Genomic DNA, 51,046 nt, shown 5'->3' with positions numbered 1-51,046 from the left:
TCCTTTCTGCCCCGCGTAGCGCCACTACGTCGGGGCTATTTTCTTTAGCGCATCAACGAAATCGCCAGCCACGCCCCCAGCGCCATCAGCGCCGATGCTCCGGTTGCCCCGATCAGCAAGCTCTGGAAGATCGCCAGCAGGTCAATGCGCTCTCTTGGCGCGCTCTTGACCGCCACATAGGACAGTCCCTCTTCTTTGTTCTCAACCTGCACGTTCTTCATCTGTGTTCTCATCTTGTTTTTCCTCCTTAATTCTTAATCCAAACGCTTCCGCCAACCGGCGGTGGATCTTGTCAGATGCTTCTCTCTGCTCCTCTGGAGACAATCTGTCCCAGAGATATTTTTTCATTTCTTCTTCATCGAGAAAGTTTATATTATCTTCTGCTTTACAGAGATAATTGACTATCTTCCACTCCATCTCACCGCCCCCTTCCGTAATTTATGCGGTCTTACCTGTCTGTGTTACCAGATTGCTTTTCGCCCTTCCTTGCCTTATACTGTACTCACAGGCTCCTGCCAGAGCCGAGTACAATAGAAAGGAGAACTTCATGGATAAACTTGGAAATAAACACTTAATCGAGATGGTAAAGGAAATCACTGTCGCAAAAATGTCCAATACCAACACATCCCCGTCAAAAGAAGGCGGAGAAAAAGTTGCTGAATTTATGCAAGTAATCTACGACAAACTTGTTGAGCTAAACAACAAGGAAGATTAACTTTTCCATAATTCAATCAACTCATGAGCCAGTGCCGGAAGTACCTCGATTTCCTTTTCGCACACTGGCTCTTTTACTGTCCTTTCGATAAAAGCCAACAACGCACTCTCTAAACGTTTCTTTTCTTCCACTTCCTCACCCCTTCCTACTCCTCCGAGAACAGGTAATCTATCGTGCAGTTCGGAAACGCACACTTTTTGATTGCATACATCTCGCTACACTTAAATTCTGTTACTCCACTCATCTTATTTTTCAGTGATTCGTATTTGATTCCTGATAATGATGCTAATGCTTTTATTGTCAATTTATTTCTTGCCATCTCTGCATTTAAGTTTGAAAACATCTTTGTCACCTCCTTTATTACCCTGTGTCGTAATTCCCCTATATATTATACCCTATATCGTAATTTGTCAACCCCGTGACGTAATTTTTTTATTTTGTAGGGTATATTTTAACTTTACAAAGTAAAAATATTAGTGTATATTCAATATAAGGAGGAATTGCATATGTCATTTACTGAAAAACTTGATGCATTAATGGCTGAACGCCATATAAATAAATCTACTTTATCAAAAGAAGCGGATATTCCCTACACTACTATTGATGGCTTTTACAAAAAAGGCAGTGATAATATTAAATTATCTACCCTTAGAAAATTGGCTACTTATTTCAACTGTACACTCGATTATTTGGTTGATAATGAAAACACTGGTTTATCCGCTTCAACCATCGCTGCTCATTTCGATGGCGATGAATTCACGGAAGAAGAGCTGGAGGACATTTTAGCATACGCCGAATTTGTAAAGAATCGGCGCAAATAGAGGGGTGATTCTATTGATCGCAACCGAAACACTGGAACAGGAAGCCTACGATCAACATATCTATATAGATTATGTCAGTTTTAAAAGTGAGCGAATTAAGGGATTATATGTGGATGGCTCTATCGCTATAAAAGAGGGCATGACTAATGCTGAGACAGCTGATACTCTCGCCGAAGAACTGGAACACCACTACACGACTGTCGGAAACATTCTGGATCAGCATGATACCAATTCTCGGAAGCAAGAGCGGATCGCTCGGCTTAGAGCCTACAATCGGCGCATCGGTCTCTCTGGAATCATCCAGGGATACCGCCGACATTGCCAGAATCGTCATGAGCTGGCGGAGTGCTTGGAAGTTTCCGAGGAATTTCTAAAGGAAGCGCTCGAATGCTACCGTGAAAAGTATGGATGTTCTGTTGAAGTGGATGGATACATAATTTTGTTTGAGCCGGTGCTGACTGTGATTAAGAAAATTTAAAGAGAATTTGTTATGGGATTGCGATTTAGAAAAAGTATAAAGCTTGCACCAGGAGTAAAATTAAATCTGGGCAAAAAAAGTGCTGGTATAAGCATTGGTGGAAAATATGGCGGTGTATCATTCAATTCAAGAACTGGATCACGCTCAAGGATATCTATTCCTGGAACCGGTATATCATACACTACCTCAGGACATAAAACGACCAAAAAGCGGGCTTATAAATCAAGTGCTTATTCAAAGCAAAAGGAAATTCAAGCCCAATTAAAACAAGCTGAAAAATTAGAGGAGCAAAAGAAAAATGCCCTTCTTGTTGAGGAATATGAAAATTATATTTATATGATTCAGCATGTTCATGTAGAATGTTCAGATCCTATAAATTGGTTTTCCGTTGCTTCTTCACCTGCCCCGTTTACAGCCGAAGAAAAAGGTCCGAAAGAAATTGCTGCTCAAAATAGTTTAGATAATTTCAAGCCTAATTTCATCGAAAAAATTTTTTCTGGCATGAGCGACAAACACAAATCAGAACCATCTAAAGCTGTTGATACGGCCAAACAAGAAGATTTAAAAAATTATGCCGAGTGGGAATCGAATGTAAAATTAGCAAATAATATCGTTTCTGGAGATATAGATGCATATTATGCAATTATAGAAGAAACTAATCCATTTGAAGATTTATTGGATTTTGGAAGCGGTTTTGAATTTGGGACTGATAATCCGAAGTATATGGAAATAGAATTTCAGGTAAAATCTGATTCTGTAGTTCCAGAAAAATCAAAATCACTAACAAAAACCGGAAAACTTTCCGAAAAATCCATGTCGAAAACTATGTATTATGATATAACGCAAGACTATGTATGTAGTTGTGCTATTCGATTGGCTAGAGAATTATTCTCTCTACTTCCTATAGATTTTGCCATTGTACATGCTACCGATACTATTCTGAATACGACTACCGGTAAAGAAGAAAATGATACCATATTATCCGTGAAGTTTCTACGTAATAAATTTTCTGGTATCAACTTTGACAGAATCGATGCTTCGGATTTTGTTGAAACATTTGAACATAATATGTGTTTCAAAAAAACATCCGGATTTAAAAAAAGTAGATAGAATTTACTAAGTCCCTGACGTTTTGTTGACGTCAACAAACCATCCTTCCCGCTCGGGAAAAATGGGCGAGAGCAATCTATCTCGTGAGTATCTCGTGATTTCGCAGGATATTTCACGAGATAACGCGTTGTGAAAGGATTTATTCATGAATTTTAAAGAAATAGAAAAGAAACAAAAACTTTTTTCTCAAGGCAAGCAAAATATTAACCATATTACTTTGGCTTCCTACGAAAAAGACTTTGAGCTGACCTTTACACACAACTCTACCGCTATCGAGGGAAATACTTTAACCTTAATGGAAACGAAAGTAGTTCTTGAGGACGGAATTTCTGTTGGTGGCAAACAACTCAGAGAAATCTACGAAGTCGTTAATCATAAAAAAGCATACCAATATGTGAAACGTTGCATTGCTGAGCGCAAACCACTTGATGAGTCCATTGTGAAGGATATTCACGCCATTCTTACGGAAAATATTATTATCGGTGGCATTTATCGAAATCAAGAGGTTCGCATCAGTGGAGCAGGGCATACTCCACCAGCGGGCAATGAAATGTACAATCAGATCAAAAACTTTTATGCCGATCTGGGATGGAAGAAAGAAACTCTGAATCCAATCGAGTACGCAGCGTGGACGCATGCCGAATTTGTTCGTATTCATCCGTTCATAGATGGCAATGGCAGGACTTCTCGTTTGATCATGAACTATCAGCTTATGTCAGCAGGCTATCTGCCTGTATCTATTGCCAAAGAAAATCGCCTCGATTATTACAACGCTTTGGAAGAATACGCTGTCAATAAAAACTTGAATCCATTCGCGGATTTAATTGCGGATTTAGAGGAAAAACAGCTAGATATGTACATTCAATTATTGCATTAACCATAATTAAATAATCAAAAAACTGCCCGGTACTACCAACACCGATCGCAAAGGTATTTCACGAAATAAACCGTATGGAATTCCAGACGTATTGAAACAATAACATTGAATTTTTAGAAAGGACGTGTTGATATGCCATTGTTAAAAGACCATTTCACATCTGAAGACTACTGGAACCTTCCGGAAGGCGAACGCGCTGAGCTGATTGATGGACGATTCTACAATATGGCACCGCCGAGCCGAATCCATCAGAAGATTTCTGGACAGATTTATAAGATTGTATCGAATTACATCGATGCGCATCACGGTTCCTGCGAAGTCTATGCCGCGCCATTTGCCGTAAATCTGGATGCTGATGATAAAAACTGGGTGGAACCGGACATTTCCGTGATCTGTGATCCAAACAAATTGACTGATCGAGGATGCACAGGTGCTCCGGATCTGATTTTTGAGATCGTATCACCTGCCAGCCGGAAAATGGATTACAGTTTAAAGAACACTATCTATTCAGAAGCTGGCGTCCGGGAATATTGGATTGTCGATCCAGCCAAGGAACGTGTGACGGTATATCATTACGAGGAGGACGTTGCGCCGGTCATCTATTCTTTCTCACAGGAAATTTCAGTCGGAATTTATCTGGGATTGACGATCAGGATTGATGATCTGATTGATTAGAGCAGAAAGGAGGATTCCCATGTCGCAATCTCTTGAAATCGGCGCCGCCTACATTCGCGTTTCCACCGATGATCAGACGGAACTTTCTCCTGATGCACAGCTCCGCACGATCATGGATGCTGCAAAACAGGATGGATTCATCATTCCGCAGGAATTCGTCTTCGAGGAAGAGCGCGGAATTTCTGGAAGGAAGGCAGAAAATCGACCGCAGTTCCAGCGGATGATTGCGACTGCAAAGTCCCAATCTCCTGCTCCTTTTTCTCGCCTGTATGTCTGGAAATTTTCCAGATTTGCGCGCAACCAAGAAGAGAGCACGTTCTACAAGGGAATCCTCCGAAAAAAATGTGGTGTAGAGGTTAAGAGTGTATCAGAGCCAATCGCGGAGGGTATGTTTGGGCGCCTGATCGAGACCATCATCGAATGGTTCGACGAATATTACTCTTACAACCTCTCCGGTGAAGTAATCCGCGGAATGACAGAAAAAGCACTGCGCCACGGCTACCAATCGGTTCCGCCAACCGGCTACAACGCTGTTGGTGGAGGAAAACCGTATGTGATCGATCCTGAGAGAATGCCGATGGTCGAATACATCTTCCGGTCCTACCACGATGGTCTGGATATGACCAAAATTGCCCGCAGCTGTAATGCGAACGGCTGGAAGACCCGGCGCGGCCGCCCATTTGAACGCCGAACGATTCTCCGTATTCTGCAAAACAAATTCTATATTGGCACCGTGGAATGGAATGGATACAGTTTTCAGGGTTCTCACGAAATCAGCCCGCTGATCCGTGAAGTATACGAAGATGTGCAAGCTCGGATGCAACGAGAATATAAACCTTTACGACGCAGAGAAGTATCTTCCTGCAAGCACTGGCTTTCCGGAACTCTCCGATGTGGCTACTGTGGTGCCAGCTTAGCCTATAATAAAAATAGTTCGCAGAAGGGTGGTAACTTTTTTAAATGTTGGAAGCAACTCAAAGGGTATCACTCTGAACCTTGCGGGATTTCGGAGCGTAAAATCGAAAGAGCCGTTCTGGAATCTATGGAAAATATTATTCGGACCGGACAGGTTGAATATGAATGTATCCCGAAGCATAGTGAAAAGGCTCCGGAAGAAAAAATTTTAAAAGATGCTCTTGCCCGTGTAGATGCCAAGGAACGGCGTATCAGGGAGGCATATGAGGCTGGTGCGGACACGCTTGAAGAATATAAGAATAATAAGGCACGCATTCAGAAAGAGCGTGAAGATCTCAGAGCCGAGCTAGATCGCCTGGCTGCAATTACTGCCCCTGAAAAACCATCGACAGAAGAAATGGTGGCGCGGATCAAACACGTCTATGAGCTTGTTTCTGATCCGGATGTCGAAAATGATGTGAAGGGTGTTGCAATCCGAAGCGTATTAAAAGAAGTGATCGTCGATAAAGCACACGGCGAATTGCGTTTCATATATTACGTTTGATTTAGGAAAATATTGTAGGTTTTTACAATCTGGTGGTCCAGACGGCGAAGCGGGAGCTGCGATGCGCTATTTGAGCCAGCGCTACGCGATGCCATACGAGAAAGGGAAGGCTGTACTCACAGATGTGGGAACAGAAGAACTCGGGCACTGGGAGATCATCGCTGCAATTATCCACCAGCTGACCAGAAATCTGACTCCGAAAGAGATAGAGGAATCAGGCTTTGGCCCTTACTATATCGATCACACAACAGGCATCTGGCCACAGTCCGCAGGTGGTGTCCCCTTCAATGCCTGTGAGTTCCAGTCAAAGGGTGACCCAATCACCGATCTGTGCGAGAACCTTTCCGCAGAACAGAAGGCGAGAAGCACCTACGACAACATTCTCCGTCTTGTCAAAGATCCAGAAGTCTGCGATCCGATCCGCTTCTTAAGAGAGCGCGAAATTGTCCACTTCCAAAGATTTGGGGAAGCGCTTCGCGACGTTCAGGATCACTTGAACTGCCGAAATTTCTATGCGTTCAATCCAGCATTTGATCAGAACCGCGAAAATTCCCTCGCAAAATAAAACACAGATAAGAAAAACGAACCCGTCCCCTCTTTTGAGGGGCGGATTCCTGCTTTTGTTTATTCAAGATATCCCATCGGATCAATGGCTTTTCCATCCTGAGTCAGTTCAAAGAACACATTGCTTCCCTCGATCGTATAGTATTTCGTCGGTTCTGCGACATATCCGAGAACCTGTCCCTGCTCAAGATACTCTCCCGGAACCGCGGACACCTCACTCAGCTGTCCACAAACTGCCTCGTATCCATTTCCAAAGTCCAGCGTCACATACGTTCCGATTTCTTCGTTTGTCCCTGTCTCGAGCACTCTCGCATTCGCCGGCGCATAGACGGGTTCCCCGATTGAGCCCTGAATCACAATTCCGGGACTGCATCGGTACTGTTCCAGCGTCGGAAAATAAATTGTCTGGTCCATACTGTAATCCAAGAGTACATTTCCGCGAACAGGCCAGGTGATCCGACTCGCATCATTGAAGTTGAGCATCAGAGACTGGGCTGCACTTCCCCCCGCCCCAACTTCTCTTGCAAGGCTTTCCTCTGAATTTTCCGCCTGTGCGATCTGACTGCCTTTTTCCGAATGTTCATCTTTAGCATTTCCATCTTTTTCACTTGTACCCTGATTCTGTCTGTCGTTCTCTTCCGTCATCTGTCCACTCTGTCTCTGAGCTTCTGCCACAACCGTATCTGGATTTTCGTGTTTTTCTTCTGTACCACTCTGATCTTTTGCATTGTCCTGACTATTCTCCTCCGTATCCTGAGTCAAAGAGTTGGCATTTGATCCCCCCGCAAGAAAATCTTCCTGCCCTTGCAAATCCACATATGGCTTCTGCTCGTCTCCTCTTCCTCTCTTTACGGTAGCCATGCCTGCCGCAGTTACCATCGTCAGCAGACCCATCACCAGCATCACCAGAAATACTTTATCCCGGAATGGCTGGTTTCCCTTTCCTTTCTCTTTCACCGTTTATCACCTCGATACTATTTTTACCAAAGGCAAAAAACTTATTCAGTGATTTTAAATTTTCATAATTAACCAGAAGGCTCCCTGATCAACTCGACTCCGGTATAGTAATAACTCAAGATTTCCTCGTATCCCCACCCCTCTTTTGCCATGTGTTCCGCTCCCGCCTGACTCAGTCCATATCCGTGCCCGCTCCCATTCACGATTGCCTGAACGAACGTGTTTCGCGCCCCTTCATTTTCAGTTTGTCCTTTCACCTTTCCAAATGAAAAACAGGCAGATGAGAGATTTAACACGGCGCGAACTGTCTCCCCCTCATACGTTCGATTTCCGATCTGAATCCACTCGACATACCCACTCTGATCCCGCTTTACAATTTGAATCTTTTCTATGAGTTCTTCGGGTGTCAAATCCCCCTCATCCCCGATCTGGCGGATCTTCCCGGCAAACTCCTCTTTGCTCCACCGATAGGTCGTCTGCCAGTTTTTCTCTTCCTTGTCCCATCTGCTTTCAACCGGACGCAAATACGGGTATTCCTCTCCCCCATCCCTCGTTCGCCCGGCACTTGAGGTATGAAACATCGGAAGAATATACTGGTTTTCACAGGTGAGTACGATCCCTTCGGTCTCCCTGACTGCCTGCTTGCATCGCTCCATGCCTTCTGCAATCTGCTCCCTCTGCGCCTGAGTCATCCTCTCGTATTCTAACCAGTTTTTCTGGTCTTTCTGATTTTTCTGATTTTTTTCACTATGCTTGCCAACCCGATATTCAAGTTTCCCCATCTGGCTCGTTCGGCTCTCCACATAATCGACATCTAACTGACTTTCCTCGATCTCCGTTCTCTCCCCCATCAACCGATACAGGTAAGTTCTCACAATCACTGCCTGACATTTAAGTGTCTCAAGTTCAACAAACGGATCAATCTCACAGAGGAGCACCCCCGGAAGATAAGCCTCAAGCGAGAGATACGTCCGAATCCCCTCGCGAATAAGAAGAATCCGGCGCGTGTGTTCTCCACCCACATTTCCTGCTCCACTCATATTCCCAGTACCGTTCCCATTTTCTGCTCCACTTAGATTTCCTGTCCCATCCACAATTCCGGTGTCGTCCACGTTTTCGGTCTGATCAGTCTGTTTTATCTGTTCCACTTCCTCTTCCTCTCCAGTCTGCCCTTCCGTTTCAGAAATCTCAGAGTTTTCAGCTCGTCCGCTCACCTGAACACAGATCAGGCTCATCCCCCACGGAAGAAGAAACAAGATTCCCGCGATTGCAAGCCGAACTCTCACGCGAAGCGACCGATCCCATGAACTCCAAAACTTTTTTCCAAACAAAAAAAGATCCCTCCACCTTCCAATCCTCTCGGATCAGTTTATGAAGGAATCTTCTTTTTATTCGCGATTCATCCCATCCTCAACGAAATGAGGTTCTCGCGCTCAAATTGTCTATAATCAGCTATAATCAGCTGTAATCAACTAGAATCAATAATTCTTATATTTTTAGACCTCTACCTTTACCTTCTCGAGATGCCAGATATCTCTTACATACTCCTCGATGGTACGGTCAGAGCTGAACTTTCCACTGCTTGCGGTGTTGAGCATAGCAGTTCTTGCCCACCACTGCTCATCCTTGTAAGCCTCGTTGATACGGCGCTGTGCATCTGCATACATCTTGAAGTCTTTCAGGATGAAGTAGGTATCTGCGCGATCACTGCTCTGCGTATTCAGCAGAGAGTTGTAAATGTCGCGGAACAGCTCCGGATCCTGCGGAGAATAGTAACCGTTGATCAACTGCATCAGCACGCGACGGATGTCCTGATCGTTGTTGAAGATTTCCATTGGATTGTAGCTACGGTCATGCTCCATGCGAATGATCTCATCGGAGGAAGTTCCGAAGATAAATGCATGATCTGCGCCTACTTCCTCAACGATCTCAACGTTTGCACCGTCCATCGTTCCGAGGGTCAGAGCACCGTTCAGCATAAACTTCATGTTACCGGTACCGGATGCCTCCTTGCTGGCGGTAGAAATCTGCTCGCTGACATCTGCCGCTGCGAAGATAATCTCTGCGTTGGATACGCGGTAATCCTCGATGAATACGACTTTGATCTTGCCGTTGATCGTCGGATCGTTGTTGATCACATCTGCTACGGAGTTGATCAGCTTGATTGTCAGTTTCGCACGCTTGTAGCCTGCTGCTGCCTTTGCACCGAAGATGAAAGTGCGCGGAACCATATCCATCTCCGGGTTATCCTTGAGCTGATTGTACAGATACATGACATGCAGGATGTTCATCAGCTGACGCTTGTACTCATGCAGACGCTTTACCTGTACATCAAAGATTGAGCGCGGATCTACATCGATACCGTTGTGCTCCTTGATGTATTTTGCCAGACGGATCTTATTCTGATACTTGATGTTCATGAACTCGTGCTGGCACTTCTCGTCATCCACATACAGCTTTAACTTACTGATTGCAGACAGGTCGGTGATCCACTCATCGCCGATCTTGGAGGTTACCCAGTCTGCTAACAGCGGGTTGCCGTGAAGCAGGAATCTTCTCTGGGTGATACCGTTCGTCTTGTTGTTGAACTTCTCCGGCATCATTTCATAGAAATCCTTCAGCTCCTGCTTCTTTAAGATCTCGGTGTGAAGCTGTGCTACACCGTTTACAGAGAAGCTACCCGCGATTGCCATATGAGCCATCTTAACCTGTCCGTCGTAGATGATTGCCATCTTTGCAATCTTCTGCTGGTCACCCGGATACTTCTGCTGAATCTGAATGATGAAACGGCGGTTGATCTCCTCAACGATCTGATAGATACGCGGAAGCAGACGGGAGAACAGCTCGATCGGCCATTTCTCAAGTGCCTCTGCCATGATCGTGTGGTTCGTGTAAGCACAGGTCTTTGTCGTAACCTCCCATGCCTCATCCCAGGTCAGACCGTAGTCATCCAGAAGGATTCTCATCAGCTCTGCAACCGCTACGGTCGGATGGGTATCGTTTAACTGGAATACATTCTTCTCATAGAACTTGCGAACATCGTCGTGCTTTTCCATGTACTTGAGGACAGCACGCTGTACGCTTGCAGAGATGAAGAAGTACTGCTGTCTCAGACGCAGTTCCTTACCTGCATAGTGGTTATCGTTCGGGTAAAGAACCTCACAGATATTCTTTGCCAAGTTCTCCTGCTCCACTGCTTTCTGGTAGTCTCCGCGATCGAATGCGTCAAGGCTGAAGGTGTTGATCGGCTGTGCATCCCAGATTCTCAAGGTGTTGACTACGTTGTTGCCATAGCCGACAACCGGAAGATCATACGGAACTGCCATAACAGACTGATAGCCTTCCTGAACGAACTTCTCACGGCCGTTCTCCCATACGGTGCGAACGTAACCGCCGAATTTTACCTCGGTCGCATACTCGGAACGACGAACCTCAAACGGGTTGCCGTTCTTGAGCCACTCATCCGGAACCTCTACCTGATAACCATCTACAATCTTCTGCTTGAACATGCCATACCGATAACGGATTCCACATCCATATGCCGGATAGCCCAGCGTAGCCAGGGAATCAAGGAAGCAGGCAGCAAGACGGCCCAGACCTCCGTTTCCAAGAGCCGCATCCGGCTCCTGATCCTCAATCAGGTTAAGATCAAATCCCATCTCGTCAAGAGCTTCTTTGATCTCATCTCTTGCCATGATATTGATGATGTTGTTGCCCAGAGCACGTCCCATCAGGAACTCCATGGACAGGTAATACAGAGTCTTGGAATCCTGCTTCTCATACTCCTTATGGGTTGCGATCCACTCGTCGATGATGACGTCCTTCACTGCGTAGCAGACTGCCTGATAAACCTGCTCAGGAGTTGCTTCCTCAAGAGTCTTACGGAACTGACTCTTCACGTTATAGATCACGCTTTTCTTGAACACTTCCTTGTCAAATCCAGTTTTCATGTTGGCTTTTCCTCCTCACCTGCTGTGCTCTCAGTCACAGGCAGTATTCGTTTTTTCCACTCCCAGATTTACGGTCTCTCCGTTGATGTTCCATTCCTTGGTGTAAGTTCCGCCAGTCTTGTCCGTCAGAACTTCGTCTGCGAACACATCATGGCAGATTGTGTCAGTATATTTATTTAAAAGTCCGGCGATCTTTTCATTGCCGTTCTCATAAATACGGATGTGGTCGGTTACCTCAAATCCGGCTTCCTTACGCATCGTCTGAATCTTGCTGACGATCTCGCGGACGAAACCTTCCTCAATCAGCTCAGGAGTCAGGTTCGTGTCAAGTGCGACGGTTACTCCGCCATCTGCCTCAGATACATAGCCCTCGGTCTGTGCCATATCAATCAGCAGATCTTCCTCTGCCAGAACGACCTGCTCTCCGTCAAAGTCGAACTTTAAGGAACCGTCTGCCTTCAGCTCATCCATTGCCTTGTTTCCATCTACCTCAGACAGAGCAGTACGGATCTTTCCGAGCAGTTTGCCGTACTTCGGTCCAACCGTCTTTAACTGCGGTTTGAAGCTGTAAGTTGTGAAGCTGCGGACATCATCCACGAACTCTGCGGACTTCACATTCAGCTCATCCTCAATGATCTCGACATAATACTCTGCAAGCACATGGTCTGCCTTGACATACATCTTGCCGATCGGCTGACGGTTCTTGATGTTTGCCGTATTTCTTGCAGCACGTCCGAGAACAACGATCTTCATAACCTCATCCATGTCTGCCTCAAGCTGTGCGTCGATCTGCTCTTCGTGTACAGCCGGGAAGTCACACAGATGAATGCTCTCCGGAGCGGTCTTGTCGACACTGCGAACAAGGTTCTGGTAAATATCCTCAGTCATGAACGGAATCATCGGAGCTGCTGCCTTAGAAACCGTCACAAGAGCGGTGTACAGAGTCATGTAAGCACTGATCTTGTCCTGCTCCATTCCCTTTGCCCAGAAACGCTCACGGCTACGACGAACGTACCAGTTACTCATATCATCGACAAACTCCTGAAGAGCTCTTGCGGCCTCCGGAATCCGGTAATTGCCAAGGTGATCATCGACTGCCTTCACCATCGAATTCATCTTGGAGAGGAGCCACTTATCCATAACCGGAAGTTTCTCGTAGTCCAGCTTGTAATCCATCGGGTTGAAGTTGTCAATGTTCGCATACAGAACGTAGAATGCGTAGGTATTCCACAGCGTTCCCATGAACTTACGCTGTCCCTCCTGTACTGCCTTTCCGTGAAAACGATTCGGAAGCCACGGTGCACTGTTGATGTAAAAATACCAGCGGATTGCGTCTGCGCCGTAAGTCTCCAGAGCGTCAAACGGATCAACCGCATTGCCCTTTGACTTACTCATCTTCTGTCCATTCTCATCCTGAACATGACCCAGAACGATAACGTTCTTGTACGGAGCCTTGTTGAAGATCAGAGTGGAGATTGCAAGCAGGGAGTAGAACCATCCACGGGTCTGATCCACTGCCTCGGAAATAAAGTCTGCCGGGAACTGCTTCTCGAACAGCTCTTTGTTCTCAAACGGATAGTGGTGCTGTGCAAACGGCATCGAACCGGAATCGAACCAGCAGTCGATTACCTCCGGAACACGGTGCATCTGCTTGCCACACTTCGGGCAGGTGATCGTCACATCGTCGATGAACGGGCGGTGAAGTTCAACTTCACCATTCTTCTCCTTATCCATCTCCTTCGCATACTTCTTCACAACGTCCGCGTAGTTCGGACTCATAGACTTTAACTCTTCCTGACTTCCGATCGAATGCTGGCATCCGCACTCACACTCCCAGATGTTCAGAGGAGTTCCCCAGTAACGGTTACGGCTTACGCCCCAGTCCTGAACGTTCTCCAGCCAGTCGCCAAAACGTCCCTTACCGATGCTCTCCGGAATCCAGTTGATCGTGTTGTTGTTGCGGATCAGATCATCCTTAACTGCGGTCATCTTGATAAACCAGGACTCACGCGCATAGTAGATCAGAGGAGTGTCACATCTCCAGCAGTGCGGGTAGCTGTGTTCGAATACCGGTGCCTCAAACAGCAGTCCTCTCTCGTTGAGGTCTTTGAGAACCATCGGATCTGCTTTCTTTACAAATACGCCCGGCCACAGGGTATTCTCGGTCATCTCACCCTTTGCATTTACAAGCTGTACAAACGGAAGCTCATACTTTCTGCCGACACGGGAGTCATCCTCACCGAATGCCGGAGCGATGTGTACCACGCCGGTACCATCTGTCAGAGTAACATAAGTATCGCAGACAACGTAATGTGCCTTCTTGTGCTGTTTCTCAGCCAGATCAGCTGCTGCCTGGTATAACGGCTCGTACTCCTTGCCCTCAAGATCGGTTCCCTTGTAGGTCTCAAGTACTTCATAAGCCGGCTTTCCTTCTTTCTCGTCACCGAGCTTTCCAAGAACGGTGTCAAGCAGAGCCTCTGCCATGTAGTAGGTATAGCCATCGCCAGCCTTTACCTTTACATAGTTTTCTTCCGGATTTACGCAGAGTGCAACGTTGGACGGAAGGGTCCACGGAGTTGTCGTCCATGCAAGAATGTAAGCATCCTCACCCTTTACCTTAAAGCGAACGATTGCGGAACGCTCCTTGACATCCTTATATCCCTGTGCAACCTCGTGGCTGGACAGCGGAGTTCCACAACGCGGGCAATACGGAACGATCTTGAATCCCTTGTAGAGGAGTCCCTTCTCCCAGATCTGCTTGAGTGCCCACCACTCAGACTCGATAAAGCTGTTGTCGTAGGTGACATACGGATGCTCCATATCAGCCCAGAAACCAACAGTGCCGGAGAAATTCTCCCACATGCCCTTGTATTTCCATACGCTCTCTTTGCAGTGCTCAATGAATGGCTCAAGACCATACTGCTCGATCTGCTCCTTGCCGTCAAGTCCAAGCATCTTCTCAACTTCCAGCTCTACCGGAAGTCCGTGGGTATCCCAACCTGCTTTTCTCGGAACCATGTAACCCTTCATCGTGCGGTAACGCGGAATCATATCCTTGATAACACGGGTCAGAACGTGACCAATATGCGGTTTTCCGTTTGCGGTAGGCGGTCCATCATAAAAGGTGTAGGACGGGCCTTCTTTTCTTGAATCCATGCTCTTCTGGAAGATCTTCTCATCATCCCAGAACTTCTCTACTTTCTTCTCACGATCCACAAAATTCATGTCTGTGGAAACTTTCTCGTAAATCACTTTTTGCCTCCTTCTGTTCGGATGGTTTCACAGATTTCGCTATCATCAAATACCTCGCCTTGCTGACGCCTTCCGGATATGTGATATGCATGATATGGCAATAAAAAACCCTCTTCCGCGAAAGGAAGAGGGTACAAATCACCTTCTGAAACCACCTGTCACTACATACAGTCATATGAGTTCCTGCTAACGGGGGGATACCGGCACAGCCTACTATCACTCTACTGTCGTCTGTTCAGCCTGCAACTCAGGAGTGATCTTCGGCATCTGTGGTACTGATCCCGGGCTTCCACCTCTCCCCGGTTCGCTGAAATGTTCCCGACAGTCCTACTGTCTCCGTCAAAGTCTTTCTCTATGCATCTCATTCTTTATTATATGGATTCGTGGAAAAAATGTCAAGGTCTGAGACCTTTTGTTTACGATTGTTATTTTTTTGTCATTTAGATTGTATTTTCCAGAAAACAATGATATACTAAAACCCAATGTTTTACAGAAATTTAACCAGAATTCCATTAATAATATCACAATACCAGACAAGGAGATTTCTTATGAGTGAACGCAACCTGACCCTGCTGACAGATCTTTATGAGCTGACAATGATGCAGGGCTATTTCAAAGAGAAAGATGCAAATGAGACTGTCATTTTCGATGCATTTTACCGCAACAACCCCGTAAACAGCGGTTATTCGATCTGTGCCGGACTTGAGCAGGTCATTGACTATGTAAAAAACCTTCATTTCGACGAGAGTGACATCGACTACCTGCGCTCTGTCGGACTGTTTGAGGAAGATTTTCTGGAGTACCTGCGCGGATTCCATTTTTCCGGCGATATTTACGCAATTCCGGAGGGCACCGTCATCTTCCCGCGTGAGCCTCTCGTCAAGGTCATTGCTCCGATCATGGAGGCCCAGCTTGTTGAGACCGCTCTCTTAAACATCATTAACCACCAGTCTCTGATTGCAACCAAGGCAGCCCGCGTTGTCTACGCTGCTCAGGGCGATGGCGTAATGGAGTTCGGTCTTCGCCGTGCTCAGGGACCGGATGCCGGTATCTACGGTGCCCGCGCTGCCATGATTGCAGGCTGTATCGGAACTTCCAATGTGCTCTGCGGAAAAATGTTCGATGTACCGGTAAAGGGCACGCACGCACACAGCTGGATTATGAGCTTCCCGGATGAGCTAACCGCATTCCGCACCTACGCAAAGCTCTACCCGGATGCCTGCATTTTGCTCGTCGATACTTACGACACGCTGAATTCCGGTATTCCGAATGCTATCAAGATATTTAAGGAGATGCGCGAGGCAGGAATTCCGCTGACATTCTATGGAATCCGCCTTGACAGTGGAGATCTCGCTTACCTCTCCAAGAAGGCAAAGAAGATGCTCGATGAGGCAGGCTTCCCGGATGCTGTGATCTCTGCTTCCAACGATCTTGATGAGACGCTGATCGCTTCCCTGAAAATGCAGGGCGCTGCGATCAACTCCTGGGGTGTCGGCACGAACCTGATCACATCCAAGGACTGCCCGTCCTTCGGCGGCGTCTATAAGCTGGCTGCTGTCCTCGACAAGAATTCCGGCGAGTTCATCCCGAAGATCAAGCTCTCCGAGAATGCTGAGAAGATCACGAACCCAGGTGACAAGACGATCCAGAGAATCTACGACAAGAAGAATGGAAAGATCATTGCAGATCTGATCTGCTTCGTGGATGAGACTTTTGATACGAATGAACCGCTTCTGCTCTTCGATCCGATCTCCACCTGGAAGAAGACCCTGCTCCAGCCTGGAACTTACACGATGCGCGAGCTGATGATTCCGGTATTCAAGGATGGCGTTTGCGTATACGATTCCCCGAAGGTAATGGACATCCAGAAGTACTGCAAGCAGGAGATGAATACGCTGTGGGAGGAGTCCCTGCGTCTCGAGTACCCGCACCGGGTTCATGTTGATCTCTCTGATAAGCTGTGGAAGGTGAAGAATGAACTGCTTGACAGCTATCATCACAATATGGATGGAAGCAAGCAGGAGTAGGTTTTTTAGGAATTAGAAATATAGAATGTTTCGGAAATAAATTTCAAAGATTTAAGATTAAATCACGAAATAATTATAGGATATAGGATAGGCTACGGCTCCGATGGCGAGTAAAGTCCTGCAAACTCGTTCGCACTCCGGGTTCGACGTAGTGGTGCATAAGGCTGTAAAATACACAGCCTAAGCACCAACGTCTCACACGGGTTTGCAGTGACTTTCTCGCCACGTCGCCGTTATATACAATCCCTATAAAAGCCTCAGAATATCGTGCCTGATCGCATATAAATCGAAAACTTCAAACGTTGTAATTCTATTAGATATAAACTCTAATCTAAAATCACTATATAATCTGCTTTTCCAAATCAAAAATAGGCATTATCAAAATCTGTTGTATGCTTAATCTCATACATTGATCTGACAATACCTATTATTTCTTCATTGTTCAATTTTCCCTTGTACCCAAATTTAATTTTCTGCTATTTTACATTCTATTCCAAGAGAATTTTTTCTTTCCTCACGAATCTGGCGCATATGCTCACGAGCTTTTTCGCGATTTCCATAAATATCTGCCTGACCGGAACACACATCCATATTATAGCGTCCTCTATGAACGATCTCTCTGTTCTCCATATTTTCTCCTTCTTAATTTTATTTAATTTTTGAGTTAATACATATGACTACACCGAATGTGAACTAATTAGCTAAGCATAAAAAACGGCTTTGCTTTTCGCGTTTAAATTATCATTTCTGAAAAACAACGATAAATACTTTATATCTATATCTTATCATTTTCTAAGAACAAATTCCCCATCTCTGCGATAAGGGCGACGGGGCGAAGAAGTATGTGCAAACCCGTGTGAAACGCCGGTGTTTAGGTCGCGTACTTTGCGACCTTATGCACCGCTGCGTTGAACCCGGAGCGAGAGCGCGTTTGCACAACTTACTTCGCCATCGGAGCCGTACTCACCGTACTCACCTCACCTTATCAATCATCTTTTTTTATTTTTGCTTCTTAGACCCCCGCGTAAAACAGTCCTTTACCTTTAGTTTAGATCAGTGCAATCGCCTCTCTCACATTGCTAACTCCATAAAGCGTAATCTCCGAATACTTTTTGAGCTTATCGAGATTAACCTTCGGCAGAATACAACTCTCAAATCCGAGCTTGATCGCTTCATTGACTCTCTGCTCCGCCATCGAGACCGCGCGCACTTCGCCGGAAAGTCCGACCTCCCCGAAGATAATCGTCTTTGGATTGACTGCCCGATCTTTCATGCTTGAGACGAGCGCGAGCACAATCGCAAGGTCCAGCGCCGGCTCATTCATCTTGACTCCGCCCGCAATGTTGATATATGCATCGTAGCGCGACATCTCATAACGACATCGTTTTTCAAGCACCGCCATCAGCAGATTGACGCGGTTGTAATCAGTTCCCGCTGCCGTCCGCCTCGGCATTCCAAAATTCGTCTGCGTCACAAGCGCCTGAACCTCAAGAAGAATCGGGCGTGTTCCCTCGATCGAGCATGCGACAACCGCTCCCGATGCCTCCTCCGGTCGCCCGCTGAGCAGATACTCCGACGGATTCAGCACTTCAGCAAGTCCATGTTCCGCCATCTCAAACACGCCGATCTCATTCGTGGAACCGAAACGGTTTTTGACTCCTCGCAGAATTCGATAGGATGCATTTCTCTCGCCCTCAAAGTAGAGCACCGTGTCCACCATATGCTCGAGCATGCGCGGTCCTGCAACCACGCCCTCTTTCGTCACATGACCCACGATGAAAATCGCGATTCCCATGCCCTTCGCAATCTGCATCAGCACATTTGTCGACTCTCGCACCTGACTCATGCTTCCCGGAGCAGAATTTCCACTCTCACAGAACATCGTCTGGATCGAGTCAATGATCACGATCTCCGGCTTATTCTCACGAATACACTCCCCGATCGTCTCGAGATTCGTCTCACACAGGAAATAAAGCTCTCCACTGATCTCCCCGATTCTCGATGCCCTCATCTTGATCTGCTTGAGCGACTCCTCTCCCGAGATATAGAGTACTCTATGCCCATCCCGTGCGAGATTTCGGCAGACCTGCAATAGCAGAGTCGACTTTCCGATTCCGGGATCACCGCCAACTAACACAAGCGAACCTGCAACAATTCCGCTTCCGAGCACACGGTCAAGCTCCTTATATCCCGTCGAAATCCGATCCTGATCGTTGAGCGAAACCTCCTCAAGTTTTACCGGGCGCGCCATTTTTAACGTCCCGGAAATTCCAGAAATACCGGAAAGAGCCGTCCGTCCGGACGACTCTTTCTTTGCAAGCGGTGCCTCAACCATCGTGTTCCATTCCTTACAGGCTGGACACTGACCGAGCCACTTGCTTGATTCATACCCGCACTCTTTGCAGAAGAATGCGGTACTTTTTGATTTTGCCATAGCTGGTTTTCTTTCCATGTCGCCCTGCAGACTCCTGGACTTTCGTCCGCAAAGGCTCATTCTCTTCCTTCTTTGCTAAGCTGAACGAAAACGGCTACACGATACACAAATAACGAAAGCCGATTTCAAACAAAACATTCCGTTAAGCCATTCCTGCATTACTGTCTTACAATCTTTACCTGGCTTACTGCACCGTCGTTGAGAGAAACGCTGAATGCCAGCTTTCCGCTCATATTTGTCTTGATGTGACCAATGGAAGAACCATCTACAAATACCTCATACTCGGTATCTGCCTCCATCTGAACGGTAATCTGAGAATCACGATATCCACCTACGGTAAATGCAACCTCATCACTGCCCTCTGCAAAGTGCTGAACAGCCGTTCCCGGAACAGACTCATAAACAAAAGAACCGTTGCGCTCTAACTTTGTAATCTCATAGAATGTCTTAATCTTATATAAATCTCCTGCATGCTCAAAATCCTGCAGTTTGGACTTTGTATTTAAGCTGTAATCTCCAAAGCTGATGGTTCCGTCTGCTTCAGAACGGATTAATGATTCAATTCCTGGCATCTGTTTGCCCTCCTGGTATTTTGTTGAATATCTTTTGCACGCAGAACCTAAAATGACTCTGCCTGTCCAAATAGCAGTCTCCTTTAGAAAGTTTTTTGAACATATCCTATCCTCTTTCTGTGAAAACCGCTACAAATATTATACACTACCCTCGTGAAATTGACCAGTATGTCTTTTCTTATTTTTTCCCTACAACGAACTTCTCGTTACCGTTCATGCATTGCACAAACGGTAACCGATTTTTTTAAGCATTTTTCATTTCAGGTAAAACAGTTCAAATGGTTTGCCTGGTAAAAATCACTTTTCCCTCACAGTTTCTGTCTCCGGCACTGCCGTCTCCACAGTACTCTCCTTTGCCATACAGAAACTCAATTTCTCGCCCTCGCGTCCGATCGTGACCTGATCTCCTGCTTTGACTTTTCCATCGAGAACTGCCTCCGCAAGTCCATCCTCAAGATAATTCTGGATTGCACGGCGCAGAGGACGGGCTCCATATTTCTCATCATAACCTTTTTCAACCAGGAAGGCCTTTGCCTCCTCGCTGACTTCCATCGTCAGATTCATCTGGCGTTTCGTGCGCTTTGCAATGCTTCCAAGCATAATCTCCACGATCTTTCCCATATCCTCGCGGGTCAGCGGATGAAAGACAAGAATCTCATCAATTCGGTTCAAGAACTCCGGCTTGAACAGGCGTTTTACCTCGTCCATCACGCGTCCCTTCATGAACTTGTACCGTTCAGACGCATCGTCATTTGCTGAGAATCCCAAATGCTTCGGGGAAATGATATTCTCCGCTCCGGCATTCGATGTCATAATCAGAATCGTGTTCTTAAAGTCAATCTTTCGTCCCTGTGCATCGGTGATGTGACCATCATCGAGCACCTGAAGCAAGATGTTAAAGACATCCGGATGTGCCTTCTCGATCTCATCAAACAGAATCACCGAATACGGATTCCGGCGGACTTTCTCGCTGAGCTGACCGCCCTCCTCATAACCGACATATCCTGGCGGGGAACCGATCATCTTGGAGACGCTGTGCTTCTCCATGTACTCCGACATATCAACACGGATCAGCGCATTCTCTGTGCCGAACATTGCCTCCGCGAGTGCCTTACAAAGCTCCGTCTTGCCGACACCGGTAGGACCAAGGAAGAGGAACGAACCGATCGGTCGCTTCGGATCTTTGAGTCCAACACGTCCACGGCGGATCGCGCGGGATACGGCACTGACTGCCTCCTCCTGACCGACTACACGTTCATGAAGGATGCCCTCGAGCTTTTTAAGACGCTCAGACTCTTCCTCCTCGAGCTTTCTGACCGGAATCTTCGTCCATCCGGAAACGACATCGGCAATCTCACCTTCAGAGACGACAAGTTTCCTTGATGCTTTCTCCTTCTGCCACTTTGCACGGATCTTTTCGATCTTCTCGCGTTTCTTCTCCTGACGCTTCTTGATGTCCCCTGCCTTCTCATAGGCTTCGGACTTGATCGCATTTTCCTTCTGCTGTTCGAGCGTCTCGATTTCTTTTTCGATCTCCTTGATCTCAGCCGGCTCTACATAGGTCGTCAGACGCACTTTCGAGGATGCCTCATCGATCAGATCAATTGCCTTGTCCGGAAGAAAACGGTCGTTGATGTAGCGCGCAGACAGGCGCACGGCTGACACAAGCGCCTCATCCGTGATCGTCACATGATGATGCTCCTCATACTTCGGGCGCAGTCCTTTGAGAATCTGGATCGACTGCTCCTCGCCCGGCTCTTCGACCATAACCGGCTGGAAACGGCGCTCAAGTGCTGCATCCTTCTCAATATACTTGCGGTACTCCTCGACAGTCGTCGCGCCGATCAGCTGGATCTCTCCGCGTGCAAGCGACGGTTTCAGGATATTGGACGCATCGATTGCGCCCTCAGCTCCACCAGCTCCGATGATCGTGTGAATCTCGTCGATGAAAAGCAGAACCTCTCCATCCTCGCGAACCTCGGAGATCACTTTCTTGATGCGCTCTTCAAACTCACCGCGATACTTTGAACCTGCAACCATTCCTGAAAGATCCAGTGTCATCACTCGCTTTCCGGCAATGACTTCCGGAACCTCACCTGAGGCGATCAGCTGTGCCAGACCCTCAACAACCGCGGTCTTGCCGACACCCGGTTCTCCGATCAGACACGGATTATTCTTTGTTCTACGGCTCAAGATCTGAATCACTCTCTGAATCTCATGCTCTCTTCCGATAACCGGATCGAGTCTTCCGTCCCTCGCAAGCTCCGTTAAGTCTCTGCTATAACTGTTGAGCGTTGGAGTGGAATCCTTGCTCTTTCCCGTCTTTGAAGAAAATTCTTCCTTGTCGGCAGGAGCGTCTGAGCCCATTGCGGCTCTGAGCTCCATGTAAAGTTTCTGGAGATTGACTCCCATCGTATTCAATAATTTTGATGCCACACAGTCGCCATCGCGGATCAACGCAATCAAAATATGCTCCGTTCCGATTAACGGTGCTTTGAAACGAACCGCCTCGCGGTAGCTGTTCTCAAGAACGCGGGATGCGCTCGGTGTGTAAGTACCTCTCTCGAGCATCCCGACATTCTGGTTCGGAGAAATCAGCTGGCTGACTAACTCCGTCACCTTGTCCGCCTGCACTCCATTTGCTTCGAGAACACGGGATGCCACACCTGTGCCCTCCTCAAGAAGACCGATCAGAAGGTGCTCGGTTCCCACATATTTGTGACCAAGCTCCTCTGCCGAGCCAATAGCGAGTCCAATCGCATTCCTCGCCTGTTCTGTCAGTTTATCTGTCATATAAAAAGTTTCCTCCTAAATTCATAGCCATTCATTTCAGTCGACGCTTGCGGAGACTTGAATTCAGAGGGGATGTTCCCCTCTGAGTTATACAAGCTCCGGCAGTTGGGATCGCAAATATGCAGCTCGCGCGACGTCGAGTTCCTCTTTTTCAAGCGGTTTTCTCACAAGTCCCTGAAGCGTTGCTGGCTGAATGCCAAGCATCAAACGGTAAACCGGACACGGCTCCTGCATGTTCAGGGTTCCGTCCCTCATTCCCGTCATCAGCTGGGACAAGAGTGTCATCGCATCCTTTGCCGAGAGACGTCTCGCATATTTGAGAACTCCGTAAGCGCGATAAGCCTCATCCTCCCACTCGAGTCTGTGCTTGTCAAGCGCCATATGGCGAACCTGAATCTCCTGACTCTCGAGCTGGAGTGCCACCCGACGCACCATATTTAAAATATCCTGCTCGGAAAGTCCGAGTGTCTTTTGATTGTAGACCTCGTAGAGTGCGCCATCATTCTCCTCGCCCTCACCGTAGACACCCTTAACTGCGACACCAAATCTTCCCATCTCCGCAACAAGCCCGTTAAACCGCTTTCCGCGGGAGAGCGTCGGAAGATGAAGGACAACCGACGCGCGCATTCCGGTTCCGACATTTGTCGGATATGCTGTCAGATACCCGTATTTTTCATCAAACGCATACTCAAACCGTTCGCTGATGTAATCGTCGATCTTGTCCGCATGTTTCCACAGCTCCTCGATGTGAAATCCCCCGGCAAGCACTTGCAGGCGAATATGATCCGTTCCGTTGAGCAGGATCCCCGTATCTTCCTCCTCCGAGAGAATGATTCCGGTCGGTGTTCTCTTTCCTGCAATCGCGGAATTGAAAAGTCTATGCTCCCGCATCGCCTTCCGGTCAATCTCGCTGATCTCCCCGAGATCCACATAGTGATAGATCTTTCCGTCCAGACTTCCAAGATCTCGAAGACCGCTCTCCAAGCGCCGGATCATCTCCGCGCCCTCCTTCGGAGAGAGTTTTGACGGAAATACATACTGATTCCAGTTGCGCGCCAAACGCACGCGACTGCTGACAATGCCCGGATGTGATCCGTCCATCTCCTCATACCATTTTAACATTTTCCGATTTCCTCTTTCAGTTTTCTGATCTGGTCACGGCACAGCACCGCACTCTCATAGTCCTCTTCCCTCAATGCCTCCTTAAGCCGACGCTCAAGCTGGCTGATCTTTGCCTGAAGTCTCACATTCTGCGCTTCCTGCATCATGCGAGTCTCTTCCTCAGCTCTGCGGACATCCTTCTGATTCTCTGCATCCGGAACCGTCCCCGGAGAAATCCCCTGCATCTGGTTTCCTGCATAGACATCTCGCTCGTCCTCATCCTCCCGAATCCGGCTTCCATCCGGCATCGGCAGACCATCGTCCTCATCCATCATCTCTGGATTTGGTCGATTTTTCCAATCGGATCTGGTCACATTCTTCGTCATACCCGGAATCTCCCCAAACGGGAAAGCTCCGTGCGCACTCGCCTGAATCTTCTTCGGGCGTTTGCCCTTGTGGGTGTCATTTCCCTGAAGCTGGCGAATCTTCTCTCCGATCAGCAGGTCAAATACGCCGTAACAGTCCGGACAGCCGAACTGACTGTTCTTTACAAACTCTCCATAACTCGTCTTGCAGGTCGGACAAACCACATGGGTCGCCATCTCCTCTTCCTGCGTCTGACCGACTCCCAAAAGTCCCGACAGCAACTTTCCAAGCGGAAACTCGCTGTCAAAAATTGCGGAATACGGACCAAAATCCAGTTCTTTCGCACACTGGGCGCAGAAATGATGTTCCGTCTTCACTCCGCCCACGATCTCTGTATACTGAATATTGGCTTCCCGCACTTTACAGCGTTCACACAACATAGATGATCCATCCTCCATATTTTCCGAAGCGTTTCAATAAATCTCCTAAAATCTACCTGATTCACTCCTGCCCATACACAGCAACTTAACCTGCTTGTAGCTTCCTTCTAACTACTTATAGTTCATTTTTCTTTGTACAGGAATCGTAAATCTCATCCACAAGCGCATGCACCTCATCCCGGCTCACATTTTTACAAATTCCGCGAGCCAAAATCAGAGAGAGTTCTCGTCTGAGATTCGTAACTGCCTCAATCTTATCCACGTCGAGAGAAATCACTGCCCCGCGCCGGCGATCGAGCTTGATAAACCCTTCCTGTTTCAACACGGTATACGCCTTATTTACTGTATGCATGTTGATTCCAATGTTGTCTGCCAGCTGGCGCACCGACGGAAGAGATTCCCCTTCCCGAATCGCATCCGTCGCAATCCCCATAATAATCTGATTTCTCAGCTGAATATAGATCGCTTCCTCGCTCTCAAAATCAATCTTCAGCATCATACCTCATTCACCGTCTTTCGTTTTTCTGATCATATAACCACCCATTTATTTCCATGTACGCTCACGCACATGGTATTCTCGTTTTTTGCTCCTGTTATATAATCTATGTAACAATCATATCTCATTTTCTCACACTTGTCAAGAAAGTGGATGTTTCCGAAGTTCCTACAAACCTCTCTATAAACCTATAAAAAAGAAAACGCCACCCGGAAAGCACTCTGCTTCTGCCGGATGGCATTTTCTTTTGTCTCAAAGGAATCTGAATCCCATTCGAGATATTTGTGCATCTTATTTGTTCAAGTCGACGCTCGCGGAGCGTATCACTCAGAAGGGGATTGTCTCCCCTCCTGAGAAGGTTTGTGATCCCCCACCTATAGAGGAGGGGCATCCACTTTGAATTATCTCTTTTATCTCTTATTGTCATCTTCGAGATCAAAGAGTTCAAAATCATCCTCGTCCTCGGTCTTAAGCGGAGCCTCAGTCGGAGCAGACTCTCTCAAAGCCTCTCTCGTCGCCTTCTCTGCCTCGCGTGCAAGCTGTGCCTTTAAGGAACGCTCTACATCCTCAACCGGCTCGCTCTTCACGCTTAAATCCTCCTCCGGAAGATAATCATTGTTGTCATCCGGGTCCTGATCATCCTGATCCATCGGCTCCGGAAGATCATCCTCGTAATCTCTGTCTCTGCGATCATCGATCACATAGTTGATCGTCTTGTTCTCTCTTCTCTCAGGTGCCTTCTCTGCGCGCTTTAGCGTCTGTCCGCTCTGACTGCGACCACTGTTCGCATTGCCTGAATTTGACTTCTTCTTTCCGTTTTTCTTGGAAGAACGGTATCTCGAAACCGAAGCGTATGCACCGAAGAGCATGATCAGAAGAACCGCACAGCCTGCGCCTGTTCCGATTGCAAAGTATCTTGCAATGTTGAACTCACGCTTGATCTTGTTGAGTTCCTCCACAATACCCTGGTAACGCGGGTCTTTCTCGATTGCAGAACTGTCATTGCCCTCAAAGTAGCGCTGAATCGTCTTCTCGCTCAGATCGTAGCGGTAGAAGCCCTGCTCATTCGTGTCACTGTTGACTGCGTAGAAGACACAGTACTCCGGATTTCCGTCTGTCTGCGGAATCCATCCCTTAACCTTCGTATCTCCGATCGTGACATTGCTCTCCTTAAGTCCTGCCGGAGCATTCATACCTGCCGGGAGATCGGTGATTCCAATCTTGATTGCATTTCTCGAAGACTCAAGCTCTGCAAGAACGTCAAGCTCCTCTGCCGGAACCGTCGTTGCGTTCGGCTCGCTCTGACCACCCTTCTCGCGGGTTACAGTGATCGTGTAACTGCGGACAGTCGTTCCATCCTCTGCTGTTATCTTACATACTACGGTATTCTCGCCATCCTTAAGTTCGTCTCCACCTTCTACGCTCACAACGGCATTGTCATTTGCCGGCTGTGCGCTGACGGTGAGCTTGTCGATGTCAAGACCAACGGAAGCCGTGTAATTCTCCACATCCGGGCTGAATGCCGGGTCAAGCGTTCCAGGAGAAATCTGAAGAGATTTCAGTGAAGCATCATCCGACTGCACTGCGGTGGATGTTGCCGGTCCGATCGTAACCTTTGAGCTTCCGATCTTATCCATCGTCAGCATCTGTCCATCGCTGTCATACGCCTCGGAATTATCCGTCACAACCTTAATTGTCGCAACACCCTCTTTGAGTGCCTTAAACTTTAACGGGGTTGAAACCTCCGTCTTTCCATCCATCATACTGCTGACGATCAGGGTTCCCTCCCCACCGCTCGCCTGTGCGGAAGATCCCTGCACATACTCGATCATGGAACTGTCATAAGTTAAATAAACTCTTGTGTCTCCGAGAACGTCTCCGCTCGTGGAGGTAAATTTCATTGTAACAGTAAACTCACTGCCCACTTCGGTGGACGGGTCGGTAAATGCAATCTTTGCATTCGCCGCAAAACTCTGAAACGGAATCGCGACAGCCAACATCATCACTGCCAGAATCCGGAGCACTGCGTGCTTTACTTTCCTACTCATATAGAGATCTCCTGTCTTTCTTTTATCGGGCGAAGCGCAAGCACGCTCCGCCTAAAAGCATACCACTTTTATTGTCCCGGCGCAACACCGATTACCGGTACCACCTGTGTGGAATTTCCAGAACTACCGGATGTGCTTGAAGAACTGCTTCCCCCCGGCGTGATGCTCACAACCGGGCTATTGATCGTTCCATTTCCGGTACTGCTTCCACCCGGTGTCTGACCCGGCGTCTGGTTTGTGCTGTTCTGTCCGCCATTCGTGCTTCCGCCGTATGTCGGTCCATTTGCCTTTCTCACAACGTGAATCGTGTAGGTTCTCTGCGTACCATTCTGTGCAGTGACAATTACCTTGATATCGGTTGAAGTGCCAGACAGGGAAACATTTCCATTTCCACTCGTCGTCGCACTCGAATCGATCGCCGTCGCACTCACGTTGACGCTCGTCACAGACTGATCCACAATCAGATCATAGGACATCGTATCGCGGTTGAACGTCGGTGTCAGTGAGAATCCATCCACACCAAGGCTTCTGAGCTTGTTGTTCGGACTTCCGGTTCCGGTCGGCTTCGCACACGGAGAAGACGGCATATTGTTGTAAACCGGAATCTTGAACGTCAATGCGGAATTTTTCAGCACATTTCCATATCCCTGTGCGAAAAGAGCGCCCTCGGAGGCAGCCGCCTCCACATTCGTCATGTACTGATGCTTATAAATGTTACTTCCCTGAACATTAAACTTCTTTAAATAGAGTGTATCCTGCCCCGCTTTCACATAGTTCGTCGCATAGTACTGTGCTCCGCCTGTGATCGACTTTTCCGGGGTGTTCCACGGTCTGCCATAAGTTCCGGACTGGGACGCATACCAGAGTCCGCGTCCAACCGCATCCATTCCGCCGGAAGCGTACGCTCCGATGTTAAAGTAGTTGTAATATCCCGCATATCCCGAATAGGTTCCGGAAATCGACTTTCCTCGTCCATCGCTTCCCTGCTCCTGAAGAATCGTGGATGCAATGATGTACGGGTTCAGTCCAGTCGAGCCTGCTACACTCATAATCAGATCTGCATATGTTGTGCCTGATGTCGTTGTATTTCCGGTCGTCCCCGTGTTTGTTCCCGATATCGTTGAACCGCCTGGTCCTGCACTTCCCGGCGCAGTAAATGTCGCTGCGCCTGCCGAGGTTCCCGGTCCCGCCGTGAGCACATCCGGTGCAGTCACAAGGCTCGTCTGATGACGGCTGATCGAAGCGGACGGACCCTGAAATCGAACATTTCCGTCTGATCCTCTCGTCGGTGCCTGACTGTTGGAATTTCCTGAAGACGAGGTTCCCGGGGTCCCTGAAGTACTCGAACCTCCCGGTCCTGAGCTTGTCCCCGCTGACGGAGACGAAGAAGTTCCCGCTGAACCAGAAGTCGTCGTACTCGTTCCCGGAGTACTTGAGATTGTCCCGGATGTCGTACCCGACGTGGACGGAGATGAGGAGGACGAATTTCCGGAGGAACTCGAGGAGTTCTGCCTGCGCTTATCCGGAGCTGTGATCACAGCACTCTGTCCGCCCGGAGCAGAAGAACTGCTTCCAGAACCACCCGGACCGTAAGAAGTACCACCCGAGCTGCCGGAATTACTGCTTCCATCCGATGCGTTTCCGGAACTTGTGTCCACCCCGGTCGCGCCGGAAGCACTTCCACTCGAGACGATTCCGCCCTGCATGAAGGTTCCGTTCAGCATACTCTGAAGTCCCTCCTTTGTCTGAAGCGAAGCATCATACTCCTGAGAAAGAAACTGAAAAATGTAAGTTCCATCAAGGAAATTTCTTGGGTCCATATAGTAGCGGATCACATCCTCTGAGGCTGCGACCCAACTACTTCCATCAAAACCATTCCAGGTGCTCGAATCCCAGTTGTAAGCGCCGTCTGCTGTGGACTTAAAAGAAGAAATGCTGTTCGTATGTACCAGATTTCGTCCGAGAAGACTCTCATTCTCAATTACCGTATTCCAATCAAGTCCGGTATTGTGCGCCTCAAACCTCCAGTTCGGATACTGGGCATGAAGCTGTCTGAGTGCCGACTTGTAGGACTCCGGGAAATCACTCAACTGTGACTCAAAGCTCCGATCCGTCTTGTAAGAGGTCGATGTCGACGATGATGTCGATGATGATGACGTCGTCGTTGAAACCTTGAGGTAGGAGCCGAGTACATATCCCGTCACCGTCGATCCACCCGTTCCTGTGAAACGAACCTGATACCACAGCTTTCCATCTGTTCCTGTCTTCTCTCCTACCACGGTAACAGATGCCCCTCTTGAGAGCTTTCCCACCGCGCTGTACGAAGTTCCCGCATCACTTCGCACATTCAGCGATGTTGCATTCACTGATGCTGAGCGTTCCGTGTACGCGTAAACCGGATACCTGCCCTGCAAGGCAGTCACCGGCGCATATATGCCAAGGGTCAGACCGAGAAAAACAGCCAGTCCCTGTTTCCATCTTCGTTTTTTCATTTTGTCTCCTCATACGACTTTCCCCTGCCACAATGGCAGAGTCCGTCCATTTTCTGCATTTGTTTATTATAATGACAAAAAATGGGATCGTCAACCGCCGAGAACCAAAGTTCACAGAAATGCCAGAAATTGTAAGAAAAGATTAAAAGAATTCAGGAAAAGCCCCGCGTCAAGTCGATGAAAGTGCCAACGTAAATACGGGGAAGGAATAGCAGATACTCGATAAAACGAAAACAGGGGGAGGAGTCGGTCAGCCCGTTCGAACTGACCGACTCCTCCCCCAAAAATTTGAGACAGGATCTATCTCCCTATCAATAATCAAATTTTTTGTACCAGAATTGCAAAACGATTTCAGAATCAGAATGACTCTGAATGCCTGCAAATCTCTTCAAATCGACGCTCGCGGAGCGTATCACTCAGAAGGGGATTGTCTCCCCTCCTGAGAAGACTTGTGATACCCCCACCTAAAGAGGAGGGGGACATTCACTCTGAGTTATACCGGATAAGCCTTGCTCTTGGTATCAGCAACGGTCTGATCAACCTTGGTCTGCTGAGCCTCTCTGTACTTGAAGAACTCCTCAGCTACCTTCGGGAACAGAGCGTAGGACAGAACGTCCTCATCCTGCTGTTTCCAGCGAGCGCACTCCTTCTCGAACTGCGGAAGCTGCGGCTTGATCAGATCTGCCGGACGGCAGGTGATCGGGGTCTCATCTCCGATGATCTTCTTCTGTACTTCCTTGTTAAACGGCTTTACAGTCTGACCGAACTCGCCAAGCATGATCTTCTTGGACTCCTTCGGAACGAGCTTGTAACGCTCGCCAGCGATAACATTCATAACTGCCTGAGTTCCGACGATCTGAGAAGACGGGGTAACAAGCGGCGGCTCACCGAAGTCTTTTCTTACTCTCGGGATCTCCTCAAGTACTTCCTGGTACTTGTCCTCCTTACCAGCTTCCTTCAGCTGACTTACAAGGTTGGACAGCATACCGCCCGGTACCTGATAACGCAGGGTCTTGATGTTTACACCAAGAACCTTCGGGTTCAGCAGACCACTCTTCAGTGCATCCTCACGGATCGGCTGGAAGTAGTCAGCGATCTCTGCGAGCTTCTCAAGATCCAGACCGGTGTCATACGGAGTACCTTTAAGGGTCTCTACGAGAACCTCAGTTGCTGGCTGGCTGGTACCCATGGAAAGCGGAGACATAGCGGTATCAATGATGTCGCATCCTGCCTCTACTGCCTTTAAGTAGGTCATGGAAGCTACGCCAGAGGTGTAGTGGGTGTGCAGGTCGATCGGCAGGGTGGTGGATTCCTTGAGTGCGGAAACCAGCTCCTCTGCTGCGAACGGAGTCAGCAGACCAGCCATATCCTTGATACAGATGGAATCTGCGCCCATATCCTCAATTCTCTTTGCGATGTCCTTCCAGTAATCCAGAGTGTAAGCATCTCCCAGAGTATAGCAAAGTGCGATCTGAGCGTGTGCCTTCTCCTTGTTTGCTGCTTTTACAGCGGTCTGCAGGTTGCGCAGGTCGTTTAAGCAGTCGAAAATACGGATGATATCAATACCGTTTGCAACGGATTTCTGTACGAAGTACTCTACTACGTCATCTGCGTAGTGGTTGTATCCCAGAATATTCTGTCCACGGAACAGCATCTGCAGTTTCGTGTTCTTGAATCCTGCTCTCAGTTTTCTCAGTCTCTCCCACGGATCTTCCTTCAGGAAACGCAGGGAGGCATCGAAGGTAGCTCCGCCCCAGCACTCTACTGCATGATAACCAACCTGATCCATCTTATCAATGATAGGAAGCATCTGCTCAGTTGTCATTCTGGTCGCAATTAAGGACTGGTGAGCGTCACGGAGAACGGTTTCCACAATCTTAACCGGCTTTTTCTGAATCTCTGCCATGATTTCTATTACCTCCAATTATAGTGGAAATTCCTCCGCCTCACAGAGGCGGGGAAATTCCCGGCAATTTTAGTTCAAGTCGACGCGAAGCGTCTCACTCTGATTTAAACTCCAAAGATAGCCATGAACGTACCTGCTGCTACGGCAGTACCGATAACACCTGCTACGTTCGGACCCATTGCATGCATCAGAAGGAAGTTTGTCGGATCTGCCTCCGCACCAACTTTCTGAGATACACGGGCTGCCATCGGAACTGCGGATACACCTGCGGAACCGATCAGCGGGTTTACCTTACCGCCGGTTACCTTGCACATGATCTTTCCGAATACAACACCTGCTGCGGTACCGAATGCGAATGCAATCAGACCCAGAGCAACGATCTTTAAGGTATCAACCTTCAGGAATGCCTCTGCACTGGTGGTTGCACCAACGGAGGTTCCCAGAAGAATAACGACAATGTACATCAGTGCATTGCTTGCGGTCTCAGTCAGCTGTTTTACAACGCCGGACTCCTTAAACAGGTTACCTAACATCAGCATACCTACAAGCGGAGCCGTAGTCGGCAGAATCATACATACAACTGTCGTTACCACGATCGGGAACAGGATCTTCTCCAGCTTGGATACCGGACGAAGCTGTTCCATCTTGATTTTGCGCTCTTCCTCAGTCGTCAGAAGCTTCATGATCGGCGGCTGAATGATCGGAACGAGTGCCATGTAAGAGTATGCAGCTACTGCAATCGGTCCCATGTACTCGGTCTGTCCCAGCTTACCAGCAAGGAAGATAGAGGTCGGACCGTCTGCACCACCGATGATGGAGATGGCAGCTGCTGCCTTGTCGTTGAATCCCATGAAAATGGCCATAAAGTATGCGCCATAAATACCGAACTGTGCTGCTGCACCCAGAAGGAAACTCTTCGGGTTTGCGATCAGCGGTCCGAAATCGGTCATGGCACCGACACCCATGAAGATCAGGGACGGAAGAATACTCCACTCATCCAGAATATAGAAGTAGTGAAGCAGACCACCCACACCATTGGATGTCTCGCTAGGATCTGCCATGATATCCGGGTAAATGTTTACCAGAAGCATACCGAACGCAATCGGCACAAGAAGCAGAGGCTCAAATCCCCACTTGATTGCAAGATAGAGGAAGAAGAACGCAACTGCGATCATGATAAAGTTGCCGTATGTCAGGTTAAAAAACGCTGTCTGATGAACAAGGTTTCCCATTGTTGTTGCTATATAATCCATGTTTATCCCTCCATATGCAACTTGCTCTTCAACAGAACCAAATTATCAAATAATTAGTTCAGAGTAGCAAGGGTTGCACCGGACTCGATTGCATCACCAGCAGATACATTGATGGTAGCAACAGTGCCGTCCTGTGGAGCTACGATGTCGTTCTCCATCTTCATTGCCTCTACAACGAGGAGCACTTCACCCTTCTTAACAGCCTGACCAGCGCTTGCCTTTACAGACAGAACCTTGCCCGGCATCGGAGCGGTTACTTTTACAGAGCCCTCAGCGCCAGCCGGTGCTGCTGCCGGAGCCGGTGCTGCTGCCGGAGCGGAAGCTACCGGAGCTGCGGTCTGAGCTACGGAAACTGCTGCGCCATTCTCTACACTTACGGAATAAGTCTTTCCGTTTACGGTAATTGTATAGTTTCTCATATCAATTTTCCTCCTGTTTTTGCTGAAAACCCGCGCGGACACCTGTCTGTCCGAATGCGGAAATTAGGAAATTACCATCTGCGTCTGCTTCTGTTTGCATGACGGATGGAACGTGCTACGAGCTTGTCGTTGCTGACAACAGTCTCTGCCAGCTCGTCTTCCTCTGCTGCTGCAATCGCTGCTGCGATAACAACTGCGATCTCATCCTCGTCTGCGGTATCTGCTACCTGTACCGGTGCCTTTGCAACCGGAGCCGGAGCAACCTCAGCCTGAGCATCTTTCTTCTTTGCCATGTTGTTCTGAACAACATTGATGTACTTGAAGCAACCGATCAGCAGGCTGATGAAGATCAGAACGATGAATACGGTTCCCATACCCATCAGGGTGTTCATAGCAGCCTTCTGCATCTTCTCACCGGTCGTGTACTCCGGAGAGATGGAAATAGAGGTTACTTCCATCTGCTGTCCATCCTCTGCATAGAAGAACTTGAACTGTGCATTTCTCTTCTCGAAAGAAGCATTTACGATTCCGATATAGGAACCATCGGAAGACTCCTGAGCGTCAGAATCAAGGATCTCCACCAGACTTCCGGTGTCGTTCATGCTGTTAAGCCAGGAAGCAACTCCACCTGCGAGTCCCTCTTCCTTCTGCTTAATCAGATACTCCTGGCTCTGTGCTCCGCTCTCCTTGTCCAGACTGGTAATGGTCTGAACCAGCTGTTCTGAGGTCTGAGTGATATACGAAGCCATCTGCGGGTCAAGTGAGCTCTCATCCGCATTGGTAGATGCGGAAGAACAAGCGGACAGGACAAAGAAGCAGGCCACCAGACACATTGCCAGTACCATTCGTTTTAAATATTGTTTCATATACCTGTCACCTCATTCTAAACCGTTCCATGCTTTCTGTCCGGACGATCCTCTCTCTTGGTAAACAACATCTCGAAAGCTGCGATCACGCGTTTTCTGGTGTCGCATGCCTCAATAATATCATCGACATAGCCTCTCTTTGCAGCAGAAACTGCGCTGGACTGAAGCTCGCGATACTCATTTGCCTTCTCAGCGATCAGCTTTAAGCTGTCATCTGCCTTGGCAATCTCATCAGCATACATGATCTTAACTGCCTGCTCCGGATCCATCGTACCGATGACTGCGGTCGGCCATGCGTATACCATATCTGCGCCGATGGACTTGCTGTTCATCGTCAGATAAGCGGTACCAAATGCCTCGCCAGTTACAACGGTTACCTTCGGAACGCTTGCATTTGCAAATGCGTAGGTCAGACGACCTGCTGCCTTTGCGATCTTCTTCTCGGTGCACTTGCTTGCCTTGTAGCCCTTTACGTTTACAAGGGTCAGTACCGGGATATTGAATGCATCACAGAAGGAAACGAACTTCTCAGCCTTCTCACATCCGCGTGCGGTAAGAACTGCATCGTACTCAGCCTCAACCTCGCCGTTCTCGCCGTATACAGCGGTACGGTTTGCTACACAACCTACGGTTGCGCCGTTTAAGCGGATGAATGCAGTTACCATGGACGGATCATATGCCTTCTTCACTTCCAGATAGAATCCGTTATCGGAAATCTTCTGAAGTGCCAGATCGGATGCGCCGACACAGTTTGCAAGATCTGCGCTGGTGCGGTTTAAATCATCCTCACACTCGGTGTAAGCCGTATTCTCCTCGTTGCTTGCCGGAAGAATCGAAACCAGGGTGCGAATCTGGGAAAGGATGGAATCCTCGTCGCCGGTAAAGTCAACCAGTCCGGTATCCTCGCTCTGGAAAGATGCACAGGAGGTGTCGCACTTCTCTACGCGGTTTCCGTCAAGAGCGTTCGGAGCGTTGACAAACAGCTTTGCCTTCTTATCTTCCATGAAGATGAAGTCTGCCATTGCAGAAGAAACTGCCATACCGCCACCGCAAGTACCGAATACTGCGGAAATCTGCGGAACAACGCCGGAAGCCATTGCCTGGCTTAAATACATCTGGCCGAAACCATCGAGTGCGTCAGTCGCTTCCTGAAGACGAAGACCTGCACAGTCGATCAGACCGATAACCGGAGCTGCCATTTTCACTGCCATGGAATAGATTCTGGAAATTTTCTTTGCGTGCATCTCGCCGATGGAACCGCCCAGTACAGACGCATCCTGGCTGTACACATACACAAGGTTTCCATCAATGGTACCGTAACCGGTGATTACACCATCTTCAGGAGTTTCCCTGTCAGTCAGGTTAAAATCCGTGCTTCTTGCTGTTACATAAGCACCGATCTCAACAAAACTGTTTTCATCAAGCAGGGCGTTAATGCGCTTGCTTGCTGAAGTTTGTGCTGAATTACTCATTTTGCAATCCTCCATTTTAAATATTGTCACGATATGCTGTACCGCACGATCTTTCCTGGCAAAGTCCACAGCATATCGCTTTGTAAATCCAATTTCTGCCGATTTTAATTGTATAATGAGGAAGCACAAAATTCAAGTTATTTTTTTCACTTTTTCGCTTTTCTTATCATTTTTTAAGATACATTCGCATATATTGATCGATTGTGCTCTGGATACATCGAAGAAGATTCCATTTTGATGCCTCCTCCTGTGTACAGACTGCCTCCGTGCGGATCACTTTTCCATCAAGAACATAGCGAACCTCCCCAACCGTGTCTCCGATTTTGACCGGAGCATCGAGAAATTCCGGGATCGTTACCTCGCGGATCATTCGCTCACCATCCTGAAGCAGAAAATACAGGGTCTGATCTTCCTTCGCTGTGTCAACGTCCACTGCAACCGTCTTTCCTTTTTCAGAGCCCCTGACCGGAATCCGGCACACCTCAAACGGCTGATAGCAGTCCTGATACGAAAAATTCTGTTTCCCATATGAAAAAAGCATCCTTGCATCCTCCCACTTCCATGTGCGGTGCGGAGGCCATCCGCAGCCAAGCAGAGCCACAACAAAAGTTCTCCCCTCACTCTCAAGCGCCGAGACATAACAGTACCCTGCCCCTCCGGTAAATCCGGTCTTTCCGGTCAGCACTCCCTCCATCATCTGAAGAAACGCATTGTGATTCGCACAATAATACGAACTCCCTCCTGACTGGTCCGTGAATGTCCGGCTTGCGCTCCTCGTGATCTTCAAAAATCCCTCCCGTTTCGGCGATTCCATGATGCAGTAGCGCAGAATCCGCGCAAGATCCGTCGCCGTTGTGCTGTGCATGCGCACCTCCCCACTCTCGTCCCTATTCGTCGCATCAAGGCCATTTGGCGTCACAAAATAGGTATTCTCACATCCGATCGAGAGTGCCTTCCGGTTCATCTTCTTTGCAAACTCTTCGACACTTCCGGCGATCTGCTCCGCAACCGCGACTGCTGAGTCATTGTGAGATTCGAGCATCAGCGAGTACAAGAGATCTTCAAGCAGAAACTTTTGCCCCGCACGAACGCCAAGATGGACTTTCGGCTGGGATGAGGCATTTGCGGAGATTGTGCAGACATCGGAGAGATTTCCCTGCTCAAGCGCAAGAATGCAGGTCATGATCTTCGTCGTGCTCGCCATCGGACGCGGAGTGTCCATATCTCTTCCGTAGAGAACCCGCCCGCTGTCGCCGTCGAGAAGAACCGCCGAGAGGGAGTGGAGAGAAAGCAAATCCGGGGAGTTTGGGGGAGTCTGGGAATCTTGAGTATTCTGGATTGGAGCATTTGGAGAAGTCTGGATTGGGGACTGTGGATCGGGGAACAAATTCTGTATATTTTGTGCCACTGCCACAGGAAATACATTTGTATCTACACTTGCGTCTATCTTTGTATTATTTGCATCTACGTCTATTTTTACATCTGATTCTGATATCGTCTTTGGTGTCGTCAAAAGCATCGGCATGTAACGCGAGGTCGGGCACCAGCCTTCAATCCCCTGTGCTCCCCAAACTGCTAAACCGATCGTCACACCTGCCATCAGTGCATAAAGACCCGTCTGAATTTTCATCGTCTTCGATTCCTTTCCGAGAGTCCAAACCAACGAAACAACTGCTAAACCTAAGCCAAATAAATCTGTAAAACCAAATTCACTGCGTTATCACAACGTATTCTGGCTATTCTGCACTTATTCTGCTATGATGGATCATGAATATTTACGAAAGGATTTTTCACGATATGAATAGACGAACATTTCTTTTTTCCTGTACAAAGCCAGGACAGACCGTCGAAGAGCTCCTGCTCGAAAAAGGATTCTCACGACGGCTCATCATCCGCGTCAAACTGCTCCCGGATGGTCTGTGCATCAACGGCGAAAAAGTTTATGTCACCCATCTCCTGACTGAAGATGAGGTTCTGGAAGTGACTCTGCCGGAAGAGACAGCTGACAGCAGTGTCGTCCCGGTTCCGATGAATCTTGATATTTTATTTGAGGATGAAGATCTGATGGTTATCAACAAAGCTCCCGGCGTCTCGATTCATCCGTCACAGGGGCATTTCTCGGATTCCCTTGCAAATGGCGTTGCCGGGTACTTTGCCGAAAAAGGCGAGCCGTTCACCTGCCGGATCGTCAACCGTCTCGACCGTGACACAAGTGGGCTTTTGATCTTTGCAAAAAATTCTCTCAGCAGCTGCATTCTCTCCGAGATGATACGAAACCGTGAAATTCATCGAATCTATCTGGCGGGATGCCATGGCAACATCGCTGATCTTGTGACTTGTGCGCCAAAAGGGGTGACTGTCTCACCGCTCTCATCAACCTCGCATACAGGTTCCGATTGTTCCGATTCTGCAAAAGCAAATTTTTTCGGCACCATCGATGCTCCGATCGCGCGCGTCTGCGATTCCGTGATTGAGCGCGAGGTCAATTTTGAGCGCGGAGAGTCCGCAATCACTCACTTTGAACAGCTCGCCTACCTACCCGAGCTTGATCTCTCCGCCGTCAAGCTCCAGTTGGAGACTGGACGGACACACCAGATCCGCGTTCACATGAAATACGCCGGTCATCCTCTGCCCGGAGATTTTCTCTACAACCCGGATTTCCGGCTGATTGGCAGGCAGTGTCTCCATTCATGGAAGCTCACATTTGACCATCCGATCACAAAAAAACCGCTGTCCTTCACGACAGCGGTTCCAGCAGATATGCAGTTTATGGAACGATGCAATTTATGAGAAAATGCGAAGTCCCTTCGGGTAATGGTTTTTCAGGCTGCCGCCGGTTGCCTTTGCCCAACCAAGCGAGAATCCATCTACACAAATGAGTACCCAGCCTTTTTCGGACGGATCACAAGAAAGCGTGCCACCGCCTAAATAGGTGCGAATCTCCTGACTGTCCGCCGGATAATCGACACTTCGGCGCACCTGATCCGGGCGAAGTGCAAGTGCCAGCGCATGAGCGGGTTCTAAGCGGTTCTTCTTGATCGTTCCTAGATGAAGTCCCGGTCGGAGCACGCGAAGTCCGGAAAGATCCGGCATTCCTTCCGGAAGCTGATAGAGCTGTTCTCCAAACAGGATTCTCGACACAGGATTCTCACAGAAAATCGGCTCGACAAGCGTCTCCTTTTCAAATTCCTGCCACAACGCAAGCTGTTCTCTGTCGATTCCCGCAGAGAACGCATCGCGTTTTCTTCCCTTTTCTTTTTTCTTGTCCTTCTTTTGGCTCTTCTTTCCATTTTCCACTGCAAAATCATTCTGAGTCTGTGCACCGATCCAATCGCCGGCTCGCTCTGCGCTCTGATCGAACTCGTCCAGATCTCCCTGCTTTCCTGACACACCGGCTTTTTCAAGCAGTGCGAGATAATGCCCCTCGCCCTCTGCCTTGTGTGGCCAAATTCTAAACGTGTGCACAAGCTCCGGGCATTCGATCTGGCTCCACTCCGGTCGCGCACAGGAAATTCCCTCTGGAATCTCGTCCTCTGGAAGTGCCACAATCGAGAACTCCGGGTGACGGGAAAGGAAGTCTGCGATTCCCTGCTCGTCCTCCTCGGGCGCAAACGTACAGGTTGAGTAGACCAACCGTCCGCCCGGGCGCAACATTGATCCTGCCTGATCGAGAATTCCCTGCTGACGCTCTGCACACATTTTCACATGAGCCGGGCTCCACTGATTTCGCGCCTCCTCATCCTTTCGAAACATTCCCTCTCCGGAACACGGCGCATCCACAACAATCCGATCAAAAAATTCCGGAAAACGAGGAGCCAGATTTTCGGGTGACTCATTTGTCACAACCGCGTGGGCGATTCCCATTCGCTCGATATTCTGAGCCAGAATCTTTGCGCGCGCCGGGTGAATCTCATTTGAGACGAGAAGTCCTTTTCCCTGCATGCGGTCTGCAAGATGAGTCGACTTTCCTCCCGGTGCTGCACAGAGATCAAGCACGCGCTCACCGGGTTTCGGATCTAAGACTGAGACTACCGCCATCGCACTCGGCTCCTGAATGTAGTATGCTCCTGCTTCATGGAGAGCTGATCTTCCCGGTCTTGACTCTGCCTCGTAATAAAAGCCCTCCCGACACCACAGAACTGGTTTTAGTCCAAATTTCTCCCGGTAACGCATCTGGTCTTCTTCCAGACTGCCTTTTCTCGTGTTAAAACGAAGCCCCTGCGCGCGCTCGTTTTCATAACTCGCCTCAAACGCCTTCATCTCCGCTCCAAGAAGACCTTTCATTCTTGCAAGAAAGGCTTCCGGAAGCTGAACCGTCGTCTTTTTTGTTGTCGTCGCTGACCCTGCTATTGTCTCTGCTATCTCTATTGTCTCTGTCTTCTCCGTATTTTCCATATTTTCCACCTTTCAAAAAAGACCACAAACCTGATCGCTCAGATTCATGGTCTTCTCATTCCCATTTATGCGTTGCGCAAACCTGTCAAACCTGTCTTACCGCCTTGCTATCGTGCCTTACAGCTCTACACAGCAATCCGGAAGATCCTGTCCGTTTACTACATAGTAAGCGACATTGTTCTCCGGCTGTACATAGATCTCGATTGTCTTGATCTCATCATCCGGATGACCTGCCTTGTAATGAGCCTCAGCCATTGCAAGGATATCTTTTGCCAGAACCTGCTTACCGCTAAACTCGATGACAATTTTTGCCTCCGGAGCAGTTGCTTTCTTTGCTCTTGCTGTGGTCTTCTTCTCAGCAGTATTTGCTGTGGTCTTTGTCGTCTTCGTGGTCTTCGTTGCAGTCTTTGCGGTCGTCTTTGTAGTCTTTGTTGCCGGCTTCTTCTCAGCAGTCTTCTTCTCCGCTGCCGGTTTTCTGCCTCTCTTTGTTGCCGGCTTCTCTGCCTTCACTTCAACTTCCTTCTTTGCTTCTTCTGCTTTCTTTGCCTCTTCGAGTGCTTTTGCTGCCAGTTTCTCTACCATTTTTACCGCCTCATCCTTCTTATCTGTCAGAGCTTTCGTCTGATCTTTTGTTGTTGCAAGTTTTTTCGGATCTTCTTTCTTCGTATCCAGCTTCTTCAGATCCTCTTTTTTCGTAGCGAGTTTCTTCGGATCTTCCTTCTTTGTATCCAGCTTTTTCGGCGTCTCTTTCACGGTCCCAATCTTTAACGTCTCTGCCTTTTCTGCTGTCTTGGCATTTTTCATTTCTGCTGCCATACAAATCCTCCTCACCTGAAATCGGTATCATTTCCAAATTCTATGGCGTCGACCCTCTATCCATTCATTTGAATTTATTAAATCTATGATGTTCTAAATGAACCGATAGAGACTGACGAAATTTTATCCCGCCATATTTGAGGGAATTATAAATCCTTTTCCTTATTTTGTCAACTCCGCTGACATCTTCCACTCTGAGTTACTGTTTACGCGCACCTGCCAAGTAACGGAATTTGGGGTTCGTAAAATCCCCGGATTCCTCCCCGTGTACAGCAATGTACAGTAATCGTCTCCGATCTGTTCTGCGTTACAGAATCATCTCTACAAGATAAACGACCAGACAGGCTCCGATCGATACGCGGAAGAGATTTCCATCCACCCACGCAAGGATCACCGCGGAAATCAGACCTGCCAAGCCCGAGCGCACATCCCCGGTTGCTCTGAGAATTGCCGGAAATGTCATGACGGACAGGCTCACATACGGAACATAATAGAGAAACGAGCGGATAAATTTGTTCTTAATCTCTCTTCTCAAAAGTGTCAGCGGAAGCGCACGCACCGCATAGATTGTTGCAAACATGACAAGAAGACTCAGATAAATATTATGCTTCATGTTCGTCCTCCTCCTTTACCGGAAACAAAATTGCCGAGATTCCTGCAAGCAGAATCGTCAAAATAATCATCTGAAAACCGGACGAGATCTCCCGCAGTCCCGGAACCACTGAAAATAAGGCACTGGTGACCATCGATGCGATCACGACACCAGCCACAATTTTGCTCTTTTTCGATGCCGGAATCACAACCGCAAGGAACATTCCGTACAACGCTACATTCAACGCATTCATCACGCGAACCGGAAGAATCATTCCGATCACAGCTCCGAGAAAAGTTCCAAGTACCCATCCCGGTGCCGCAATCGACGCTGCACCGTACAGATAGCACGGATTGAGTCGTCCTTCCACAGAAATCGAAATTCCAAATAATTCATCCGTCACTGCATACGCCATCAGCAAACGGTGATAGAACGGCTTTCCACGCTCAATTTTCTGTGAGAGCGCACTCGACATCAGCAGATAACGAAGATTCACGATCATCGTCGTCATCGCCATCTCCAAATATCCCGCTCCCCCTGCAATCATCTCAATTCCTGCAAACTGACCAGCAGATGCGAGCATCATCGCAGACATCAATGAGGCCTGAATAGCGGAAAGTCCCGCTTTCTTCGATGCGATTCCCAGTGTAAATGCCACGGCAAAATATCCCATTGCAATCGGAAATCCATCTTTCATTCCCTTGAAAAACCAGGAACGGTTATTCGATTGTACATCTGTTGGTTGTTTTTCTTTTTTTGAAGTTGCTTCTGAAATTGTTTCTGAAGTTTTTTCTGAAGCTTTTTTTGAAATGATTCCTGAATTTTCCGAATCGTTCATGATTCCCCTGCTTCCCCTCTTATGTAAATGTACATGCATATTTGATCGATTATCCGATCTCAAACAGTCAAAAAACGTTGCGCCCTGACACAGGACAAACGTTTTGATCATACTATTTTCTCTTACAAAAGTCAACCTCACAGCTATTTCCATCCCCATTCATGAGTTGCATAAATTGTAATTTTCTGCGGATATTTCCGCGCCATCTTCATGACTTTTCTCTCAAAATGCATTATACTTATACTCATAATGATACGCCTCAAATTCCTGTAAGCGTTGACTTAAACAAAGCAAAAAATTACGAAAAAGAAAAATAAAAGGAGATCTTTTCCTATATGACAAGCAAAGAACTTCTCTATGTAAAAACCGTCGCTGACGAGAAAAATATTTCCCGTGCGGCAAAAAAACTTTTCATGGCACAGCCCTCTCTTAGCCAGTCGATCCAGCGCATTGAGGAATCTGTCGGCACTCCTCTTTTCAACCGGACAAGCAGTGGATTGACGCTGACATTTGCAGGAGAGCGCTACTATCACATGGCGACACAGGTTCTCAAAATGTTTGAGGACTTTGAGCTTGAAATCAGCGACATCAACAACCTCAAGACCGGACGCATTCATCTCGGAATCACAAATCACCTTGGCACGCTGATTCTCGCCCGCGTCCTCCCGCGTTTTCGCGAAATCTGTTCCCATGTGGAGCTTGACATTTGCGAAGAAAACTCGGTGCGCCTCGAAAAAATGCTTCTCTCCGGCGAACTCGATTTTGCGATCATGCACACCCCGCCACAGCAACATGCCCAGCCCCAACTCCACTATGATGTCATGAGCCGGGACCCGTTTGTGATTTCCCTCGTTCCCGATCATCCCCTCCTGAAAAAAGCCTTTGAAAAGCCCGGTTATCCTTATCCAGTGCTTGATCCGAAACTCCTCAAGGACGAACCGTTTCTGATGCTTCACCGGGAACAGCGTATCCGCCAGATCACCGATGCCGTTCTGCTCAAAGCAGGAATTCCTCAGCCTCACTGTGTACTGACGCTGAGAAATTTTGAGACTGCTCAGCTTCTGTCTGCTCAGGGAATGGGCGTCACCCTCGTTCCCCTGCAATACTCCCGCATTGCCTCCGCCGAATATCGCCCTGCCTTTCTCTCAATCAACGAACTCTACGGCGCTTACTGGGATCTGTGTATTGCCTCACTCAACAATGGATTTCTCTCAAAGGCAGATCAGCTTTTCATCCGAATTATGAAAGAAACCTGCGGAAACCTTACTTAAATTTCGGGCAGAACTCTCACCTGAATTTTAAAAATTCGTGACGGTTCCATACTATTTTCAGTACTATCCGTCTTACACGCGCAAAAAGTTCCTGCATTTACAGGCGTGTTTCGTCGTAGATTGCGCGGATTCCACCGATGAACTTCGGGCGTGTTCTCGCGCAGACTACATGAGCCTCCCCGATTCCAGAGTGTTCCTTGGAAAGGCGCACCGGCACTGCCACATCCCGCAGATGCATGCCAATCAGCGTATCTCCGATATCGATTCCTGCATGTACCCGAATGTGCTCAACGGCGGTTGGATGTTCAAATGCATTCCACGCCGCCGTTGCAAATGAACCGCCCGCCTTCGGCTGTGGCATCACATTGACCATCTCATAGCCATACTGGCAAACTGCCTCCTCCGGGAGGATCAGAGCACGATTTAAATGCTCACAGCATTGTGCGACAAGCCAAACTTCCGCTTCCTTTGTCGCCCGATAAATCCCGTCAAACACAGCTTTTCCAAGCTCCGGGCTCGAATATTTTCCAATTCGCTTTCCGGCAACTTCGCTTGTCGAACAGCCGACAACGAGAAGTTCCCCTTTTTTTATCTTTGCAAGATCAATCAGTTCTTTCGCAGTCTGGTACGCCTCCTCCGAGATCATCTCAAGCGTCTTTTCCGAAAAGGTCTCATCGGTATAGCCGTTTCCGCGCTCTTTTCGTTCTTCGATTTTCTCTCCTATATTCTTCCCTATATTCTTGTTCTCTGCACACTCTTTATACGCTGTACTCTCTTCACTTTTTGCATGATTTCTATTTTCCATCTTCCTGTCTTCCATTGATTTACCCTTGTCCTTTCTGGCTCTTTGCCTTTCTTTTTCTATGTTTCCTTTTTTTATTTTTCTCTCTTATTCTTTCCCTTTTATTCCCTTGTTCTTTTTATTTTTCCTTTGTTTTTTCTCTTTGCTCTTTGTTATTTGTTGCTCTTTGCTTCTTGCTTTCTTTTCGATTTCTTTTGAATCTTCTTTATCTGATTTCGCCCTCCATTATACTCCATCGAGCTCATTTTCACAATCTTTCGCGAACTTTGTAAAGTCAGGGCTTATAGAGGAGGGGGACATCCACTCTGAGTTATATACGAAAACAGGGTGCCGACCTGTATTCAAACAGTTCGACACCCTGTCTCCATTCTGGTATCTAAAAACGCAATGATAATGAAGGGTTTTCCATATTAACGATTTAATTCTTATCTGTTTTTATTGTAATTGATCAGGCAGCCTGCCTTGACGATCTTCTTCTCGTCCGGAGTCATGTCTGCCACATACAGGCTGATCTCCCTGATCTCGTCACCGATCACATATGCCTTGATATCCTTCATATCGCCATCGAGTGCCTTGCGGATCTGCGGAACGTAGATATAAGAACCTACCTCGAATGCATCCGGCTCGTCCTTCATCTGGAACGGGATCATGCCCCAGTTCATAACGTTGGAACGATAACGCTTCGTTGCGTACTCCTTACAGATGTTTGCCAGACCGCCGATAACTCTCTGACAGCTTGCTGCCTGCTCACGAGCGGAACCATCACCAGGTCTCACTGCGTAAACCATGCTTCCAACCTCGGTCTCAGATGCCTTCACATCCTCATTTCCCGGGATTGTCTTGATCTTCTCAAAAACTTCCTTCAGCTCCGGAGCGGTCTCACACGGACAGGTTCCAGCAACTCTTGCCTTCTCGATCTTGTCAACTTCCTTACTTCTGCCAACATACTCCGGATCTCTTCTGGAGAGGGTGAACTCAGCCAGACCGAGCGGGTTAGAACGATAGGAAGAAGTCTCACCGGACGGGATCAGCTCATCGGTTGTCGTTACCGGGTCAAGGATCTTGGAGCATACCTTTAACAGGATGTTGTCAGTCAGCGGGCTCATCTCCGGCCAATCCTTGATGTTCGGCCCATATACAAGGCTTGCTTCCTCGTTACCCTTGCCAAATCCCTGATAGATTCTTGCCTTGTAAACGGTATCATCGAAGTTGTACTCCGGTACCTCGTAATCATCCACAACATCGGTTGCCGGGGTCAGGATACCACCGTTTGCTGCGGTTGCTGCGATCGAACGAGCATCCATCAGTGCTACTGCGGACATCTGACCGTTGCCCGGCTTGGAACCCTCGCGGTTCGGGAAGTTTCTCGTCGTGTGACGGATTGACAGACCATTGTTTGCCGGGGTATCGCCAGCGCCGAAGCACGGTCCACAGAATGCAGTCTTGAGAATTGCACCTGCCTCCATCAGATCTGCGATTGCACCCTTTCTAACCAAGTCAATGTAAACCGGCTGAGAGGACGGATATACATCCAGAGCGAACTCACCACATCCACAGCTCTTGCCCTTCAGAATGTGAGCAGCTTCCATCACATTCGTATAGTTACCACCGGCACATCCTGCGATGACACCCTGAGTTACCTGAAGTTTGCCGTTTACGATCTTGTCGGTCAGGCTGAACTTGATATCCGGATTTCCGGTTACCTTTGTTGCCTCAACCTCAACGCTTCTGAGAATATCGCCGAGGTTCGCATTCAGTTCGTCGATCTCGTAAGTATTGCTCGGATGGAACGGAAGAGCGATCATCGGCTTTACTGTGCTCAAATCAACATAGACAACGCCGTCGTAGTACGCAACGTCTGCCGGATTCAGCTCCTTGTAATCCTCTCCACGACCATGCTTGGTCAGGAATGCCTTGGTATCCTCATCAGTTCTCCAGATCGAGGACAGGCAGGTGGTCTCAGTCGTCATAACATCAACACCATTACGATAGTCGGTTGTCATGCTGGAAACACCCGGTCCAACGAACTCCATTACCTTGTTCTTTACATATCCGCACTTATAAACAGCACCGATGATTGCCAGTGCGATATCCTGCGGTCCAATGCCCGGTCCCGGCTTTCCGGTCAGGTAGATTGCGATTACACCTGGATATGCGATGTCGTATGTATCACACAAAAGCTGTTTTACAAGCTCACCACCGCCCTCGCCGATTGCCATCGTTCCGAGTGCACCGTAACGGGTATGGCTATCAGAACCAAGAATCATCTTGCCACATCCTGCCATCATCTCACGCATGTACTGGTGGATAACTGCAATGTGCGGTGGAACAAAGATTCCGCCGTATTTCTTACATGCAGACAAACCAAATACATGGTCATCCTCGTTGATCGTACCACCTACGGCACACAGAGAGTTGTGGCAGTTGGTCAGCACATACGGGATCGGGAATTTTTCCATTCCAGATGCCTTTGCTGTCTGTACAATACCAACGAATGTAATGTCATGAGAAGTCATTGCATCAAACTTGATTTTCAGCTTGCTCATATCACCGGATGTGTTGTGCTTGTTCATAATCGAATAAGCAATCGTTCCCTTTTTTGCCTCTTCCTTATCTACGGCTCTGCCCGTCAGAGCCTCCACCTTTCCTGTCTCCTGCTCCGGAACCAGCTCTGTTCCATTTACCAGATAAGCGCCTCCGTCATACAATTTCACCATAACGATCTCTCCTCCTGCATGTTCAGCCTTGTCTCTGATCGGAATGACCAGAAACATCAACCTATGTCTTTCTCTTTTGTTACCCGTGTTGCTTGCTATTGCCTTTTGTTACTCTTTGTTACGTTTTCGCTTTTTGTTTTGGTTGTTACTTTTAGTTGTCTTGTTACTCTTGGTTGTTGCGTTGCTTTTAGTTGTTTGGTTGTTGTTGTTACTTACTTGTAGGTTGTTTGTTTGGTTGTTGTTTTCTTTTGTTGACTTTATTATGCATCAGAATTTGTTATTGGTCAAATACTATCATCTTGATAACTGGTATAGGTTTTTGCTATATGTCATGTATCGGTTAGCTCTTGCTCCGTTTTATTCTCTTCTTTTTATGATCAATCTATAAAATAATTTTTCTTTTTCTACTTTTCCGCCTTGTTCCACCACTCGATCAGATCTTTCATCCGGCAGAGGGCATCCCGGCGTCCTGTCTCATACGTCTCCTGAAGTTTGATCGGATTGCGCTCTGTCCGTCCAATCGTCAGCTCCTGACTCGGACGAATCACAAAAATCTTGCCCTCGCGCTCAAGCTCTTCGATTTTCTGTACCGTCTCATTGTATCTCATATGGCGAGTTTTTAGTGCCTCCACAAAGTTCGGATAGTGACGATAATAGATACTTGTGAGCTTCTCATTCTCCGGTTTCTTGACATATCCGCGATTTCTCGTGAGAACGACAACCGTCTTCGTGTAGCCCATTTCCCGAAACTTCTCAACCGGAATGCTGTCCGTACATCCGCCATCAAGAAGTTTCATTCCATCTGCCTCCACCAGACGAGAGACATACGGAAGCGAAGCCGATGCCCGCATCAGATCAATCTGTTCCTTCATATCGGTGATTCGCAGATACTCTGGTTCTCCAGTCTCCACATTACTGCAGGTCACATAAAAAGCAGTTTTTGAGTTCTTAAATGCCTCAAAATCATAGGGATCAAGTTTTTCTGGAATCTCATGGTAACAAAACTCTTTATCCACGATATCGCCCGTGCGAAGCAGAGTCTTCCATCCAAGAAATCGACTATCACAGCCATATTTCTTATAGTAACGAATGCTCCGCCCCTTCTGTCCTGAAACAAAAGAACAGCCGTGAATTGCTCCGGCTGACACTCCAATCACTCCATCAAACGAAAGTCCTCTGTCCATAAACACATCGAGAACTCCTGCTGTGTAAATTCCGCGCATTCCACCGCCTTCGAGTACCAGACCGGTCTGACCTGCTTGAACTGTTTGAACTGTCTGATTGATCTGATCCGCATGATTTGTATGACCCATTTTGGCGGTCTCAAACTGGGTTTCTTTCTGTCTGTTCTGTTCTCCCTGTTTTTTCTGTCCTTCGAGTTTCTCCTGCTCTTTGTATTCCTTCTGCTCTTCCTGTGTCATCTTCCCTTCACCTGTCCTTTCTCAGCAGAATTTTGAATCTTTATTTTTTATAAATCTCTGATTTTAGATTTCTAATTTTCTCTGGAATTTCTATTCTGTTTTTTCTATACTTCTCTTTTTATTTATTTTCCGATTCGTTTATAAAACTCCTCATAAAATGACTCCATCCCACCATACGGTTGCAGATAAAAAGTCTTCAGCACATACAGACTCACCGCCTGCGCTTCCTGTGCATCCGCTCCCGCTACCCGTTTCTGCATCTCTTTTAAAAAATGATGCCACTCGAGAATATACCGGTCATAGCGATCTGCCTCTGGGGTGTCGATCCATTTTCTCACCTTCACCTTTGCACGTCCCGGACGACTGCACTCATGCACCTGCAAAAAATAATAAAATTCTTCTTTTCCATCCTTCTCCTCATAGTAACGACCGAGAGGAAAAATCCGGCAGATTCCCGGGCGATACGGATGAACCGTACACCATCCCTCTTTATTTAAGAAGAGGCACTGCTCACTCTCCCCCGCCATTTTCAGATTTGGAAGCACAATCCCATCCACCACATGAAGTTCTAAGTACCCACCTAAAAGCTGCTGAGGAGTAAGAGCCAAGCCCTCCGCCATTCTCGCAAAATCAAGCGGATCGAGCACAATACTCTCTCCCATCCCGCGACAGCAGTCCGAGCATCCCTCACATCCACCGCAGCCTGCCTTCACCATATCATTCAGCGTATATAATTTTCCATCGGAGATTTCCTCCAGACTTACATTTCGTATCATTTCTTATTCTACCATTTCTATACATTTATCTTTTTATGCGTTGATACATCCATCCTGCAATACACCCATACATTTTTATCATCTGTATATTTGTACATCAAATGACCATTCTCAATCTTCGTCCTCATCATCGAGCTCATCAAGAAAATCCAGGCTGTGCTCCAACAAGATTCCCTTATAATTGTTCAGCTCGTCCTTATTATCCAGAATCAATCTTGAGATCGCCTGCACGGCACTGCGAACCGACATTTCCAATGACTTTCCTGCCAGAAGTTCTCCGGTCATCACTGCCGAGAAAATATCCCCGCTTCCCGCAATCCGCACCGGCAGATAGTCATACGGAACCTGGAAATACGTTCCGGTCCAATGATCATATCCGCAGACAAGATATCTCGCCGTTCCATCCGGCATATCCTCAAGAAGCACTGGTTGCTGTTCTACTTCCACAGCACTTGTGATCACAACAGATCTTCCAGAAAGCTGGCGCAGTCCATCGACCATCTGCCAGATCTGCTGTGCCGTTCCAAAATAGCTTCCCGGCCAGAAACCAGTGAGGAAAGATGCCTCGGTCATATTTGGAATCATAATATCGGAAAGACTGACAAGACGGCGCATCGCATTAACCTGCTCTGCCCCCATTCCATTATAGAGTTTTCCACCGTCCGCCATGATCGGATCGACCATAATCAGACGACCCTTGTTTGGATTTCTCGTCTGAATATACTGCTCAATGATCTCCACCTGACGCTGAGACGTCACAAAGCCCGTGCAGATACAGTCCGGATCAAGCCCAAGCTGATCCCAAACCTGAAGCGTATCCCTCATGTAGTCTGTCATATCCTGAATCCGAAATCTTCCATAGTCCAGTGTATTGGAAATCACTGCTGTCGGAAGTTGCATCGGATAATGCCCCATATGCGACAAAATCGGCACCATTGCCGCCAACGCCACTTTTCCATATCCCGGCAAATCATTGATCAAAAGAATCTTTTTTGCATTTGTACTCATCCAGACACCTTCCTTAATCTCAGTTTTTTCCTACGTTTCTTAATTATTTATTTCCGTACTCACCATATTTTCTGCACTGCTCATCTAATACCAATTTTTTTCTTATTTTTTCTCATAAGACGTCACTTTGATTCAGCTCATGGAGCAATTCGTACACCATGCAGTCTCACTTGAATACGCAGTGCTTCCGATTGAAAAATATCAGAAGCACTGCCAAGAATCACGCATCACGTCTGTGCAAGCGTTGACTTAAATTTTTCTTATTTTATCTTATCTATTATTATTTATGGTTGTGAAAAAAATCATATCACGCAGTACAGGGAAATGCAAATAATAAATAAAAAAACTGACCAACCGAATCACAGAGTCACAGACAAAATCAGAATCCCTTTTCCTCACGAATCTTTTCAAGAAGTCCTGTACATCCCGCTACAATATCGCGATACGTCGCATCAAAATCACCCGTATACCACGGATCTGCCACATCCCGATCACTCCCCGCAAACTCCAGCATTTTAAAGATTTTGTGATCCGGATCTTTTCCCACAATTCGCATCATATTTCGGATGTTCCACTGATCCATTCCAATCAAATAATTATAATTTCTATAATCCTCTTTTTTCATCTGCACAGCGCGGTGATCCACCATCGGAATCCCCATCTCATTCATCTTCGCCCGCGTCCCCCGGTGCACTGGATTTCCAATCTCCTCAGTGCTCGTCGCTGATGAATCAATATAGAATTTCTTCTCTAATCTCGCCTTGCAGACCATATCCTGAAAAACAAACTGCGCCATCGGCGAACGGCAGATGTTGCCGTGGCAAATAAAAAGTATTTTTATCATCTTTTTATATCTCCATTTAAGTC

The 51,046-nt window shown here is 47.8% G+C and carries 44 protein-coding genes and 1 pseudogene; 11 read left to right on the top strand and 34 right to left on the bottom strand.

Annotated elements, in window-relative coordinates:
• Nucleotides 1–44: 44 nt before the first annotated feature.
• Complete coding sequence (locus AC4EVX_RS08915) at nucleotides 45–233, bottom strand: hypothetical protein (RefSeq protein ID WP_490160020.1); 189 nt, start codon at nucleotides 231–233, stop codon at nucleotides 45–47.
• Nucleotides 202–417, bottom strand: coding sequence for a hypothetical protein (locus tag AC4EVX_RS08910; protein ID WP_490160019.1), 216 nt, complete (start codon nucleotides 415–417; stop codon nucleotides 202–204). Before AC4EVX_RS08910 ends, AC4EVX_RS08915 begins: the two co-directional genes overlap by 32 nt.
• 130 nt (nucleotides 418–547) lie before the next feature.
• Here AC4EVX_RS08910 and AC4EVX_RS08905 point away from each other — a divergent pair, with 130 nt between their 5' ends.
• Entirely contained in the window at nucleotides 548–715 is a 168-nt protein-coding gene (locus AC4EVX_RS08905) for a hypothetical protein (protein WP_490160018.1), read from the top strand.
• Here AC4EVX_RS08905 and AC4EVX_RS08900 read toward each other — a convergent pair.
• Nucleotides 712–846 (bottom strand): hypothetical protein, encoded by a 135-nt coding sequence (locus AC4EVX_RS08900; RefSeq protein WP_490160017.1) that lies wholly within the window; start codon nucleotides 844–846, stop codon nucleotides 712–714. The two genes, AC4EVX_RS08905 and AC4EVX_RS08900, sit on opposite strands and share 4 nt — an antisense overlap.
• A 14-nt stretch (nucleotides 847–860) precedes the next feature.
• The gene (locus tag AC4EVX_RS08895; protein ID WP_490160016.1) at nucleotides 861–1,058 is read right to left on the bottom strand and encodes a hypothetical protein; all 198 of its coding nucleotides are present in this window, start codon (nucleotides 1,056–1,058) and stop codon (nucleotides 861–863) included.
• Between the two features lie 163 nt (nucleotides 1,059–1,221).
• On the opposite strand from AC4EVX_RS08895, the gene AC4EVX_RS08890 reads away from it, so the two are divergent.
• The 7 genes from AC4EVX_RS08890 (at nucleotide 1,222) to AC4EVX_RS08860 (ending at nucleotide 6,700) form a co-directional block, all read left to right on the top strand.
• Complete coding sequence (locus tag AC4EVX_RS08890; protein WP_490160015.1) at nucleotides 1,222–1,536, top strand: helix-turn-helix domain-containing protein; 315 nt, start codon at nucleotides 1,222–1,224, stop codon at nucleotides 1,534–1,536.
• Nucleotides 1,537–1,675: 139 nt separating this feature from the next.
• A complete protein-coding gene (locus tag AC4EVX_RS08885) occupies nucleotides 1,676–2,014 on the top strand; it encodes a hypothetical protein (protein ID WP_490160014.1) in 339 nt (112 codons plus the stop codon).
• Nucleotides 2,015–2,026: 12 nt separating this feature from the next.
• Nucleotides 2,027–3,124: a DUF4236 domain-containing protein gene (locus tag AC4EVX_RS08880; RefSeq protein ID WP_490160013.1), complete on the top strand. Its 1,098-nt coding sequence runs from the start codon at nucleotides 2,027–2,029 to the stop codon at nucleotides 3,122–3,124.
• A gap of 145 nt (nucleotides 3,125–3,269) precedes the next feature.
• On the top strand, nucleotides 3,270–4,001 hold the full coding sequence (locus AC4EVX_RS08875; RefSeq protein ID WP_490160012.1) for a Fic family protein: 732 nt from the start codon (nucleotides 3,270–3,272) through the stop codon (nucleotides 3,999–4,001).
• Nucleotides 4,002–4,133: 132 nt separating this feature from the next.
• Nucleotides 4,134–4,676 (top strand): Uma2 family endonuclease, encoded by a 543-nt coding sequence (locus AC4EVX_RS08870; protein ID WP_177978453.1) that lies wholly within the window; start codon nucleotides 4,134–4,136, stop codon nucleotides 4,674–4,676.
• Between the two features lie 19 nt (nucleotides 4,677–4,695).
• The gene (locus tag AC4EVX_RS08865) at nucleotides 4,696–6,135 is read left to right on the top strand and encodes a recombinase family protein (RefSeq protein ID WP_490160011.1); all 1,440 of its coding nucleotides are present in this window, start codon (nucleotides 4,696–4,698) and stop codon (nucleotides 6,133–6,135) included.
• Nucleotides 6,125–6,700, top strand: a complete 576-nt coding sequence (locus tag AC4EVX_RS08860) for a manganese catalase family protein (protein ID WP_490160024.1) — start codon at nucleotides 6,125–6,127, stop codon at nucleotides 6,698–6,700. Before AC4EVX_RS08865 ends, AC4EVX_RS08860 begins: the two co-directional genes overlap by 11 nt.
• Before the next feature lie 59 nt (nucleotides 6,701–6,759).
• On the opposite strand, the gene AC4EVX_RS08855 is transcribed toward AC4EVX_RS08860, so the two are convergent.
• The 4 genes from AC4EVX_RS08855 to ileS all read right to left on the bottom strand — a co-directional run bounded on the left by AC4EVX_RS08855 (nucleotide 6,760) and on the right by ileS (nucleotide 14,855).
• Nucleotides 6,760–7,602, bottom strand: a complete 843-nt coding sequence (locus AC4EVX_RS08855; protein ID WP_408612097.1) for a murein hydrolase activator EnvC family protein — start codon at nucleotides 7,600–7,602, stop codon at nucleotides 6,760–6,762.
• Nucleotides 7,603–7,724: 122 nt separating this feature from the next.
• Nucleotides 7,725–8,987 (bottom strand): SpoIID/LytB domain-containing protein, encoded by a 1,263-nt coding sequence (locus AC4EVX_RS08850; protein WP_490160010.1) that lies wholly within the window; start codon nucleotides 8,985–8,987, stop codon nucleotides 7,725–7,727.
• 165 nt (nucleotides 8,988–9,152) lie between these two features.
• A complete protein-coding gene (locus AC4EVX_RS08845; protein WP_308451648.1) occupies nucleotides 9,153–11,606 on the bottom strand; it encodes a glycogen/starch/alpha-glucan phosphorylase in 2,454 nt (817 codons plus the stop codon).
• A 30-nt stretch (nucleotides 11,607–11,636) separates the two neighbouring features.
• The gene (gene ileS, locus AC4EVX_RS08840; protein WP_490160023.1) at nucleotides 11,637–14,855 is read right to left on the bottom strand and encodes an isoleucine--tRNA ligase; all 3,219 of its coding nucleotides are present in this window, start codon (nucleotides 14,853–14,855) and stop codon (nucleotides 11,637–11,639) included.
• Nucleotides 14,856–15,406: 551 nt separating this feature from the next.
• Between ileS and AC4EVX_RS08835 the strand changes: the two genes are divergently transcribed.
• On the top strand, nucleotides 15,407–16,885 hold the full coding sequence (locus AC4EVX_RS08835; protein ID WP_490160009.1) for a nicotinate phosphoribosyltransferase: 1,479 nt from the start codon (nucleotides 15,407–15,409) through the stop codon (nucleotides 16,883–16,885).
• A 465-nt stretch (nucleotides 16,886–17,350) separates the two neighbouring features.
• On the opposite strand, the gene AC4EVX_RS08830 is transcribed toward AC4EVX_RS08835, so the two are convergent.
• The 16 genes and pseudogenes from AC4EVX_RS08830 to AC4EVX_RS08755 form a co-directional block, all read right to left on the bottom strand.
• Nucleotides 17,351–17,515, bottom strand: a complete 165-nt coding sequence (locus tag AC4EVX_RS08830; RefSeq protein WP_308451238.1) for a hypothetical protein — start codon at nucleotides 17,513–17,515, stop codon at nucleotides 17,351–17,353.
• Nucleotides 17,516–17,933: 418 nt separating this feature from the next.
• Nucleotides 17,934–19,319: a DNA repair protein RadA gene (radA, locus tag AC4EVX_RS08825; RefSeq protein WP_308451259.1), complete on the bottom strand. Its 1,386-nt coding sequence runs from the start codon at nucleotides 19,317–19,319 to the stop codon at nucleotides 17,934–17,936.
• Nucleotides 19,320–19,477: 158 nt separating this feature from the next.
• Complete coding sequence (locus AC4EVX_RS08820) at nucleotides 19,478–19,891, bottom strand: endosialidase (protein WP_308451239.1); 414 nt, start codon at nucleotides 19,889–19,891, stop codon at nucleotides 19,478–19,480.
• Between the two features lie 297 nt (nucleotides 19,892–20,188).
• Nucleotides 20,189–22,684, bottom strand: coding sequence for an ATP-dependent Clp protease ATP-binding subunit (locus AC4EVX_RS08815; RefSeq protein WP_490160008.1), 2,496 nt, complete (start codon nucleotides 22,682–22,684; stop codon nucleotides 20,189–20,191).
• A gap of 87 nt (nucleotides 22,685–22,771) precedes the next feature.
• On the bottom strand, nucleotides 22,772–23,806 hold the full coding sequence (locus AC4EVX_RS08810) for an ATP--guanido phosphotransferase (RefSeq protein ID WP_490160007.1): 1,035 nt from the start codon (nucleotides 23,804–23,806) through the stop codon (nucleotides 22,772–22,774).
• Nucleotides 23,800–24,171 (bottom strand): UvrB/UvrC motif-containing protein, encoded by a 372-nt coding sequence (locus AC4EVX_RS08805; RefSeq protein WP_177977456.1) that lies wholly within the window; start codon nucleotides 24,169–24,171, stop codon nucleotides 23,800–23,802. Before AC4EVX_RS08805 ends, AC4EVX_RS08810 begins: the two co-directional genes overlap by 7 nt.
• A 51-nt stretch (nucleotides 24,172–24,222) precedes the next feature.
• Nucleotides 24,223–24,591: pseudogene (locus AC4EVX_RS08800) on the bottom strand (UvrB/UvrC motif-containing protein); the annotation flags it as partial.
• 115 nt (nucleotides 24,592–24,706) lie between these two features.
• Entirely contained in the window at nucleotides 24,707–25,090 is a 384-nt protein-coding gene (locus tag AC4EVX_RS08795) for a GntR family transcriptional regulator (RefSeq protein WP_177977453.1), read from the bottom strand.
• Nucleotides 25,091–25,497: 407 nt separating this feature from the next.
• Complete coding sequence (locus tag AC4EVX_RS08790; protein ID WP_490160006.1) at nucleotides 25,498–27,135, bottom strand: cadherin-like beta sandwich domain-containing protein; 1,638 nt, start codon at nucleotides 27,133–27,135, stop codon at nucleotides 25,498–25,500.
• 68 nt (nucleotides 27,136–27,203) lie between these two features.
• Entirely contained in the window at nucleotides 27,204–29,627 is a 2,424-nt protein-coding gene (locus AC4EVX_RS08785) for an SH3 domain-containing protein (protein WP_490160005.1), read from the bottom strand.
• A gap of 493 nt (nucleotides 29,628–30,120) precedes the next feature.
• Nucleotides 30,121–31,533: an oxaloacetate decarboxylase subunit alpha gene (locus tag AC4EVX_RS08780; RefSeq protein WP_177977450.1), complete on the bottom strand. Its 1,413-nt coding sequence runs from the start codon at nucleotides 31,531–31,533 to the stop codon at nucleotides 30,121–30,123.
• Nucleotides 31,534–31,637: 104 nt separating this feature from the next.
• Nucleotides 31,638–32,786 (bottom strand): sodium ion-translocating decarboxylase subunit beta, encoded by a 1,149-nt coding sequence (locus AC4EVX_RS08775; RefSeq protein ID WP_177977449.1) that lies wholly within the window; start codon nucleotides 32,784–32,786, stop codon nucleotides 31,638–31,640.
• A 53-nt stretch (nucleotides 32,787–32,839) separates the two neighbouring features.
• Nucleotides 32,840–33,205, bottom strand: coding sequence for a biotin/lipoyl-containing protein (locus AC4EVX_RS08770; RefSeq protein ID WP_177977448.1), 366 nt, complete (start codon nucleotides 33,203–33,205; stop codon nucleotides 32,840–32,842).
• A gap of 71 nt (nucleotides 33,206–33,276) precedes the next feature.
• Nucleotides 33,277–34,071 carry an OadG family transporter subunit gene (locus tag AC4EVX_RS08765; RefSeq protein ID WP_177977447.1) on the bottom strand — a complete coding sequence of 265 codons (795 nt, stop codon included), beginning with the start codon at nucleotides 34,069–34,071 and terminating at the stop codon, nucleotides 33,277–33,279.
• Nucleotides 34,072–34,088: 17 nt separating this feature from the next.
• Nucleotides 34,089–35,543 carry an acyl-CoA carboxylase subunit beta gene (locus tag AC4EVX_RS08760; protein ID WP_177977446.1) on the bottom strand — a complete coding sequence of 485 codons (1,455 nt, stop codon included), beginning with the start codon at nucleotides 35,541–35,543 and terminating at the stop codon, nucleotides 34,089–34,091.
• Nucleotides 35,544–35,709: 166 nt separating this feature from the next.
• Nucleotides 35,710–37,173 (bottom strand): D-alanyl-D-alanine carboxypeptidase family protein, encoded by a 1,464-nt coding sequence (locus tag AC4EVX_RS08755; RefSeq protein ID WP_490160004.1) that lies wholly within the window; start codon nucleotides 37,171–37,173, stop codon nucleotides 35,710–35,712.
• A 167-nt stretch (nucleotides 37,174–37,340) separates the two neighbouring features.
• Between AC4EVX_RS08755 and AC4EVX_RS08750 the strand changes: the two genes are divergently transcribed.
• Entirely contained in the window at nucleotides 37,341–38,333 is a 993-nt protein-coding gene (locus tag AC4EVX_RS08750) for a pseudouridine synthase (RefSeq protein ID WP_177977444.1), read from the top strand.
• Here the strand turns inward: AC4EVX_RS08750 and AC4EVX_RS08745 are convergent.
• The 4 genes from AC4EVX_RS08745 to AC4EVX_RS08730 form a co-directional block, all read right to left on the bottom strand.
• Nucleotides 38,328–39,938: an RsmF rRNA methyltransferase first C-terminal domain-containing protein gene (locus AC4EVX_RS08745; RefSeq protein WP_177977443.1), complete on the bottom strand. Its 1,611-nt coding sequence runs from the start codon at nucleotides 39,936–39,938 to the stop codon at nucleotides 38,328–38,330. The genes AC4EVX_RS08750 and AC4EVX_RS08745 overlap by 6 nt on opposite strands.
• Nucleotides 39,939–40,055: 117 nt before the next feature.
• Nucleotides 40,056–40,754: a DUF6465 family protein gene (locus tag AC4EVX_RS08740; RefSeq protein WP_490160003.1), complete on the bottom strand. Its 699-nt coding sequence runs from the start codon at nucleotides 40,752–40,754 to the stop codon at nucleotides 40,056–40,058.
• A gap of 307 nt (nucleotides 40,755–41,061) precedes the next feature.
• Entirely contained in the window at nucleotides 41,062–41,367 is a 306-nt protein-coding gene (locus tag AC4EVX_RS08735; RefSeq protein WP_177977441.1) for an AzlD domain-containing protein, read from the bottom strand.
• A complete protein-coding gene (locus tag AC4EVX_RS08730) occupies nucleotides 41,357–42,043 on the bottom strand; it encodes an AzlC family ABC transporter permease (protein WP_177977440.1) in 687 nt (228 codons plus the stop codon). The genes AC4EVX_RS08735 and AC4EVX_RS08730 overlap by 11 nt, the downstream gene beginning before the upstream one ends.
• Nucleotides 42,044–42,519: 476 nt before the next feature.
• Between AC4EVX_RS08730 and AC4EVX_RS08725 the strand changes: the two genes are divergently transcribed.
• Nucleotides 42,520–43,455 carry a LysR family transcriptional regulator gene (locus AC4EVX_RS08725; protein WP_490160002.1) on the top strand — a complete coding sequence of 312 codons (936 nt, stop codon included), beginning with the start codon at nucleotides 42,520–42,522 and terminating at the stop codon, nucleotides 43,453–43,455.
• 97 nt (nucleotides 43,456–43,552) lie between these two features.
• Here AC4EVX_RS08725 and AC4EVX_RS08720 read toward each other — a convergent pair whose 3' ends face one another.
• The 6 genes from AC4EVX_RS08720 to AC4EVX_RS08695 all read right to left on the bottom strand — a co-directional run bounded on the left by AC4EVX_RS08720 (nucleotide 43,553) and on the right by AC4EVX_RS08695 (nucleotide 51,023).
• Nucleotides 43,553–44,101 carry a TIGR01440 family protein gene (locus tag AC4EVX_RS08720; RefSeq protein ID WP_490160022.1) on the bottom strand — a complete coding sequence of 183 codons (549 nt, stop codon included), beginning with the start codon at nucleotides 44,099–44,101 and terminating at the stop codon, nucleotides 43,553–43,555.
• A 581-nt stretch (nucleotides 44,102–44,682) separates the two neighbouring features.
• Nucleotides 44,683–46,974, bottom strand: a complete 2,292-nt coding sequence (locus AC4EVX_RS08715) for a hydratase (protein WP_177977438.1) — start codon at nucleotides 46,972–46,974, stop codon at nucleotides 44,683–44,685.
• A gap of 404 nt (nucleotides 46,975–47,378) precedes the next feature.
• A complete protein-coding gene (locus AC4EVX_RS08710; protein WP_490160021.1) occupies nucleotides 47,379–48,287 on the bottom strand; it encodes a patatin-like phospholipase family protein in 909 nt (302 codons plus the stop codon).
• A gap of 230 nt (nucleotides 48,288–48,517) precedes the next feature.
• Nucleotides 48,518–49,171 (bottom strand): YkgJ family cysteine cluster protein, encoded by a 654-nt coding sequence (locus AC4EVX_RS08705; RefSeq protein ID WP_490160001.1) that lies wholly within the window; start codon nucleotides 49,169–49,171, stop codon nucleotides 48,518–48,520.
• A gap of 111 nt (nucleotides 49,172–49,282) precedes the next feature.
• Complete coding sequence (locus AC4EVX_RS08700) at nucleotides 49,283–50,179, bottom strand: bifunctional hydroxymethylpyrimidine kinase/phosphomethylpyrimidine kinase (protein ID WP_177977436.1); 897 nt, start codon at nucleotides 50,177–50,179, stop codon at nucleotides 49,283–49,285.
• A 379-nt stretch (nucleotides 50,180–50,558) separates the two neighbouring features.
• A complete protein-coding gene (locus AC4EVX_RS08695) occupies nucleotides 50,559–51,023 on the bottom strand; it encodes a low molecular weight phosphotyrosine protein phosphatase (RefSeq protein ID WP_177977435.1) in 465 nt (154 codons plus the stop codon).
• Nucleotides 51,024–51,046 lie beyond the last annotated feature (23 nt).

The sequence above is a fragment of the Brotaphodocola sp. genome (assembly GCF_983179755.1).
Note: the sequence above shows the minus strand (reverse complement) of the source record. Positions and strands in the feature narration are given on the sequence as shown.

What these genes read in the sequence shown, in the direction of transcription:
- AC4EVX_RS08745 (WP_177977443.1), bottom strand. Translation starts at nt 39,938, where the DNA reads ATGGAAAATACGGAGAAGACAGAGACAATAGAGATAGCAGAGACAATA.
- AC4EVX_RS08820 (WP_308451239.1), bottom strand. Translation starts at nt 19,891, where the DNA reads ATGCCAGGAATTGAATCATTAATCCGTTCTGAAGCAGACGGAACCATC.
- AC4EVX_RS08810 (WP_490160007.1), bottom strand. Translation starts at nt 23,806, where the DNA reads ATGTTAAAATGGTATGAGGAGATGGACGGATCACATCCGGGCATTGTC.
- AC4EVX_RS08905 (WP_490160018.1), top strand. Translation starts at nt 548, where the DNA reads ATGGATAAACTTGGAAATAAACACTTAATCGAGATGGTAAAGGAAATC.
- AC4EVX_RS08770 (WP_177977448.1), bottom strand. Translation starts at nt 33,205, where the DNA reads ATGAGAAACTATACAATTACCGTAAACGGAAAGACTTATTCCGTAAGT.
- AC4EVX_RS08720 (WP_490160022.1), bottom strand. Translation starts at nt 44,101, where the DNA reads ATGATCTCGGAGGAGGCGTACCAGACTGCGAAAGAACTGATTGATCTT.
- AC4EVX_RS08765 (WP_177977447.1), bottom strand. Translation starts at nt 34,071, where the DNA reads ATGAAACAATATTTAAAACGAATGGTACTGGCAATGTGTCTGGTGGCC.
- AC4EVX_RS08700 (WP_177977436.1), bottom strand. Translation starts at nt 50,179, where the DNA reads ATGAGTACAAATGCAAAAAAGATTCTTTTGATCAATGATTTGCCGGGA.
- AC4EVX_RS08880 (WP_490160013.1), top strand. Translation starts at nt 2,027, where the DNA reads ATGGGATTGCGATTTAGAAAAAGTATAAAGCTTGCACCAGGAGTAAAA.
- AC4EVX_RS08885 (WP_490160014.1), top strand. Translation starts at nt 1,676, where the DNA reads ATGACTAATGCTGAGACAGCTGATACTCTCGCCGAAGAACTGGAACAC.
- AC4EVX_RS08855 (WP_408612097.1), bottom strand. Translation starts at nt 7,602, where the DNA reads ATGCTGGTGATGGGTCTGCTGACGATGGTAACTGCGGCAGGCATGGCT.
- AC4EVX_RS08755 (WP_490160004.1), bottom strand. Translation starts at nt 37,173, where the DNA reads ATGAAAATTCAGACGGGTCTTTATGCACTGATGGCAGGTGTGACGATC.
- AC4EVX_RS08805 (WP_177977456.1), bottom strand. Translation starts at nt 24,171, where the DNA reads ATGACGAAGAATGTGACCAGATCCGATTGGAAAAATCGACCAAATCCA.
- AC4EVX_RS08725 (WP_490160002.1), top strand. Translation starts at nt 42,520, where the DNA reads ATGACAAGCAAAGAACTTCTCTATGTAAAAACCGTCGCTGACGAGAAA.
- AC4EVX_RS08785 (WP_490160005.1), bottom strand. Translation starts at nt 29,627, where the DNA reads ATGAAAAAACGAAGATGGAAACAGGGACTGGCTGTTTTTCTCGGTCTG.
- AC4EVX_RS08890 (WP_490160015.1), top strand. Translation starts at nt 1,222, where the DNA reads ATGTCATTTACTGAAAAACTTGATGCATTAATGGCTGAACGCCATATA.
- radA (WP_308451259.1), bottom strand. Translation starts at nt 19,319, where the DNA reads ATGGCAAAATCAAAAAGTACCGCATTCTTCTGCAAAGAGTGCGGGTAT.
- AC4EVX_RS08710 (WP_490160021.1), bottom strand. Translation starts at nt 48,287, where the DNA reads ATGGGTCATACAAATCATGCGGATCAGATCAATCAGACAGTTCAAACA.
- AC4EVX_RS08845 (WP_308451648.1), bottom strand. Translation starts at nt 11,606, where the DNA reads ATGAAAACTGGATTTGACAAGGAAGTGTTCAAGAAAAGCGTGATCTAT.
- AC4EVX_RS08730 (WP_177977440.1), bottom strand. Translation starts at nt 42,043, where the DNA reads ATGAAAGATGGATTTCCGATTGCAATGGGATATTTTGCCGTGGCATTT.
- AC4EVX_RS08790 (WP_490160006.1), bottom strand. Translation starts at nt 27,135, where the DNA reads ATGAGTAGGAAAGTAAAGCACGCAGTGCTCCGGATTCTGGCAGTGATG.
- AC4EVX_RS08830 (WP_308451238.1), bottom strand. Translation starts at nt 17,515, where the DNA reads ATGGAGAACAGAGAGATCGTTCATAGAGGACGCTATAATATGGATGTG.
- AC4EVX_RS08865 (WP_490160011.1), top strand. Translation starts at nt 4,696, where the DNA reads ATGTCGCAATCTCTTGAAATCGGCGCCGCCTACATTCGCGTTTCCACC.
- AC4EVX_RS08910 (WP_490160019.1), bottom strand. Translation starts at nt 417, where the DNA reads ATGGAGTGGAAGATAGTCAATTATCTCTGTAAAGCAGAAGATAATATA.
- AC4EVX_RS08715 (WP_177977438.1), bottom strand. Translation starts at nt 46,974, where the DNA reads ATGGTGAAATTGTATGACGGAGGCGCTTATCTGGTAAATGGAACAGAG.
- AC4EVX_RS08835 (WP_490160009.1), top strand. Translation starts at nt 15,407, where the DNA reads ATGAGTGAACGCAACCTGACCCTGCTGACAGATCTTTATGAGCTGACA.
- AC4EVX_RS08775 (WP_177977449.1), bottom strand. Translation starts at nt 32,786, where the DNA reads ATGGATTATATAGCAACAACAATGGGAAACCTTGTTCATCAGACAGCG.
- AC4EVX_RS08695 (WP_177977435.1), bottom strand. Translation starts at nt 51,023, where the DNA reads ATGATAAAAATACTTTTTATTTGCCACGGCAACATCTGCCGTTCGCCG.
- AC4EVX_RS08705 (WP_490160001.1), bottom strand. Translation starts at nt 49,171, where the DNA reads ATGATACGAAATGTAAGTCTGGAGGAAATCTCCGATGGAAAATTATAT.
- AC4EVX_RS08915 (WP_490160020.1), bottom strand. Translation starts at nt 233, where the DNA reads ATGAGAACACAGATGAAGAACGTGCAGGTTGAGAACAAAGAAGAGGGA.
- AC4EVX_RS08795 (WP_177977453.1), bottom strand. Translation starts at nt 25,090, where the DNA reads ATGATGCTGAAGATTGATTTTGAGAGCGAGGAAGCGATCTATATTCAG.
- AC4EVX_RS08750 (WP_177977444.1), top strand. Translation starts at nt 37,341, where the DNA reads ATGAATAGACGAACATTTCTTTTTTCCTGTACAAAGCCAGGACAGACC.
- AC4EVX_RS08815 (WP_490160008.1), bottom strand. Translation starts at nt 22,684, where the DNA reads ATGACAGATAAACTGACAGAACAGGCGAGGAATGCGATTGGACTCGCT.
- AC4EVX_RS08740 (WP_490160003.1), bottom strand. Translation starts at nt 40,754, where the DNA reads ATGGCAGCAGAAATGAAAAATGCCAAGACAGCAGAAAAGGCAGAGACG.
- AC4EVX_RS08780 (WP_177977450.1), bottom strand. Translation starts at nt 31,533, where the DNA reads ATGGCAGAGATTCAGAAAAAGCCGGTTAAGATTGTGGAAACCGTTCTC.
- AC4EVX_RS08735 (WP_177977441.1), bottom strand. Translation starts at nt 41,367, where the DNA reads ATGAAGCATAATATTTATCTGAGTCTTCTTGTCATGTTTGCAACAATC.
- AC4EVX_RS08895 (WP_490160016.1), bottom strand. Translation starts at nt 1,058, where the DNA reads ATGTTTTCAAACTTAAATGCAGAGATGGCAAGAAATAAATTGACAATA.
- AC4EVX_RS08875 (WP_490160012.1), top strand. Translation starts at nt 3,270, where the DNA reads ATGAATTTTAAAGAAATAGAAAAGAAACAAAAACTTTTTTCTCAAGGC.
- AC4EVX_RS08760 (WP_177977446.1), bottom strand. Translation starts at nt 35,543, where the DNA reads ATGAGTAATTCAGCACAAACTTCAGCAAGCAAGCGCATTAACGCCCTG.
- AC4EVX_RS08870 (WP_177978453.1), top strand. Translation starts at nt 4,134, where the DNA reads ATGCCATTGTTAAAAGACCATTTCACATCTGAAGACTACTGGAACCTT.